The following is a 48515-nucleotide window of genomic DNA, read 5'->3' as shown; positions in this document are numbered from 1 at the left end:
CCCCCCCCCCTTCCCTCCCCCCCCCCCCCCCCCCCCCCCCCCCCCCCTCCCCCCCCCCCCCCCCCCCCCCCGGCGCACTCGTGGGGCGCGGGTGAGGGGGAGTCAGCGGCGCCTGCGGGCGAGCAGTACGGTTCCGCACCCGGCGGCGACCAGCAGGGCGGCGGCCGCCGCGGCCATGCCCGTGCGGCCAGGTCCGGTGCCGGCCAGTTCCTCGGCGTACGCGTACGGGGTGTCGGCGGCCCGCCCGTCCCGGGCCTCGTCGGCGCGGCCCTCCGGGGGGTCGGCGCGACGGCCCTCCGGGGGGCCGGCGCTCGGGGCCGCGTCCCTACCGTCCGTGTCCCGGCCGTCCGGGGTGGCGGCGCCGGAGGGGGACGCGGGGTCGGCGCTCCGGCCGGCGGTCGGCTCGTCGGCGGGCGCGCCCGACCTGATGCGGAAGCGGTAGTCGTTCGACTGGCCGATCCAGTCACCGTCGTCGCCTCGCCGCTGGACCACGGCCGCGGTGGCGGTCACGTCGTTGGCCACGGCGTCCGAGGTGAGCGCCAGCCGCACCTTGACGGTGAGGGTCTTGCCGGGGTCGACGGTGAAGCCGGGGAAACGGGGAAGGGTGGCGCTGCCGCTCACGGACTCGCCTTCGGACCCGGCCTCGGGCCCGGGCTCGGCCTCACCCCCGCTCGCGTCTTCGTCCTCGGCCGCTTCCTCGCCGAACACGCCGATCAGCTCGTCCCGTTCGGTCGGCTCGAACGTCACGGCACGCGGCTGCGCGCCGTCGTAGAACTCCAGGCGGGGCTGGGACGGCTTCAGGGCCCGTTCCTCGTCGACGAGGACGACGACCGGGTGGATGCCCTCGCAGGTCCGGGAGGTGGTGTTGGTGAGGTCCAGGTACCAGGTGCCGTAGCCGCCCCCGGCCTCGAAGGCGGCGGGGCCGCCGTGGATGCGGGTGGTGAGGGGGAAGGTGTGGTCGTCCGGGGCCGTGCACGCGGGCAACGGCGGCTGCGGGTCCGCGTGCGCGGGGGCGGCCGACGCGGCGGCGGCGAACAGGGCGGCTGCCGCCACCAGGCAGGGGGACGTGGTCGTGAACAGTCGCATAAACACATGAGCGTGCCGGTGATGTCCGGCTTCGGGCACCGCCATTCGGGCCACGCCCCCCGGACGGAGCAACTACACCCCCCGATCGGCGGCCGGCGTTTGCGGCCGACGGTCCCCGGTCGGCGGTCGGCGGTCGGCGGTCGGCGGTCGGCGCTTACAGCCGACGGTCCCCGGTCGACGGTCGGCGCTTACGGCCGACGGTCCCCGGTCGACGGCCGGCGGTAGTCGACCCGCGGAAGCCGACCGGCGCCCCTCGGCCCGCTTTCCGCCAGACGGCGGCAAAGTGGCGCGATCGCGCGTTGCCGCTCCGCCCCGGCGGGCCGCAGCCTGAGGGGCGGGAGCGCTCCCACACCACCGGTGCCCCCAGACCCTCACGCCACCCCCACCCCGCCTCCCCGCTCAGGAAGCGGCACGGGAAGAGGCACAGAAAGAGCACCCGCCCCCTCCCCCACAGGAAGAGAAGGACCAGAGGCCCATGGACCTGGCTTGTCATATACATGCTCTATTTCGCGCCACGGGACGGCGCCTGGGACTCGCCCTCGGCACCCTCGCCCTGGTGATCCCGGCCCTCCTGCTGACCGCCCTCGCCCCGACACCCGCCGCCGCGGCGGAGGCCGCGGCGCCCGTCCCCCTGCCGTCGCTCAGCGCGACGACGACCCAGGTCGCCTCCGGGCTGCGGCGGCCCACCGCCCTCGTCGCCCCCGACGACGGCACGGACCGGCTGTTCATCACCGAGAAGTCCGGCACGGTCCGCGTCTACCACCCGGACACCGGCCTGGCCGCCGCCCCGCTGCTCGACATCACCGCGGCCGTGGACGAGTCGGGCAACGAACGCGGGCTGCTCGGCATCGCGCTCCCGCCGGACTTCGCCGACAGCCAGGACCTCTATCTGGCGTACACGGCGCTGCCCGACGGGGCGGTCACGCTGGCCCGCTACCGGCTCGACGCGTCCCGCCTGGAGGTCCTGCTCTCCCAGGAGCACGCCGAGTACAACAACCACAACGGCGGCCAGCTCGCCTTCGGCCCCGACGGCAAGCTGTACTGGAGCATCGGCGACGGCGGCGGCTCCGGGGACCCGTTCCGGTCCGGACAGCGGCTGGACACCCTGCTGGGCAAGATCATGCGCATCGACGTCAGCCGCGCCTGCGCGCCGCTCGCCTACTGCGTCCCCGCCGACAACCCCTTCGTCCGCACTCCCGGTGCCCGGGCGGAGATCTGGCTGTACGGGCTGCGCAACCCCTGGCGCTTCTCCTTCGACAGCGGTGACGGCTCGCTGTGGATCGGCGACGTGGGCCAGGGCCACTGGGAGGAGGTCGACCACATCCCCGCCGGGAAGGGCGGGCTGAACCTCGGCTGGTCCTGCTACGAGGGCCTGGAGGAGTTCGAGGGCGGCGACTGCGCGTCCGGCCAGGAGTACACCGAGCCGGTCTTCACCTACTCGCCGTACACCGGCGGCTGCTCGGTCATCGGCGGCCACGTCTACCGGGGCCGGCAGTACGCCGACCTGGTGGGCGGTACGTACATCGCCACCGACTACTGCTCGTCCACCGTCTGGGCGCTGCGTCCCGACGGGCGGGGCGGCTACGAGGAGGCCGAGATCGGGCAGATGCCCACCCAGGTCACGTCGATCGGCGTGACCGTCGACGGCGAGTTCTACGTGGTCAACGACCTGCCCGGCGGTCTGCACCGGGTGTCGTTCAGCCGGGAGGAGCCCACCTGCCGGGTGGACCGCAAGGTGACCCGCTGGGGCACCGGCACCACGGTGGACCTCACCGTCACCAACACCGGCGACGCCCCGGTGAACGGCTGGACCCTCGCGTTCCCGCTGTCCTTCGGGCAGACCGTCGTGTCCGACTGGAACACGGACCTGGTCCAGCTCAGCAACACGATCGACGCGACCAACGCCCCGCACAACGCCACGATCGCGCCGGGCGCGAGCGTCACCCTCGGTTACCTCGCCTCGCACACCGGCGACGCCTCGCCGCCGCCCCGGTTCATGCTCAACGGGGACGCGTGCACCGTCGGCTCCTGAGCGCCGCCGGTACGCCGTGAACGACGGCCGGTCCGGGCCGGGTCCCCACGGCCCGGACCGGCCCGGACCGGCTCCGTCCTCGGCGCCGGGACGTCCGGTCCGGACCGGCTCCGTCCCGCGTGCCGGGACGTCAGGCGTCCCCCCGCCCGAACAGCGGCGCGAGCAGCAGCTGCGCCGCGCCCTCCGCGACCCCGCGCACCCCGCCGGGCGCCATCCGCACCGGTACGGCGCCGCCGTGACCGCCCTCCCGCCGGGCGCGGGCGTCGAGCACGGCACCGACCCCGCCGACGAAGACCTCCGGCGCGGCGGCGACGGTACGGCCGCCGAGCAGGACCAGGTCGATGTCCAGCAGCCCGGCGAGGTTCGCGGCGCCCGCGCCCAGCACCCGGGCCGCCTCCGTGACGTCACCGCGGGCGACGGCCCCGAGGCACAGCGCCTCTATGCAGCCGCGGGCGCCGCAGGTGCAGGGCGGCCCGTCCAGCTGGACGACCTGGTGCCCGAACTCCCCGGCGCCCGTCCTAGCGCCGCGGTGCACCCCGCCGCCGATCACGAGGCCGGCGCCCAGTCCCGTACCAAGGTGCAGATAGGCGAAGGAGCCGCCTCCGCCGGGCGCCTCTCCACCGACCGCGAGGCCGAGGGCCGCCGCGTTGGTGTCCTTGTCGACGACGACCGGCACCCCGAGCCGCCGCACCAGCGCGTCCCGCAACGGGAAGCCGTCCCACTCGGGGAAGCCGGTGACCCGGTGCAGCACGCCCCGGACGTGGTCGAGCGGCCCGGGGAGGGCGACACCGAGGCCGAGGAGGGTGGGCGCGTGGGCGGGCGTCCCTCCGGGCGGCCGCAGGGTGTCCGCGACCAGTGTGCGGACCGCCCCCGCCACGCCCTCCAGCACCGCTTCCGCCCCCGCGCCCAGGTCCAGCGGGGAACGCCGCTCGCCCAGCACGGTGCCGTCCAGATCGACCAGTACCGCCCGCAGCTCGTCCCGGTCCAGGTGGACGCCGAGCGCGTGACCGGCCTCCGGCACCAGGCGCAGTACCGTCCGCGGCTTGCCGCCCGTGGAGGCACGGCGTCCGGCCTCGGCGGCCAGGCCGTCCTCCCGGAGGCGCGCGGTGATCTTGCTGACCGCCTGCGGGGTGAGGCCGGTCCGCTCGGCGAGTTCCAGCCGGCTGATGCCCTCGGCACCGGCGGTGCGCAGCAGGTCGAGCACCAGGGCGGCGTTGGGACTGCGCGGGGCGCGCGGCCGGGCCCCGCCCACCGCACCCCGCACGCGGCCTCCACCCGTGCCGCCCACGTCCACGCCGCCCGCGCCCTCGCCACCCGTGCCACCACCCCCGGTGACACTCGCGCCGGCCCTCGTACCTCCGCCGTTCGTCCTGTTCACGCCCCCATTGTCACCGGCGCTTGCACTTTGGCAACACCGTTGCGAAAGTAGGAGGCATGACTGGTACTCCTTCCGGCAGGTCCCCGCTGCGCGTCGGCCTGGTCGGCTACGGCCTCGCGGGCTCCGTCTTCCACGCCCCGCTGATCGCCGCCACCGAGGGCCTGGCCCTGGACACGGTGGTCACCTCGAACCCGGAACGGCAGCAGCAGGCCCGCGCCGAGTTCCCGGACGTACGGACCGTCGCCACGCCCGACGAGCTGTTCGACCGGGCCGGCGAGCTGGACCTGATCGTCGTAGCGTCCCCGAACAAGACGCACGTACCGCTCGCGACGAGGGCCCTGGAGGCCGGTCTGCCGGTCGTGGTGGACAAGCCGGTGGCGGGCACGGCGGCCGAGGCGCGCAAGCTGGCGGCGCTGGCGGAGGAGCGCGGCCTGCTGCTCTCCGTCTTCCAGAACCGCCGCTGGGACAACGACTTCCTCACTCTGCGGCGGCTCGTCGCCGAGGACGCGCTGGGCGACGTGTGGCGCTTCGAGTCCCGCTTCGAGCGCTGGCGGCCGAAGCCGAAGGGCGGCTGGCGCGAGTCCGGCGACCCGGCAGAGATCGGAGGTCTCCTCTACGATCTCGGCAGCCACGTCGTCGACCAGGCCCTCGTCCTCTTCGGCCCGGCCACGCAGGTCTACGCCGAGTCGGTCGTCCGGCGCGCGGGCGCGGAGGCGGACGACGACACGTTCATCGCCCTCACGCACGCGAACGGCGTCCGCTCCCACCTGTACGTCTCCTCCACCGCCGCCCAACTCGGCCCCCGCTTCAGCGTCCTGGGCTCCAAGGCCGGTTACGTCAAGCACGGCCTCGACCCGCAGGAGGCGGCGCTGCGCGAGGGCAAGCGGCCCGGTCCCGGCTGGGGCGAGGAGGACGAGTCGCTGTGGGGCCGCCTGGGCGCCGGGGAGTCCCCGACGACCGGCGGTGGGAACGTGACGGCGACCGTGCCGGGCGACTACCCCGCCTACTACGCGGCGGTGGCGAAGGCCCTGCTGGAGGGCGGCCCGAACCCGGTCGGCGCCCGTGAGGCGGCGGCCGCCCTGGACGTCCTGGAGGCGGCCCGCCGGTCCGCCCGCGAGGGAATGGTGGTGGCGCTGTGAGTGCCGAGAAGTCCGAGCAGACGGTCCCGACGGTGGAGGAGCTGGAGGAGCAGGAACGCCGCCTGGTCTTCCGCCGGTTCACGCACGACGACGCCTGGACGCTCGGCTCGCTCCTCGTCGAGCTGGCCCGCGAACGCGGGGCGCCGGTCGCCGTCGACATCCACCGCGCCGGCCAGCAGCTCTTCCACGCGGCCCTGCCCGGCTCGACCCCCGACAACGACGCCTGGATCGCCCGCAAGCGCCGGGTGGTGGAGCGGTACGGCTCCGCGTCCTACCTGGTCGGCTCCCGCTTCCGGGCCAAGGGCACCACGTTCGAGGAGTCCTCGCGGCTCGACGCCGACACGTACGCGGCGCACGGCGGCTCCTTCCCGATCACCGTGGCCGGCGCCGGTGTGATCGGCTCCGTCACGGTGTCCGGGTTGCCGCAGGTGGAGGACCACCGGATGGTGGTGGAGGCGCTGGAGCGGTTCCTGGGCGAGTAGCCCGCTCGGCCGCGGTCGGCCCCCGGACGGCGCACTCCGGGAATCACCGGTGGGTGCCTGTGGTTGGCAGGCAGGTACCCACGATGATCGCAGTGCTCACCGAAGGGATCGCGAACCGATGAACGAGGCGACGGCTTCTCTGAAGGAATCGCTCGGACGGTACGGCGTGTGGAGCGTGCAACTGCGCTCCGGGTCCGCGGCGAGCGACACCGAACACACGGAGGCCACCGCCGAGTTGGAGCGGCTCGGGTTCGGTGCCGTGTGGCTGGGCGGCAACACCTCCGCCGCGGACGCCGCCCCGCTGATCGAGGCGACCTCGCGGATCGTCCTGGGGACCAGCATCCAGAGCATCTGGGAGCACGAGCCCGCCGCGACGGCGGCGAGCTTCGCCGAGCTGGAGGTGGCCCACCCCGGCCGCTTCCTGCTCGGCCTCGGCGTGAGCCACGGTCCCCGGGTCGAGGGCTACAACCGCCCGTACTCCAAGATGGTCGACTACCTCGACGCCCTGGACCGGGCGGGCCTGCGGTCCGGCCACCGGGTGCTGGCGGCGCTCGGCCCGAAGATGCTGGAGCTGTCCCGGGACCGGGCGGCGGGCGCGATCCCGTACCTGGTCACCCCCGAGCACACCGCGCAGGCCCGCGAACGGCTCGGCGAGGGGCCGCTGCTGGCGCCGGAGTTCAAGGTGGTGCTCTCCTCCGACCCGACCACCGCCCGCGCGACGGCCCGCGCCTACCTCGCCCGGTACCTGTCGCTGCCGAACTACACGAAGAACTTCCTCAACCTCGGCTTCACGGAGGCCGACGTGGCGGACGGCGGCAGCGACCGCCTCATCGACGCCGTGTTCGCCTGGGGCGACGAGGACACGATCCGGACCCGCATCGACGCCTTCCTCGACGCGGGCGCCGACCACGTGGCCCTCCAGGTGGTGGAGGACGACATGACCCTGATCCCCCACGAGGGCTGGCGCCACCTCGCCTCCGTACTGGCATAAGGCGGAGCGCCCCTCAGGCGAGCCTTCCCCACCGGCGCGAGCCAGAGCGCCCCAAAGGGGCGCGGGGAACGGCGCCCCCAGCCCACCCCAACCCGCACACCCCCCCAAGGGGCGCGGGGAACTGCGCAACCGGCCACCGCAACCCGCGGCCGACAACGCACCGGTTCCCCCCGCCCCCAGCGGAGCGCCTACGCGTTCTTGAGCGACTGCCGCTGCCGCCCCAGCCCCTCGATCTCCAGCTCCACCACGTCCCCCGCCCGCAGGTACGGCTTGGGCTCGGGCTGCCCCATCGCCACCCCCGCCGGCGTCCCGGTGTTGATGACGTCACCGGGCCTGAGCACCATGAACTGGCTGACGTACCGCACGACCTCCCCCACCGGGAAGATCTGGTCCGCGGTCGTCCCGTCCTGCTTCAGCTCCCCGTTCACCCACAGCCGCAGCGACAGCCGCTGCGGGTCGGGCACCTCGTCGGCGGTCACCAGCCAGGGGCCCAGCGGGTTGAAGGTCTCGCAGTTCTTGCCCTTGTCCCAGGTCCCGCCCCGCTCGATCTGGAACTCCCGCTCGGACACGTCGTGCGCCACCGCGTACCCCGCGACACACGCGAGGCCCGCCTCGGCCGACTCCAGGTAGCGGGCCGTACGCCCGATCACGACCGCCAGCTCCACCTCCCAGTCGGTCTTCACGGAGCCGCGCGGCACGAGCACGGTGTCGTCCGGCCCGACCACCGTGTCCGGCGCCTTGAAGAAGACGACGGGTTCGGCGGGCGGCTGGGCCCCGGTCTCCCGGGCGTGGTCGTGGTAGTTGAGCCCGATGCACACGATCTTGCCGATGCGCCCCACGGGCGGTCCGACGCGCAGCCCGGTTCCGTCCAGGACGGGCAGGTCTCCGGCGTCGGCGGCGGCCCGTACCCGGCCGAGCGCGGCGTCGTCGCCGAGCAGCGCCCCGTCGATGTCCGTCACCAGGCCCGACAGGTCTCGCAGGGTCCCGTCGGCGTCGAGCAGCGCGGGTCGCTCCGACCCCGCCGTACCGACTCGCAACAGCTTCATGATCCCCAACTCCTCGGTCTCGGGCAGCCCGCCGACGAGGTGCGACCTGGGTGCGGCAGGGACGCGACAACCATCGGAGGACTTGGTCGATCGTCCAAGGTCGGGGTCCACTCCGCAATACCCCGTTCACGTACTGGACCGTAGCCAGGCCGTGCGCCCTCCGCCGCACCGGTACCGCCGGTACGCCTCACCGGTACAGGAAGGCCCGCTCGACGGCGCTCCACGTCGTGCTCGTGACGACGTACAGCGCGGCGGCCAGCGGCACCACGGCCACGGTGACGAGCGTGAAGAAGGACATGAACGGCATGACCCTGGTGATCGCACCGACCCCTGGCACCGCCTCCGCGTCACCGGCGGGCAGCAGCGGCCGGTCGGCCATCGTCCGCTTCGTCAGCCGGTAGCTGAAGGTGGCGACGGCGGCGACGACCGCGAACAGCGCGACGTACACGAGCCCGGCGCCGCCGGTCACCCCGCCGTCTCCGAGCGCGTCGGCCCACCGCCCGCCCAGCGGGGCGGCGAGGAGCTGGTGCGAGAGCAGTTCGTTGGCCTGTCCGCCGATCGAGGAGCTGGAGAACAGGTGGTAGAGCAGGAAGAAGGCGGGCACCTGGCACAGGCTCGGCAGGCAGCCCGACAGCGGTGACACCTTCTCCTCGGCGTGCAGTTCGAGTACGGCCCGCTGAAGCTTCTCGGGGTTCTTCGCGTGCTTGCGGCGCAGTTCGGCGACCTTCGGTTGCAGTGCGGTACGCGCCTTCTGTCCGCGCGCGGCGGCCCGGGACAGCGGATGGACGAGGAGCCGTACGAGCGCGGTGAACAGGACGATGGCGGCGGCCGCGGCGGAGGCGCCGAACAGCGGCTGGAGCAGGTCGGCGAGGTGGTCGACCAGGCTGGCGAAGACGGACATGGGTGAGCCCTCCGGGGGTCTCGTCGTGCCGGGGTGGGAAGACGGCATGACGACACGACCCGCGCGGGGTTGCCTCGTGTGGAAGGGGTGCCCTACGCGGCGGTCGCCGGGAGGGCGTGCCCGGGCGCTCGGGGCCGGCGGCGGCCGGGGGCGTCGGGATCGCGTTGGGGCAGGAAGGCCGTACGCAGGTCCCGGTCCCTGAGGGCCGTGCGGACCCGGGTGCGCGGCACGGCGGGCGCGCAGCGGGCGGCGATGACGGCGCAGACGGCGAGCGCGGACCCGACCGCGGCGGTCGCGGCGAGCGCGACGGTGACGGAGAGGCTGCCGACGTCGACGAGGGCGACGGGGAGGAGCACGAGCAGCAGCACGAGCAGAGGGCGCAGGACGACGGCCCGGTCCCGGATCATCGGCCACCCCCTCGTCCCCGCATGCGGCCCGGTCGTCCCCAGTTATACAGGACCTACCGCGGCGCCCGCCCCTGCGCCGGAGCGGTCTGCGAGGGCTGCTCGACCTCGATCGGCCGGAGCAGCCGCCGCCGCCCCAGCAGCGCCCGGCTGACCGGGTCCGCCGGGTCCGGGTCGAGTCCGGGGCCGGGCTCCATGTCGATGTCGCGGACGGCGACGGTGGTCCCGCAGGCCGGGCAGACACCGTGCGGGTCGAGTTCGGTGCCGCAGTCGGCGTGCCAGAACGTGCGCATGGGCTCGCCGCCGAGCTGCTCGCGCCCCCAGATGCCGAGCGCGCGCAGGGCGGGCCACAGGGCGATGCCGCGCTCGGTGACGACGTACTCGTCCCGCGGCGGCGACTCCTGGTAGCGGCGCTTCTCCAGGATGCCCTCGGCGGTGAGCGCCTGGAGGCGGTTGGCCAGGACGGCGCGCGGGATGCCGAGGTGGACCAGGAAGTCGTTGTAGCGCCGGACGCCGTAGAGCGCGTCGCGGATCACGAGCAGGGTCCACCGCTCGCCGACCACCTCCAGTGCCCGGGCGATCGAGCACTCCTGCGCCGCATAGTCCTTGCCCAGTGCCATGAGGTCCACTGTAACCACTTTCCGCTTCCTTGGTTCATTCACCGAACCCATGGTGCTACGTTGACCACCGCGTCAGTTCAGTGAACGAACCACAAGCCCACCGCGGCCGCCCGGCTCGCAGCGGGCATCCCGGACCGAGAAGGCGGACGGACATGACCGACACCGGCACGGATTCCACCGCGGCCACCGGGGCGACCGCTCCCCCCGGCGTACGCGCGGCCGGCGGCCCCGACCGGGACTCGCCCCCGCCCCCGCACCCGGGCCGCACCCTGGCCCTGACCAGCGCCGCGACCGCCGTGGCCCTGATGACGTACACCGCGCCGATGGTCACGCTCCCGCAGACGGCGGCCGACCTGAACACCCCGCTCTCCGCCCAGGCCTGGCTGCTGAACGGCACCCCGCTGGGCCTGGCCGCCCTGCTCCTGGTGGCGGGCAGCCTGGCCGACGACTACGGACGCCGCCGGATCTTCGTCTCCGGCACGCTCGCCCTCGGTCTCACCACCGTGCTGGGCGCGTTCTCGTCCACCACGTGGCTGTTCACGCTGGCCCGCGTCGCGCAGGGTGCGGCGAGCGCGGCACTGCTGGCCAGCAGCCTCGGCCTGCTGGTCCACGCCTTCCCGACCCCCGCCGGACGGCTGCGCGCGACCGGCGTGTGGGGCGCCTTCGTGAGCGGCGGCATCGCGGCGGGCCCCCTCCTCGTCGGGGCGGTCCCCGAGTGGCGGGTGTCGTACGGCGTGCTCGGCGCCGCCGCGCTCGTGGTGGCCGGTCTGGGCGCGCGGGCGCTGTCGGAGTCGCGGTCGCCGCGTCCGGGCCGGCCCGACCTCGCCGGGGCGTTCACGTTCGGGGCGTCGCTCGTCGCGCTGGTGGCGGCGTTGACGCTGGGGAGGGACGGATGGCTGCGGGCGCCGGTGGTGGCGCTGCTGGCGACGGCCGTGCTCCTGGGCGGCCTGTTCGCGTGGCTGGAGCGCCGCGCTGCCTCTCCGATGATCGACCTGTCGTTGCTGCGCGCCCCGCGCTTCCTCGCGTCCTCCGCGGGCGGCCTGTTCATGGGCCTGTCCGTGATAGGCCTCTTCAGCTATCTGCCGGCGCTGCTCCAGCGGGCGCTCGGGCTCTCCCCGATGGACACCGCCTGGCTGTTCCTGCTCTGGTCCGGCCTCTCCTTCACGGTGGCGCTCCAGGCCCGCCGGCTCGCCCACCGCCTCCCCCCGCGGCGGCAACTGGCCGTCGGCTTCGCCCTGCACGCGGCGGGCGCCCTGGCGATGCTCGGCGCGGTCGACGCGGGCTCCTGGGCCCGCATGCTGCCCGGCCTGGTCCTGGCCGGCGTCGGGAGCGGCCTGCTGAACGCGGCGCTCCCGCTGCTCGCCGTGGAGTCGGTACCGGCGGCGCGGGCCGCGATGGGCTCGGGAGCCCAGCAGACGTTCCGTTACATCGGCTCGTGCGCCGGGGTCGCGCTGACCATCGCCCTGGTGACGTCGACGGGGAGCCCCGGCCGCGGCACCGACGTGGCGCTGTGGGTGTCGGCGGGGCTGGCGGTGGCGGCGGGCGTACTCGTGGGGGTGCTACGGGAACGGGGCTGAGCGGGCGGCACCTTGCGGCCCCGGCCGTGAACGGACCAGGGCGTGCCCCTGCCCCCCGGGTGGGTCACCGCTCCCCCACCCGGGTCACCAACCCCCCCGGGTGGGGCGTCCGCCCGGCCGCGACGCCTGCCCGCGATCCCTGCCCGCGATGTCTGCCCCGCGATCCCCGCCCGCGATGCCTGCCCCCGCCTCTGGCCTGCGGATACCTCACCTTCGTCACCTCTCGGCAGTACGGTGTCACCCATGCGCCCCGACACGCCCGCCGAAAACGTCGACCACACCGCCGAGGCGGCCCGCCTGGAACGGACCGCCGGCCTCTACCCCGAGGACGCCGAGGCCCTGCTCCTGCGCGCCGCGGCCCACCTGGAACTGTCCGGCGACCGCCCCGCCGCGACCAAGCTCTACGACCGCCTGCTGGCCTCCGCCTCCGGGACCTCCGCGCTGGAGAACCCGTCCCTGGTCCGCGCCCTCAAGGCCTCGAACCTGTGGGAGTACGACCACGAGGCGGAAGCGAGGGCGATCATCGACGGCGTCCGCACGGCGGCGCCGCGCGACCCCGCCCCCTGGGTGATCGTGGCCGAGGCCCTGGAGGCCCACGACGAGCTGGAGGCGGCCCACGAGACGTTCACGGAGGGCGCCCGCCTGCTCCTGACGGACGTGGCGGAGCCCCCGTACTCGACGCATCCCCTCCTGTACGGCCGCCACCGCGTCCGCCGCATGCTGGGCCTGGCCCACGACGAGTGGGACGCCCTGGCCGACACCCTGCACACCATGCCGGTCTCCCTGGACGAGCTGCACGACCCGAAGCGCGTCTGGTCGCTGGGCTCGGACAACCCGGCGGACCTCCAGGCGGAGATCTCCCGCCTGCGCGCCGAACTCGGCGCCTACCGCGAGGCGCTCTCCCGCCCCTTCCCGGTCGCGATGCTCCACTGGCCGGCCGACGAACTGGCGGAACTCGTCGAGGCGTACCCGCGCCTGGCCGCCGAGTACCCGTCCCACGAGGAGCACCTGTCGACGATAGAGGCGGCCCTGCGCGAACTGGCCTCGTCCGGCACCCCCAACCTGGGCGTGGTCCGCGGCACCGTCCCCTCCTACGAGGCCTTCGCGGCGTCGGAGGGCGCGGCCCCGTCCGACCCGTCCCTCCTCCCCCAGTACGCGACGATCCTGGCGGCCCGCGGCCGCGCGGTGGCATGGCCGCCGCAGCGCGGGGCGGCCTGCTGGTGCGGCTCCCAGCAGCCGTACGCCCAGTGCCACGGAGGGTCCACCGCCACGGACCGATGAGAATCCACGCCGGCGGACGTCTACCGGTGCAACAGCCCTACGGACCACGCGGGGCGTCGACCCGAGGAGACCGGACGACATGAGCACCGAGCAGACCTCCACCCCGGCGAGCGGCTTCACCTACACCCTGACCCGCACCCTGGACGCCCCCGCGGCGCGGGTCTGGCAGGCCTGGACCACCCCCGACCAGTACGCCCAGTGGGCCCACGCCGCCCCCGGCTCCGTCACCATGGACGTCCGGCCGGGCGGCGCCTGGAAGTCCACGATGCTCACCCCCGACGGCGCCGAGTTCCCCCTCACCGGCACCTACACCGAGGTCACCGAGAACCGCCACCTCGTCACCGGCATGGACGTCCCCGGCCGCCCCGACCCGGCCCTGATGACCATGACCCTCACGGAAGAGGGCCCCCGCAACACGGTCATCACCCTCACCCAGACCTGCGAGACGGCAGAGGAACGGGACATGGCGGAACAGGGCAGCGGGATGCTGCTGGACGGGTTGGAGGGGTTCCTGGGGGACGGGGGGCGGGGCTGAGCAGCGCTGACCCGTACGACCCGGCTCGACCGCCGAAGCGCCGACCGGAAAGAGCGTGAACACTCGCCGGACGAGTGTTCACGCTCCGCTCATCTGCCGGGCCCCACACCGCGGGCACCCCGGCCCGTCACCGAAGGGCGTAGCTGGTTGTCAGTGCCTGCTGTTAAAACTGAACCACGTCGGCATGATGATCGAGGGGGGCGTGGTGGGAGAAGCGGGGGTACCGGGGCAACCGGTCGCGGGGGTCTACGAGCAGCTCATCACGGACCGTGTGCACGGTGAGCTGGAGCGGCTGGAAGCCGCTGGCTGGAAGGCCGTCGACGCAGAGGTCAGCGCGGAGTCCTCGCCCCATGTACTGGCTCGGCACATCGGTGACATGGTGACCCGCCGCCTCAGCCAACTCCCGGCCACCCAGCGGGTCCCCTTCGCGAACCGCATACTCGAGTCCCTGGCCGTAGGTACGGGTGAGCAGGGTGCCCCCGAGCCCGTCAGCTCCATCGTCGAGGGACCACGTCAGTTGCTGGCCTTGGCGGAGCAGGAGGCTCCCGGGGCCTACGCGATCCGTCCGCTCACGCCGCTCTCTGAAACGTCCTTGCTCACCAACTCGCCGGAGGACCTCAGCCTCGGCTCGGAGCTGAGGGCCGAGTTGGCCACCGCGGACCGTATCGACCTGCTCTGCGCGTTCGTGAAGTGGTACGGCATCCGGGTTCTGGAGGACTCCCTGCGCGCCGCAAAGGAGCGCGGGGTGCCGATCCGGGTCATCACCACCACCTACATGGGTGCCACAGACCGCCGCGCGCTCGACCGGCTCGTTCGCGAATTCGGCGCCACCGTGAAGGTCAACTACGAGATCCGCTCGACCCGGCTGCACGCCAAGGCATGGCTCTTCCGTCGCCGGACGGGGTTCGACACCGCGTACATCGGCAGTTCCAACCTCTCCCGTGCGGCGCTGCTCGACGGCCTGGAGTGGAACGTCCGCCTGTCGTCGGTGGCCACACCTGCGGTACTGGACAAGTTCGAGGCGACCTTCGACGCGTACTGGAACGACGCGGCCTTCGAGACGTACGACCCGGATGCCGACGGTCAGCGCCTCGACGGCGCCCTGGCCCAGGCGAGCGGGACCACAGCGCCCAGTGACCTGAAGATCAACCTCTCCGGCCTTGAGGTGCGTCCGTTCCCTCACCAGCGGGACATGCTGGAGCGGCTCCACATCGAGCGCACCCTCCGCGGACGACACCGTAACCTGCTGGTAGCGGCTACCGGTACCGGCAAGACGGTGATGGCCGCGCTCGACTACCGCCGCCTGGACCAGGAGTCGACCGGCGCTCGGCCGAGGTTGCTGTTCGTGGCCCACCGCAAGGAGATCCTCAGGCAGTCCCTGCGTACCTACCGCGAGGTGCTGGACGACGCCTCGTTCGGTGAGCTTCTGCACGGTGGCGCGGACCCGCGGGAGTGGAACCACGTCTTCGCCAGTGTCCAGTCGCTCAACGTGCAGAGACTGGAGCAGTTGGCTCCCGACCACTTCGACATCATCGTCATCGACGAGTTCCACCATGCGACGGCCTCCACCTATCGGCGGGTGATAGACCACTTCACGCCGAAGGAACTGTTGGGCCTTACCGCCACTCCGGAGCGGATGGACGGCCGCAACGTCCAGGACGAGTTCTTCGAGGGGCGTATCGCCGCCGAAATGAGGCTCTGGGAGGCACTGGAGAACGACTTGCTGTGCCCCTTCCACTACTTCGGAATCCCTGACGGCACGGACCTGACCGGCCTCCACTGGCAAAAGGGCTCCTATGCGGATCAGGAGCTCGGCAACCTCTTCACGGGCAACGACGCCCGGGCCCGTATCGTCGTCAAGCAGATCCGAGACAAGGTCTCCGACCCCGGCGCCATGCGGGCGCTCGGATTCTGCGTCACCAAGGCGCACGCCCACTTCATGGCGGACTTCTTCCGCAAGGCCAACTTCCAGGCCGTCGCGCTCGACAGCGACTCGCCAGCCGACGTACGCGCCCGGGCGCTGTCCGACCTGCGCAGTGGCAAGCTGCAAGTGATCTTTTCAGTGGACCTGTTCAACGAGGGGCTCGACATTCCGGACGTCGACACCCTGCTTCTGCTGCGGCCTACGAACAGCGCGACGGTCTTCCTCCAGCAGCTTGGGCGAGGGCTGCGGCGAACCCAGACGAAGCCAGTGCTCACCGTCCTCGACTTCATCGGACAGCACCGAGCCGAGTTCCGCTTCGAGGAGCAGTTCCGGGCTCTGACCAACCTGTCGCGGAACCGGCTGGTCGACCATATCGAACGCGACTTCCCGCAGTTGCCGTCCGGCTGTCAGATCCTCCTGGAGGGCAAGGCGAAGGACCTGGTCCTCGACAACATCAGGACCCAGCTGGGGGCCACGGTGAAGACGCTGGCGAAGGAGGTCAAGGAGTACAGCACCCCACTTCTCGCCGACTACCTGCGGGAAAGCCGCCGAGAGATCAAGGAGCTGTACAAGAGCGACAACTCCTGGACGAGCGTCCTACGCCGAGCGGGACTGCCTACCGGACCCCCTTCGCCGGGTGAGACGGCACTACTGAAGCGGGTCCACGCCTTTCTGCACGTCGACGACCTCGAGCGTGCACAGAGCTACTCGCGGCTCCTGGAAGACGATGCCCCTCCGTACGAGGCACTCGGAGCGACCGACCAGGCCTACGCCCGCATGCTGTTCTTCAATCTGTGGGACAACGCCGGCGGTTTCACGAGTTTCCAGGAGGGCCTCGCCGCCCTACGCCCGCAGCGAGCATTGCGGGACGAACTCCGGCAGGTGCTGTCGTACGTGATCGAGCAGGCGGACCACTTCCCGATCCCGCTGGCCGGCCATTTCGGCCGGGTTCCGCTGAAGGTCCACAGTGCGTACAACCGGTCGGAGATCCTGGCCGCGCTCGGCGTCGCACGCTTCGGTGGACAGATGCCGAGGTCCTTCGCGCAGGGCGTGCAGTGGGTAGAGGAGCTCCAGACGGACGCACTCCTCGTCACCCTCGAGAAGAACGAGAAGGACTTCTCCCCCACCATCCGCTACAAGGACTACGCGGTGAGTCCGACGCTTTTCCACTGGGAGTCCCAGAATGCGACCTCAGCCGACTCGCGCACGGGTTTGCGCTACCAGCAGCACGCGCGTCGCGGCAGCCATGTCCTGCTGTTCATGCGCCGCTACAAGAACACGGACATAGGAAAATCCCAGCCCTGGACGCTCCTCGGCCCGGCCACCTACGTCCAGCACACCGGCAGCAAGCCGATGGCCATCACCTGGCACCTCGAACACCCCCTACCTGCCGACGTGTGGATGTACTCGGCTATCGCAGCCAGCTAATCAGCCACCGAAAGTGTCCTATCCAGGAGGTCTCGCAGTTCGCCGAGAGAGTCTCTGACCGCATCCCACCTGGCCCAAGCGTCCCCCACGGACATCTGCTGGTAGATCGGGCTGGGAAGACTCTGGAACGGGTACTTCCCGGCAGTCGTCGACCTGTGGGCGGCCTCTCCCCGTCCGGCAGCCAGACTTCGGAGCGCGGAAACGAGATTCGCACATTCCTCGCGCACCAACGCCTTACTGAATCCCAAGGGTTCAAGAAGACGACAAAGATCCATGTCAGAGATTCCGTGACTGGCACCCACCACATCATCTCTGTACCAGTTGCTAACCCGCCCGATCAGAGTCTTTCGGTTCAATATCGGAACGTCGTACAGGTCCGCCTGCTTAGCCTTGGCACCCACTGGCTTCATCTTCCTCACCTGGGCAGGTGAGGCATAGAAGTCAACGAAGTAACCTTGCCCTTCCAACAGGTTACCGATATTCCGACGGAAATGGATTGTGAGCGCATGCAGGCAGTGATGCTGCATCATACTGTTGTCGTCGCGGGCCCAGCGAGCCAGATACTCCAAGCACTGAGACTCGACAAACTCCTCCAGCTCTGAACTACATAGGATCAGGAACGCCCGCACGCGCACTCGGACGTCGTCGAAGTACTCGTCCGTCATCTCGACCGGATCGTCCGCAATAGCGCCTTCGTCTGTCAGCATGCGAAGCTCGCGGGCGACAGCGAGAACATTGGCCTCAAGGGGGGCGACAGCTTCCCACTCAGCCATGTTCAGGACACCTCAGGCAGCACGATCACGCTACGCGGAAGATCCGCCTCAAGACCTGACAGGGCGTTTAGTCGCTGTCCCCACGCACCGAATCGCGTCCTGACCGCGTGCGGTGTCTTGGTCGTACTGCTGACCGCGTCGACGAAAGCTCGGTCCTCTTCACACAGAAGCTGGAAAGCTGCCTTAACATCATCCCCGTGCTCCAACTGCCACTGCCGCAACCCCGCATCGACCATGAAGTGCATCTGGACGTCGAAGATGGCCCTGTTGAATGACCGCTCGAATCGACCACGCGAGTACTTACGGCAGGCGTCATCACCAAAAACTTCACGCGTTGCTTCGATTGCAACATCCAGCGCATCGGCGGCACGTCGGACGCCTTCGCCCGAATCCGCACTCCAGGATTTGGTCAGAATTCTCGCCGTACCATCGAGGAAGTTCTTCAAGTTGCCTTCGTAAGGCTGAACTCCACAGTGGAAGGCAAGAAATCGGAGCAGCAATTCCGCATCGACCATACGACGATCAGGCTTGCTCTTGTTCAGGAGCGCGCGGAGTGCAACGCTAGACCCAGACCGCTCATCAACGAAGTCCATGAAATCACCTGGGAAAAGCGCCTGCCGCAGTTCCTGCGGAGACAATTTCAGACTTCCCGAGTTAAGGCGGTAGAACACCGTATAGAGAAAGTCCTGACTGTGCCATTTACGCAGCAGAACGGCTCTGATAGTGGCGTTCTCGAATCGAACTGATTCGACCGGAAAATCTTCCTGCATCACGTCATAGGTTATGCCATTGAGTTGTTTCGTTTCCGTCAGTCCAGTGAGCTTCAGACGTTCGGCCAGCCAATCGACGTCTCTCGGATCGGCCGGGTCCGCGCAAAACTGACGGATCGCAAGAAGGCGTTGCTTACCATCAATTACCATATATCGACCCGGCGTCGTTTGATCCTCCGCAAGGACGATCTGCGGAACCGGGTAACGCTGAACCAACGACTCTATGTACCTGGACTTGGCGACCTTCGTCCATGCGTCACGGCGTTGGAAGCTCGGGTTGAGGTCGATGCGACCCTTGCGCATCTGGCTCACGACTGTTTCGACTGTCCAGTCGACCGTCGTCGTCGCGGCCTCATCATCGTCCCAAGCCGAGAGGTCCTGCTCGTCCTCGCCAGACTCGTCAACATATTCGTCCAGGTCAGTCATGCCTCGGAGTGTATCGATCAAAGGCCCGTTGCAGTGCACAAGCGCCAAATGATCTGCCTACTAGTCGCACCTACGACTGCTCGACTCAACAAGCCCATGTAGGTGCCGGCCAACTGAAAGGATCCCCTGGGTGTCCCACAGCACGTCTGTACCCTGCCCCCATGATTCGCGCGGTGGTCTTCGACGTCGGTGAGTGTCTCGTGGACGAGACCCGGGAGTACGGGACGTGGGCGGACTGGCTTGAGGTGCCGCGGCACACCTTCCACGCCATGTTCGGCGCCGTGATCGCTCAGGGCCGCGACTACCGCGACGTCTTCCAGGAGTTTCGACCCGGGTTCGACCTCTACGAAGAGCGCGAGAAGAGGGCCGCCGTCGGGCAGGCGGAGACCTTCGGTGAGGACGACCTGTACGACGACGTCCGAGCGTGCCTTCGGCGACTCCGCGCTGATGGTCTGTGGCTCGGTATCGCGGGGAACCAGACCGTCCGCGCAGGGCGGATCCTGCGCGACCTCTTCTGCGCAGACGTCGACCTGATCGGGACGTCCGACGACTGGGGCGCCAGTAAGCCCGACCCCGAGTTCTTCAAGCGGGTCGCCGACGCGGCGCCTTTCGACGTCGACGAGATCCTCTACGTCGGCGATCGCTGCGACAACGACGTCCGGCCGGCCCGTGAAGCGGGGCTGCACACCGCACTCGTGCGCCGTGGTCCTTGGGCCACCATCCAGTGGCACAGCGCCGAGGCCCGGGAGTTGCCGACCTTCCGCATCGAGAGTCTCGCAGCACTCAGCGACGCGATCACCCTCTTCAACGGCTCAGAGCGCTGACGGTCGTCGACCAGTCGTACAGTCGGTCGTCCAGGTCGCGGACGCAGCGCTCATGTTGGTGAGGCGTGAGCGCGCGACGGACTTCGCGTACGCGGTCCATGCCCGTCGCGTACCACGTGATGGCGAGTTGATCGAGAGCCTTTCCGGCGTATGCGCAGGCGTCCTCGGGGTTTCCGGCCGCGACCTCGACCGCGGCCAAGTCGCCGTACACGACAGTGCGTTGCTTGGCCTCACCTGGGGTCAAGGCCTCCAGAGCCCCCAGCAGCGCCTCGCGGGCCTGCGGGAGGTGGCCCGCGAGCAGATGGGTGTTGCCCTTGAAGGCCGCGAGCCTTGCTGGAGAGAACCAGTCCATCCACTCGGGTGACGGGTGCTCGTTACCGTCCTTCAGGACGTCCTCCGCACGGCCGATCAGATGCAAGGCGGTACGAGTGTCACCGCACCTGGTCTCACACTCGGCCTCGACGGCGCCCAGCCAGGCCAGGAACTCGGCCGACGCCGCGGCCCGCCGCGCATAGGTGCGCGCCGCGATCATGCGGTCCAGGGCCGCGTCTCGGTCTCCGGCCCACCCGGGGATGAAGGCCATGTGCGCGATGATCGCCGAGCCGAGCATCGGGTCGTCGGCTTCGCCCGCCGCCTGGAGGGCGAGGAGAAGAGTCTCGTGCGCCATGCTCGGCTCGCGCATGTCGAAGAACTCGATCCGGCCCGCCAGGAGGTACGTCTCCGCCAGCGCTGCCGCGATCACAGCGCGTGTGGGACTCGCCGTCTCCGGGAGTAGCACGCAGCCCAGCGTCGCGTGCGCCAGGACGGCAGGGTGCAATGCGGCTGGCGCGACCGACCAGTAGAGCCGACGGTGAGACCTGGTCACCGCCTGGAAGTCGGCTCCTACGGTGACCGGTTGAGAAGCCGCACCCCCTCGACTGGGCGTCACCACCCGCCCCAGGGACGTGGCTCCCCCGGCGACCAGCGTGCGACGCACAGGGTCGGGCTTCGGCCCATTTGATCCCCACGGCGGAGCGAATCCGAGTGCCTCCAAGCTCTGACCCAACAGATGCACCAGGACGCGTTGGCAGTCCGGCTGCGGCCACGGAGGGTTGTCCGACTCCCAGCGACGGACCTGTCGTACACCGATGGACAAGCCGCGGATGCCCATGCTCTGAGCGTGATCCGTAAGGGCGTCGGCCAGGTCCTGCTGTGAGTTGAACCCGGCGGCTACGCGTGCGGCCTTGAGCCGGATGTTTCCTGTCGGCCTGGACACGGGACCTCCTGCTGACGACTACTCCGAGCCTCCCACATAAGTCCGGTAGGAGACGGCCTGTCACTCGCAGGCTGTCATCAACGTCCCATCAGCGCCCCCTCAGAGACCTCTCTAAGCCCTATTTCCGGAGCCTTCCGGTGGGGAGTCTTAGGCGCTGTACCTCACCATGACGGAGTCCAGGAGGCCCCGGTGTACACACAGGACGCTCTCGATCGAGTCATCTCCGAGTGGCTCGCGCGCAGTGACCCTGATCCGGAACGGGCTCGCCGGGAGTGGGCGACCCAGAGCGTCGCGCTGCTTCCCCTCGGCGAGCGGTTCGCGGCTGTGCGGCTGCCCGCCCGCGTAGTTCACGCCGCTGTCCGGTCTGAGGACAGGGACCGCGTCGCGGTGAGTCTGGGGGAGTTGCTCGGCGGATCGATCATTCACGACAGCCGAGTGGGAGGCGGAACCTACTACGCCCTGATCCAGGCGCACGCCGCTCTCGTATGGGCGTACGAGGACGTCGCGGTCTGCCTCGGTCACGGCACCTACCTGGGGGTTCCGCGCATCGACCGCCAGCAGCCACCTGGCACGTACTGGGTCGTTCCGCCACGGTACGAAGGCGACTTGTGCGCCCCGCGAGCAGTCATCGCCCTGATGCGCGACGGGCGGGCACGGCTGGACGCACCGGCGGTCACCGATGCGTTCGCCGACCTTCTGAGCACGGACGGATGTGGCACAGCATGACGACGCCCACCGACCTCGCCAACGACGCCGCCGCGCTGCGGCACGCGATGGTGAGGGCCTTCGCTGAGACCGGGGCTCCGCTCGCACCTGCCTGGCAGGCGGTCGCGGAGAGGGTGCCCCGCCACGCCTTCGTACCCGGCTTCTACCTGCCCGCTGGCGCATGTGACGATCGGGGACTGACGGTGTGGGAACCGGTCACCCCCGACCTCGACTACGGGCGCTGGCTGGCGGCCTTGTACTCGGACACCACGTTGGTCACCCAGCTCGACGGCGAGGAGACCGATTGGAAGAACCCCACCGTCCGGCGTGGAGGGGCGCCCACCTCCTCGTCCACGCTGCCTTCCCTTGCACTGCGTATGTGGTCGGACGCAGACGTCGCTGAGGGGCACACGGCCCTTGAGGTCGGGACGGGGGCCGGGTACTCGACGGCACTCGCCTGTGAACGGCTCGGGTCGTCCCACGTGACCAGCGTCGACGTCGATCCCGACAGGCTGGAGACGGCGGCCGAGGCACTGTACGGCTGTGGATACACGCCGACTCTGGCACGGGCGGACGGGCTGTACGGGTACTGGCCCGAAGCCTGGTTCGACCGGATCGTGGCCACCTGCTCCGTCCGCGCCGTACCTCCCGCCCTCCTGAGGCAGACACGGCCCGGCGGAAAGGTGCTGCTCCCCTTGTCAGGCTGGCTGTACGGCAGTGCTCGCGTCCTTCTCACCGTCGCCGCGGACGGCACCGCCGAGGGTCCTCTGCTGCCCGGCGCAATCTCTTTCATGGCCGCGCGGACACACGCGGTACCGGCGTACGGAAATCCGGCTGACTGGGCCGCGGGTCTACCCCAGGGTCCCCGGTCGGCGCGGCACGCCCCGGAGCGGCTTACGGCTGCGACCGAAGAGGCCTTTCATCTGCGGTTTCTCGCCCAGATTGCGGTACCGGACGCCCAGTTGACCACCATCGACGGGGTCCTGCATCTGGTCGACGTCGTCTCCGGCTCCTCCGCCGCGCTCACGATGGACGGTGACACATGGAAGGTGCGGGAGGGCGGGCCCCTGCGGTTGTGGGAGCGGATCGAGCAGGTCGTCGACGCTTTCGACACCGCGGGTCGTCCTGGGCCGGACGCCTTCACCCTACGAGTGGACGGCGAGGGACAGCAGTTGTTGCACCCGGGCATGCCTCCACTGCCGTTGATCGTGTCGTGAGAACCGTCGAGGGGAGAGAGAACCGCGTAGCACAGGGCCTGACGCGACGGTGCCCCGCCACACGGAGGGGGCGGACCGGCCCGCCTCCCTTTTCCACGCGTGCCGTGGTGTCCGCGCGGAGTTTCTCCGCCGTACCCCTCCTGTTGGCCACGCCCGGCTAACTTCGCCTCGCCCGGTCAGGCCATGGAGAGGTACGTGCATGAGTACTCCGGTCCACCGCACCTCCGCACAGCCGTCGCCAGCCGTCCTGGTCTCGGCACGGCAGCGGCGGGAACGGAGCCGGGCCGGGGGTACGTCCGCGACCTCGGCCGAGCAGGCGCTCCTGGAGTTGCAGGCCGGCGTCGGCAACCGGGCCGCGACCGTGGCGGTGCAGCGGGCCAAGGGCGCGGCGGCAGGCGGGAAGGCGTCGGAGGGGGGCGACGCGGCCGCGCGGGCGAAGAGGAACTACCGGGACGTCATCGCCGGCTACCTCGACCGGTTCAAGAAGAATCTCGAACCCATCGACACCTTCATCAAGGGCGTCCAGGTGCCCACCAACGCGGGCTTCACCCAGCAGGCCGCCGCCACCGTCAACGAAGGGCTCAAGCACTCCACGGCCGCCTCGGGTACCTCCGCCGCGTCCGGCAACTTCCTCACCGAGGCCGCCGGGACCGTGGTCAGCGGTATGGACGCGGTCAAGTCGAGGAGGGAGGCCCAAAGGCACGAGACGGGGGCCGACCACCACAGGACCGACCGGCGGTCCAGGATGAAGGGCGCCGACGCGGTCGTCGGCGCCGCCAGTTCGGGAAGCTACGTCGCCGCGGGCGCCAAGGAGGCGACCAAGCTGCACAAGGCCGCGGGGGCCGCGCTGGCGTCCGAGGCGAGTGGAGTCGCCAGCGGGGTCGTCGGCCTGGTGAAGGGCGCCCGTGCGGCGGTCCGGGTCGGGAGGACGTCCGGCAAGTACAAGGACCTGAAGAACCTCGGGGACCCGAATCTGGTCCACGAGGCGTCGCTGGCCCGGCTGGACGAGGAGCGGCAGGCGGCCAACTGGGCCGCGGCCAGGGCGTACGTCGCGCTGGACGCGTACTGGGACCAGGGCCGCGAGGACGGGCTCGACGGCGTCTCCGAGGCGCTCGACGTGGCCTCGGAGGCGATGGACGGCGCCCTGGACGCCGCCCGGAAGCTTCAGCACGCCGAGGAGGACGTGGAGACCCTGAACACGGTGCACGGGTACGCCACCAAGAAGCAGCGCTACAAGATGGGCAAGGACGCGGTGACCGCGGTGGCCGAGCCCACCAAGGCGGCGGCCGGCATCGTGACGGCGGTCGCCGCCACGGCGGGAGGGGCCGGACTGGCGAGCAACCCGGTCGGCTGGGGCCTCGCCGCCGCCGGGGCCGGCCTCCTGCTCGGCGTCACCGCCTACAAGGCCGGCCGCGCGGGCACGAAGCGCTACGAAGAGGTCCGCCACCCCGACCGCTGGGCGCCGCGGGGCGAGGACCCCGCGGAGGCCGCGTCCCGCACCGACTCGCTGAAACACGCCCTGAAGTTCTGGAAGAAGGTGTCCAAGGGCGAGCGGCAGGCCATGGCACGCAAGATCTACGCCCTGGCGGCGGGCCCCGCCGTCCCCGGGAGCCACACCACCACGCCCGAGATGCGGGAGTCCGCCAGGGCCCTCCTCGTCGCGCTGAAGGCGGGCCCCGCCCACCACAAGCTGGAGCCGGAGGCGTGGGCGGAGAGCCTCGACGACCCGGCGAGGACGGCCTCCTGGATCGCGGAGATCGCGGAGCAGCTGGCCTCCGGGTGACGGGCGGGCGCGGCGCGCCGCGTCAGGGCTTGCGCGCCACCCCGCAGTACGCGTCGACGGCGACCGCTTCCGGGGTGTCCGGGTCCGGGCGCCACTCCGTGACCCGTACGACGCCCGGGGCGAGCAGGTCGAGGCCCTCGAAGAAGGCGGCGATGTCCTCGACGTCCCGGACGTAGTAGGGCGTCGCGCCGCTGGCGTTGTACGCGTCGGAGGCGGCGATCATGCCCTCGCTCGTCGCGGTGCTGTCGCTGATCACCAGGTGGCTGCCCGGCGGCAGGCCTGCCACCAGGTGGCGGACCAGGCCGCGTGCCTGGTCGAGGTCGGCGACGTGGCCGAGGGTGTTGAGGATGATCAGGGCGATCGGGCGGGAGAAGTCGAGGGTGCCGGCGGCGGCCTTCAGGACGGTGTCGGGCTCGTAGAGGTCGGCGTCCAGGTAGGCGGTCCTGCCCTCGGGGGTGCTGGTGAGCAGCGCGCCCGCGTGGGCCAGCACGATCGGGTCGTTGTCGACGTAGACGATCCGGGCGTCGGGGGCCACGCGCTGGGCCACCTCGTGGGTGTTGTCGGCGGTGGGCAGGCCGGTGCCGATGTCCAGGAACTGGCGGATGCCGTGCTCCGCGACCAGGTGCCGGACGGCGCGGCCCAGGAAGAGCCGGCTGGCGAGGGCCACGTCGACGAGGCCGGGGAAGATCTCCTTGATCTGGTCCCCGATCTCGCGGTCGACCTCGTAGTGGTCCTTGCCGCCGACGAAGTAGTTCCAGAAGCGGGCCGAGTGCGGTGTGGCGGTGTCGATCCTGGCCCGTATCTCCTCGGTGGCCGCGAGGTCGGAGTGGGTGTCCGGCACGGCAGGGTCTCCTCGGGGTCGACGTCTGTGATCCGGACACCAACCTAGCGCCGCCGGCGTCGGGATGGTGTGAGAAGGGTGACGCCGACGCCCGGGTGTGCGGGGGGAGTTGGGGGCGGCTGACGACTCGTTCGCGCGCGGGGGCGTCGCCCGCCGGTTCGCGGGGCGTCGGCCGCCTACTCGCGGGGCGTCGGCCGACTCGGGGGCCCGGCCGGGTGTCAGCCGAACATGCCCGGCTGGTAGTCGCCCGCGGGCTGCCGGGTGATGGCGTTCACGCGGTTGTACACGTTGATGAGGGCGATCAGCCCGACCAGCGCGGCCAGCTGGTCCTCGTCGTGGTGCGCGGCCGCGTTCGCCCAGGCCTCGTCGGTGACGCCGCCCGCGGCGTCGGCGAGGCGGGTGCCCTGCTCGGTCAGTTCCAGGGCGGCGCGCTCGGCGTCGGTGAACACCTTCGCCTCCCGCCAGGCCGCGATCAGGTGGAGGCGCGTCGCGGTCTCACCCGCCTCCGCGGCGTCCTTGGTGTGCATGTCGAGGCAGAGGCCGCAGCCGTTGATCTGGCTGGCGCGGATCTTCACCAGCTCCTGGGTCGCGGCCGGCAGCGTCGAGTCCGTCAGGATCTTGCCGGCCGAGTTGATGTGGCGCAGGAACTTGCCCGCGATCGGGTTGGCGAAGACGTCGAGACGAGCGTTCATGGTGCGTCCGTTCCTTCGGCGTGTGGGGGGGGTGTGTTGTCGGCGTGGGCTGGTGTGCGTGCGTCGGGTGGTCGGGCGGGCGTGCGGTGGGTGCCCGGGGTGGGCGGGCCTTCGCCGCGCCCGCCCCGGGGGCGTACACCGCTACAACGAGGTACGCGCGCGGACGTGACAGGGCGAACGGGGGCCGCGGCCGTGTCCCGGCCGTTCGGCGTGGTGCGGCCGGCCAGCCGGGTGGGTGCCGTCGTCACCCGGACGCACCCCGGCGTGTGCGCCGTGCCCGCTGCCCCCGGCGCGTGCTCCGCCCACGTCGAGGACTAGCCTCGGCCCCGGTACTCGGCGCGGCAGCAAGCCCCGGTACTCGGCGCGGCAGCGACAGGAGCAGGAGGCAGACATGGCGAAGGTACCCAGCGCGGTGGTCGCCGCGAGCGGACTCGTCGGCGGGTACGGCGTGGCCCGCTGGACGAAGAAGCGGCAGCTCGGCGGGGTCGTGCTCGCCACCGCCGGAGCGGCCGCGGCACAGCAGTGGCGGGAGCGGGCCGGCGGGCGGGCGGCCGGGGCGCTGACGGCCGCGTACGTGGCCGGTTTCGCCGGGTCCCACCCGCTGGCCAGGAAGGTGGGCGCGTGGCCCGCCGTCCTCGGTGTGGCCGGTGCCGTGGCGCTGGCCTCCTGGGCGGTCGCCGACCGGCGGGCCTGAGACCGGGAAGCCCTCTCGGCTACGGCAGGTGCGTGAGGACGTTCACCACCCGCCCGTCGGGGGCCCGCACGAAGAAGCGCCGTACGCCCCACTCCTCGTCCCGCAGGTCCCGTACGATCTCGGCGCCCGAGGCGAGCACCTGGGCGTGGACCGCGTCGACGTCCTCGACCTCCACGCTCAGGTCGGGGACGACGGGCGCGGTCCGCTCCTCGGTGAAGAAGCTGATCTGGGCGGTGGGGTTGGCCGGGGAGGCCAGGGTCGTCACCCAGCCCATGGCCATGACCTCCTCGAAGCCCAGCAGGCCGTAGAAGTCGCGGCTCGCCGTGAGTTGTTCCTCGGACTCGACCCGGTGGTTGGGGACGACGCGGCGGACGGTCATCGGGCGGCTCCTGACGCTCGGGGGGAGGGCGGCTCCTGACGGTCGGACAGACCGCTCCTGACGGTAGATGGGCCGACGCTGCGCCACGGCCGGTGGGCCGGCGCTACGCCTTCGCCGTCCCGGAGCCGGACGGTCCGCCCGGCCCCGCCCCCACCGAGGACAGCGGCTCCGCGATGTCCTCCAGCGAGCGCCGTTCCGCCTTCACGGCGAGGAACGCCGCCACCAGGCCGGCCGCGCACATCAGCCCGGCGCCGATCTGGAAGGCGAGGACCGTGTCGGCGACCACCCCGGACTCGGTGAGGTCGGCGAAGAGCAGCGGGCCGCTGATGCCGCCGGCGGCGGTGCCGAGGGCGTAGAAGAAGGCGATGGCCATCGCGCGGGTCTCCATCGGGAAGATCTCGGAGACGGTCAGGTAGGCGCTGGAGGCGCCCGCCGACGCGAAGAACAGCACCACGCACCAGCAGGCCGTCATCGTCGTCGCCGTGAGCGAGCCGCGGTCGAAGAGGTAGGCCGTGCCGAAGAGCAGGATGCCGGAGAGCAGGTAGGTGCTGGAGATCATGATGCGGCGGCCGACCGTGTCGAAGAGGTGGCCGAGGAGCAGCGGGCCCATGAAGTTGCCGGCCGCGATGACGGCGAAGTAGTAGCCGGTGCTGCCGGTCGGCACGTCGAAGAAGGTGATGAGGATGGCGCCGAAGCCGAAGGTGATGGCGTTGTAGAGGAAGGCCTGGCCGATGAAGAGGGAGAGGCCGAGGACCGCGCGGCGCGGGTAGCGGCCGAAGACGGTCTTGGCGATGAGGCCGAAGCCGATGCTCTTGCGCTGGTGGATGGTGATCTCACCGGCCGGCGGGGGGAGTTTCTCGCCCTTCTCCTCCTCGATCTCCCGTTCGACCGAGGAGACGAGGGTGTCGGCCTTCTCGCCCTGGCCGTGGATGAACTGCCAGCGCGGGCTCTCCGGTACGTGCCGGCGGACCAGGAGGATGACCAGGCCGAGCACGACGCCGAGGCCGAAGCTGAGCCGCCAGCCGAGGTCCTTGGGGAAGATGTCGGTGTCCAGCATGACGATGGACAGCAGGGAGCCGCCGATCGCGCCGAGCCAGTAGCTGCCGTTGATGATGAGGTCGACGCGGCCGCGGTACTTGGACGGGATCAGCTCGTCGATCGCGGAGTTGATCGCCGCGTACTCGCCGCCGATGCCGAAGCCGGTGAGGAAGCGGAAGAGGAAGAACCACCAGGACTCGAAGGACAGGGCCGTCAGCGCGGTCGCCGCCAGGTACACGACCAGGGTCGTGATGAACAGCTTCTTGCGGCCGTAGCGGTCGGTGAGCCAGCCGAAGAACAGGGCCCCGCAGCAGGCGCCCGCCACGTACAGGGCGGCGGCGAGGCCGGTGATCTGGGCGGAGCTGATGTCCAGTCCGCTGCCGTCCTCGGCGATGCGTCCGGCGACGTTGCCGACGATCGTGACCTCCAGGCCGTCCAGGATCCAGACGGTGCCCAGGCCGATCACGATCATCCAGTGCCACCGGGACCAGGGCAGCCGGTCCAGGCGGGCGGGGACGGCCGTGGTGACCGTACCGGTCGGGTTGGGCACCGAGGCCGACGACGATTCTGCTGTCATGGCTCCCTCTCCGTCGAGCGAACGCCTCCCTTGTGCCCTGCACCGGGAGGAACACGCCCGCCGCGCCGGGAGGCCCGAGGGCCGCCCGCGGCGGCCCTACGCCCCCAGGATGCGGGAGACCGTGTAGATCAGCAGCCCGGCGAGCGAGCCGACCACCGTGCCGTTGATCCGGATGAACTGGAGGTCGCGGCCGATGTTCGCCTCGATCTTCTTCGTGGTGTGCTCGGCGTCCCAGCTCGCCACGGTGTCCGTGATCAGGGAGGTGATCTCGCGCCGGTAGGTGGTGACCACGTACACCGCGGCCCCCTCGACCCAGCCGTCGACCTTGCCCTGCACCTTGGGGTCGGAGGCCATCCGGGCACCCAGCGACAGCAGCGAGGCCCGCACCCGCAGGCGCAGTTCGCTGCGCTCGTCCTCCGCCGCGGAGACGATCATGGATCGTACGGCCGTCCAGGCGGACGCGATCAGGTCCTGGACCTCGCCGCGCCCCAGCACCTCGGTCTTCAGCCGCTCCACGCGCGCGCGGGTGTCCGTGTCGGCCTGGAGGTCGGAGGCGAAGTCGGCGAGGAAGCGGTCGAGGGCGCCGCGCGCCGGGTGGGCGGGCATGTCCCGCATCTCGGTGACGAAGCGCAGCAGTTCCTTGTAGACGCGCTCGCCGACCCGCTTGTCCACGAACCGGGGCGTCCATCCGGGTGCCCCGCCCTGCACGGCGTCCATCACGGAGTCGCCGTGCAGGACCAGCCAGTCGTGCGCGCGGGAGACGACGAGGTCGACGGCCCGCTTGTGGCCGCCGTCGGTGACGACGCGCTCCAGCAGCTTGCCGATGCCGGGGGCGATCTCCTGGGCGTCGGCCCGCCGGGTGATCGCCTCCCCCACCACCGCCTGCACGTCGGAGTCGCGGAGCACGGTGAGGGCGCCGCGCAGGGCGGCGGACAGCTCCGCCGTCACCCGGTCGGCGTGCTCGGGCACGGCGAGCCAGGCGCCGAGCCGGCTGCCGATGCCGACGGCGCGCAGCCGCTGCCGTACGACAGCCTCGGAGAGGAAGTTCTCGCCGACGAACTCGCCGAGCGAGACGCCGAGCTGGTCCTTCTTCTTCGGGATGATCGCCGTGTGCGGGATGGGCAGGCCCAGCGGGTGGCGGAAGAGGGCGGTGACCGCGAACCAGTCGGCGAGCGCGCCGACCATGCCGGCCTCGGCGGCGGCGGCGACGTAGCCGGCCCAGGCGCCGGCGCCCCGGTGGGCGGCCCACTCGGCCAGCACGTAGACCACGGCGACGAAGAGCAGCAGGCCGGTGGCGGTGAGCTTCATGCGGCGCACGCCGCGGCGCTTCTCCTCGTCGGCCGGGCTGAAGGACGTCATCGCCCGGTCGCGGAAGGCACCGGGGGCGCCGGGAGAGCCGGGCGCTCCGGAGGCTCCGGAGGCGGTGCTTCCGGCCTTCACGGGAGGCCGCACGCGCGTCCCGCCGCCCGTACCGGCGCCCGTCCCGCCGCCGGTTCCGGCGCCCGTCCCGGTGTCACCGGTACCGCCGGTGTCGCCGGAACCTTCCGGAAGTCCCGCTCCACTGCTGTCCATCCGCTCCACCGTTCACTGTTGCGTCCCGCACACATTGTCCCTTCCTGACCGACTCCCGGAACGGAACACAAGTTCCCGGCGTCTGTCCGGGAGGGGGAACGCCCGGGGGTCGTACGGCCTTTCCCCGACCCATGACGCATCATGGGGTCATCGGACCGGAGCCTCGGGCTCCCCTCGCCCGAGGAGAACAGCACAGCATGACCCGGGGTCGTGACGGAGGTACGGGGGCACCTCCCACCCAGCACCGTGCCCTGCTCGCGGCGATCGTCACCCTGATAGTGGCGATCTCCGCGGCCATATACGTCGGCGCGTCCGCCGACGACGGCACCGGGGACCGCACCCCACCGGTCGCCGGCGGGCGTTTCCCGGGGGGCGAGGCCGCCCCCGCATCCACCGGCACCTGGGTCGGAGCCTGGTCCACCGCACCGGCGGCGGCCGAGCCGGGCACCGAGACCACCGGCATGGCGGGCCTGTCGGTGCGCAACGTGGTGCACCCGAGCGTCGGCGGCACCAGCGCCCGGATCACCCTGTCCAACCTGTACGGGCAGTCCCCGCTGACCATCACGCACGCCTCGGTCGCCCTGGCCGCGGGCCCCGACACCGCCGCCGCGCTCGCCGACACCATGCGCCGGCTCACCTTCGCCGGCAGCCCCCGCGTCGTCATCCCGCCGGGCGGACAGGTGATGAGCGACATCGCCCGCATCGCCGTCCCCTACGGCGCGGACGTCCTGGTCACCACGTACTCCCCGGTCCCCTCCGGACCGGTCACCTACCACCCGCGCGCGCAGCAGATCAGCTACCTCGCCGAGGGCGACCGCGCCCTGGACGTCACGGCCGTCGCCTACACCACCGAGACCCGGTACTGGCGCTACCTGACCGCGCTGGACGTGCTGAGCCACGAGGCCGAGGGCACCGTCGTCGCCTTCGGCGACTCGATCACCGACGGCCTCGGCTCCGGGACCAACGCCAACCACCGCTGGACCGACGTCCTCGCCGAGCGCCTGCACGACGCGGCCCGCAGCGGGCGGGACACCCCCCGCTACAGCGTCGTCAACCAGGGGATCAGCGGCAACCGCATCCTCACCAGCAGGTCCGGCCGGCCCGCCGACAACCCCAGCGCGCTGAGCCGGTTCGAACGGGACGTACTGGGCCGCACCAACCCCAAGGTCGTCGTCATCCTCATCGGCGTCAACGACATCCTGCACAGCCCGGAACTCGCCGACCGCGACCGCGTCCTCGAAGGCCTGCGCACCCTGACCGGCCAGGCCCACGCCCGGGGACTGAAGGTCGTCGGCGGAACGATCACGCCGTTCGGCGGCCACGCCGGCCACACGCCGGCCCGCGAGACGATGCGGCAGGAGATCAACGAGGAGATCCGCTCGGGCCGCGTCTTCGACACGGTCGTCGACTTCGACAAGGCCCTGCGCGACCCCTACGACCCGCGCCGGCTGCGCGCCCAGTACGACAGCGGCGACCACCTGCACCCCAGCGACCAGGGCTACGCGCGCATGGGCCGGACCCTGGACCTGGACGACCTGAAGGGCGCCGCGCCGGTCCAGCTGTGACCGGCCCGCGCGCCGGCCGCCGGGCGCGGGGCGCGGCTCAGTCCTCGTCCCGCCTGCGGCGGTCCCGCTCCTCGCGGCGCAGCTCACGCTCCTCGCGGCGCTCGTCGCGCAGCCCGCGCATCATCTCCCGGTGCCCCTCGATCATGCTGTGGTGCGCGTCCGCCAGCTCCTCCCGGGTGGAGGAGTGCGCCTCCCCGCGCCCGGCCGTGCGCTCCAGCTTCTCCTGCCGGCGCTCCTCCCGGACCCGCAGCTTCTCCGCCCGCGTCAGCTTGCGGCGGACACCGACGCCGCCCCAGAAGGCGAAGCCGGTCACGATCACGCGCGGCGCCCCCGTCTCGCCCGGCACACCGGACTCCCGGTGGTCGAAGTCGCCCATGACACCGACCCCGCGGACCAGCACCTCGACCCCCGGCGGCACGATCACGTCCACCCCGCCCATGATCGCCACGCAGTTGATCACGACCTCGCGGTCGGCGAAGTACGCGTCCCGCAGATCGATCTCCCCACCGCCCCAGAAGGCGAAGGAGTTGAACCGCTTGGGCACCGTCCAGCGCCCCTTGCGCTGGAACCCGGACATCACGGCCACCGCCCACGACGACGACCCCTCGCCACCGGTGACCCGGCCCGCCCAGTCCCCGTCCGCCACCGGCTCCTTGGTCATCGACACCCTGGGCGTCACGACTCCCCCGCCGACCGGCAGGTCCCTGGTGATCGGCGCCAGCTCCCCGTACGTACGGGCGCTGTACGTGGCGTCCAGCCGCTCCTCGAACTCGGTCATGTCCAGGCGCCCCTCGGCGAGGGCGTCCCTGAGGACCTCGGCGACTCGTTCACGGTCGGCGTCGGATGCGCGGAGTTCCGGGGCGTCGTCGGTCATGTACAGCAGCCTACGAGGTCACCGCGCCGGAAACTACGCGCTCGAGCGTTCCGCGTACATCTTGGCGATCACCGACTCGATGTCCGGCTCCCGCACCGACAGGTCCACCAGGGGGTACTCCGCCGCGATCCGCGCCACCAGCCCCGCCGCCGACGCCGACGCCGGGAACGCCAGCCACTGCCGCGGCCCCTCCACCCGCACCACCCGCGCGGGCGCCGCCACCTCGACCGGCGGCAACTCCCGCTCCAGGTCCACCACCAGGGTGCGCTCGCTCTCCCCCGCCTCGTGCAGCCCCGCGAGCGGACCGTCGTACATCAGCCGCCCGTGGTCGATCACCATCACCCGGGAGCACAGCTGCTCGATGTCCTGCAGATCGTGCGTCGTCAGCAGCACCGTGGTGCCGCGCTCCGCGTTCAGGTCCCGCAGGAAACCCCGCACCTTCGCCTTCGACACCACGTCCAGGCCGATCGTCGGCTCGTCCAGGTACAGCACCTCCGGATCGTGCAGCAGCGCCGCCGCGATGTCGCCGCGCATCCGCTGCCCCAGCGACAGCTGCCGCACCGGCACGTCCAGCAGCTCCTCCAGCTGGAGGAGCTCCACGCACCGGTCCAGGTTCTCGCGGTAGCGGGCGTCCGGGATGCGGTACATGCGGTGCACCAGCCGGTAGGAGTCGATCAGCGGCAGGTCCCACCACAGCGTCGTCCGCTGCCCGAACACCACCCCGATACGGCGCGCCAACCGCGTCCGCTCCCGGGACGGATCGATGCCGGCCACCCGCAGCCGGCCGCCGCTCGGCGTCAGGATGCCCGTCAGCATCTTGATCGTCGTCGACTTCCCGGCACCGTTCGGACCGATGAAGCCGACCATCTCGCCGCGCGCCACGGAGAACGACAGCCCGTCCACGGCCCGCACCCGCCGCCGCTCCCGCTTCAGGAAACCGGTCCTCCTGCGCACGTCGAAGACCTTCTCCACCCCGACCAGCTCGATGTAACCCGCCCCGGACCCCACGCCGTCCACCGCCTGTGCCAACGCCCTCAACTCCCCGTACTCCGATACGAACGAAGCCCCGCCCGCCAGGCCAGCCCCGCCAGCGCGCAGCACGCCACGGCCACCGGCGGCGACCCGAACGCCACCCACCGGGGCAGGTCCAGCGGATACGGCCGCCCCAGCACGTAACACGCCGGCAGCCAGTTCACGAAGGCCAACGGCACCACGAACGTCACCCCCCGCACCAGGTCCAGCGCGAACACCGTCGGCGGATACTGCACCATCGTCGTCCCGCCGTAGGTGAAGGCGTTCGACACCTCCGAGGCGTCCTGCGCCACGAACTGGAACGCCGCCGCCGCCACGAACACCGCGCAGAAGATGCCCGCCCCGCTCAGCAGCATCACCGGCACCAGCAGCAGCTTCGCCACCGACCAGTCGACGTCCACGACCACCAGCGCGTACCCCAGCACCAGCAGCCCCTGCACCACCCGGCCCACCCGCCGCAACCCGAAGCGGTCCGCCGCCACCTGCGCCAGCACCGGCACCGGACGCACCAGCAACGTGTCCAGGGTGCCGTCCCGCACCCGGCGGCCCAGCCGCTCCATCGACCCGATCGCCAGGTCGGCCAGCCCGAAGGACACACCGGACAGCCCGTACAGCAGCGCCACCTCCGGCAGCGACCACCCGCCCAACGCGTCGACCTGGGAGAACATCAGCAGGATCGCCACGAAGTCCAGCGCCGTCACCGCGAGGTTCCCGAACGCCGTCAGCGCGAACGACGTCCGGTACGCCATCGTCGACCGCACCCACATCATCACGATCAGGCCGTACACCCGCAGCCCCTCCGCGACCCGGCCCCGGCCGTCCGCGTGCGCCGCCTCAGCCACCCTGGACCACCACCCGCCGCGTCGCCGCCGACTGCACCAGCCGCCCCACCGCCAGCAGCACCACCGCCCACCCCGCCTGGAAGACGAACGTCCCCACCGCCCCGGCCTCCCCCAGCAGCACGTCCGCCGGCGCCTGGAGCAGCGACGACCACGGCAGCATGCGCACGACCTCGCCCAGCTCCCCCGGGAACACGTTCAGCGGCAACAGCATCCCCGAGCAGAACAGCCCCACGATCCACCCCATCTGCTTCACGCCCGTCCCGTCCAGCAGCCAGAACGCCGAGAGCGCCACCAGATAGCGCAACGCGAAACCCACCACCATCGCCAGCACCACCGTCACCAGGAACGCCGCCCACACGGACACCTCACGCGGCAGCTCCACCGGGAAGAACAGCGAACCGAACACCAACGGCACCACCCCCCGCGCCACCAACTGGAACAGCGCCCGCCCCACGTCCGCCGCCAGCCACCACAGCTGAAGATCCACCGGCCGGTACAGATCCACCGCGACATCACCCGTACGGATGCGCTCCATCAGCTCGTCCTCGAAACCGCCGCCCCCGATCGCCAGCGCCGCCAGCAGGGCCTGCCCCAGCCACACGAACGTCACCGCCTGCGCCTGGTCGTAGCCACCGAGCTGCGGTTTCTCGTCCCACAGGGCCAGATACGTGTACACCAGCACCAGCCCGAAGACCGTGTTGGTGAACACCCCGGCGGCGGTGGCCACCCGATACGTCGCGTACCGTCGGAATCCCCCCGCCGCGACGGCCACGTACAACCGCCCCGAGCCCACGCCCACCGCACTCCCCCCGACCGGCACCGAAGCGCAGGAGCCTAGTGCTCCGCCGACCGCCCCTGCCACGGATTTTCACGGGTGTGCCGTCGAGTGGGAACGGAACACCCGGTGCGAGAGTCTTCTTCAGAGGGCGTCCGAGGCATCAGGGGCGCCACAGGCGCAGAAGCGTTGACAAGGCCGTGCGGGAGAAGACCGTACGACGCGAAACAGGAGTCCGTGCACGAGATGAGCGACGAGCCGCAGCCGCAGCAGCCGAACCAGGGCTGGGCCCCCAGAGAGCCACAGGCGGCCGGCTCCCCGGGAACCGACGGCCCGGGGAAGCAGAAGAAGCCGAAGCGCCCCCGGCGCACCGGCTGGCGCCGGCTGATCCCGACCTGGCGCATCGCGCTCGGCACCTGCGTCGTCGGCCTCCTCCTGCTCGTCGGCGGCTTCTTCCTCGGCTACTCCCTGGTACACATCCCGGCCGCCAACGCGCTCGCCCTCAAGCAGTCCAACGTCTACCTGTACGCCGACGGCAGCGTCCTCGCCCGCGACGGCGAGGTCAACCGCGAGAACGTCGGGCTCGCCCGCATCTCCAAGGACGCCCAGCACGCCGTCCTGGCCGCCGAGGACCGCGACTTCTACACCGAGTCCGCCATCGACCCCGGAGCGATGGTGCGGGCCGGCTGGAACACCGCCACCGGCAAGGGCAAGCAGTCCGGCTCCACCATCACCCAGCAGTACGTCAAGAACTACTACCTGGCCCAGGAGCAGACCGTCACCCGCAAGGTGAAGGAGTTCTTCATCTCGATCAAGCTCGACCGGGAGAAGAGCAAGAGCGACATCCTCGAGGGCTACCTCAACACCAGCTTCTTCGGCCGCGGCGCCTACGGCATCCAGGCCGCCGCCCAGGCCTACTACGGCATCGACGCCAAGGACCTCACCGCGGCCCAGGGCGCCTACCTCGCCTCCCTGCTCAACGCGCCCAGCCAGTACGACGTCGTCGCCCACCCCGAGAACCGGCCCGCCGCCGAGGCCCGCTGGAACTACGTCCTGGACGGCATGGTCACCAAGGGCTGGCTCAGCCCCGCCGAACGCGCCGCCGCGAAGTTCCCCGCCCCCAAGAAGTCCACCATCTCCACCGGCATGTCCGGCCAGCGCGGCTACGTCGTCAACATCGTCCGCGACCAGCTGATCCAGAACGGCATCGTCGACGAGGAGGAACTCGGCCGCGGCGGCTACCGCATCACCACCACCCTCCAGAAGGACAAGCAGGACGCCTTCGTCAAGGCCGTCGACGACAAGCTGATGTCCAAGCTGGACAAGGACCGCAAGGTCGACAGCTACGTCCGGGCCGGCGGCGCCTCCGTCGACCCGCGGACCGGCAAGGTCGTCGCGATGTACAACGGCATCGACTACGTCAAGCAGTACACACCCAACGCCGTCCGCCGCGACTTCCAGGTCGGCTCCACCTTCAAGCCCTTCGTCTTCACCTCGGCCGTCGAGAACCACTCCGAGACGCAGGACGGCCGCATGATCAACCCCAACACGCGCTACGACGGCACCAGCGAACGCCCCGTCCAGGGCTGGAGCGGCGGCCGCTACGCCCCGGAGAACGAGGACCACCACGACTACGGCGACGTGACCGTCCGCGAGGCCACCGACAAGTCCGTCAACGCCGTCTACGCGCAGATGGCCGTCGACGTCGGCTCCGACAAGGTCCAGCAGACCGCGATCGACCTCGGCCTCTCCAAGAACACCCCCGAACTGACCCCCTCCCCCTCCATCGCCCTCGGCGTCGCCACCGCAAGCCCCCTCGACATGGCGGAGGCCTACGCGACCCTCGCCAACCACGGCAGGCACGGCACCTACACGCTGGTCGAGAAGGTCATGAAGGACGGCAAGCAGGAGGTCGAACTGCCCGAGCGGCGCGAGCGCCAGGCCGTCAGCCGCGAAGCCGCCGACACCACCACCTCCGTCCTGCGCAGCGTCGTCCAGAACGGCACCGCCACCGCCGCCCAGGCCGCGGGACGCCCCGCGGCCGGCAAGACCGGCACCGCCGAGGAGGACACCGCCGCCTGGTTCGCCGGCTACACCCCCGAGCTGGCCACCGTCATCTCGGTGATGGGCCAGGACCCGAAGACCGCCGCCCACAAGTCCCTGTACGGCGCCATGGGCCTCGCCCGTGTCAACGGCGGCGGCGCACCCGCGGAGATCTGGGGCCAGTACACCCGCGACGCCCTGAAGGGCGAGCCGGTCACCGACTTCGACCTCCAGCTCATGACCGGCGCCGACGTCACCGAGGCCCCCTCCGGCGAGGCCTCCGACGAACCGGGCTCCGGCGACGAGAGCGGCAGCGGCGACCCGGACGAGGGCTCGACCGGCGACGAGGACACCGGCGAGGAGACCCCGGGCACGACCGGCGGCAGCAGCACCCCGCCGGGCGACACCGGGAACACCGGCACCGGCGACCCGTCGACCGGCGGCCCCACCACGGGCGGCGCCAGCACCGAACCCGGCCCCACGGGCGGCGGCGACGGCGGCGGCGACGACTCCTCGAACGGCGGCACCACCGAGGGCGGCGGGGACACCAGCGGCGCGGGCGGCGGGGACCCGGACACCGGGACGGTCGCCGGCATCCCCATCACCCCCCGGCGCCAGTGAGCGCCGATCAGTCGGCGTCGCGGCGCGTCAGTGACCCGAGGTCGCCTTCAGGCCCACGACGGCGACCAGCAGCAGACAGATGAAGAAGATCCGGGCGGCGGTGACCGGCTCACCCAGCACCACCATGCCGAGCACCGCCGCACCGGCCGCGCCGATGCCCACCCACACGCCGTAGGCCGTACCGATGGGCAGCGTCCGGGCCGCGTACGACAGCAGGACCATGCTGGCGACGATCCCGGCACCGGTGAGCAGACTGGGGACGAGACGGGTGAAACCGTCCGTGTACTTCATCCCGATCGACCAGCCGACCTCGAGCAGACCGGCGACAAGCAGCAGAACCCAGGCCATGACAGGCACCTCCGTGAACGAACTGAACGGGGTGCGTCGTCTTTTCCTTCAGCCCGGTACGGCGCGTCTCGTCGGGGTCCCTCCAACCTAGCAAAAACGGGCCGGAGGGGCCGGTGACCTCGATCACCGGCCCCTCCGGCCCGTTCAACACCTCCGGTTCAGAGGTACAACCCGGTCGAATCCTCCGACCCCTCGAACCGGTCCGCGGCCACCGCGTGCAGGTCGCGCTCCCGCATCAGCACATAGCCGACGCCCCGCACCTCGACCTCCGCGCGGTCCTCCGGGTCGTACAGCACCCGGTCGCCCGGCTCCACGGTCCGTACGTTCTGCCCCACCGCGACGACCGCGGCCCAGGCCAGCCGCCGGCCGACCGCCGCCGTGGCGGGGATCAGGATGCCGCCCCCCGAACGCCGCTCGCCCTCGCCGGCGTCCTGCCGCACGAGTACGCGGTCGTGCAGCATCCGGATGGGCAGCTTGTCGTCCGGGGAACCGTGCTCGTTCTTCCTGTCGCTCACGCCCTGAACCTACCTGCCCCGGCTCAGCGCCCGCGCCGCCGGGTACCGCCCAGGGCCAGCAGCCCCACGACGCCGACGACCACCAGCGCGACGGGCAGGACGCGCTCCATCCGCGGTGCGCCCTTCTCGTCCACGAACTGCGACTTCACATCGCTGACCACACGATTGACCCCGACATAGGCCCGCCCGAGGGTGTGGTCGACGCTGGAGGCGACCTTGGCCTTCGCATCGCCCACGATCGTCTTCGGGTGCACCCGCATGCCGAGCTCGTCGAGGGTCTCGGCCAGCACCTCGCGGCGACGCCTGATGTCCGCCTCGATCTGCGCCGGGGTCCTGCTGTCCGACGTGTCCGCCACCGTACGCCTCCGCTGTCTTGTGACACTGTCCCGGACAGTCTGTCAGCTACTCGGTCGTCCGCACTGTCAGGACCCCCCGTTACGCTGGATCGATGAGCGAGCGACTCCAGCCCGGGGACCCGGCCCCCGCCTTCACCCTCCCGGACGCCGACGGCAACGAGGTGTCCCTGTCGGACCACGAGGGCCGCAAGGTCATCGTCTACTTCTACCCTGCTGCCCTTACCCCCGGCTGCACCAAGCAGGCCTGCGACTTCACGGACAACCTGGAGCTGCTGGCCGGCGCCGGGTACGACGTGATCGGCATCTCCCCCGACAAGCCGGAGAAGCTGGCCAGGTTCCGCGACACGGAGTCCCTGAAGGTCACCCTCCTCGCCGACCCGGACAAGAAGGTCCTGGACGCGTACGGCGCCTTCGGCGAGAAGAAGAACTACGGCAAGACGTACATGGGCGTCATCCGCTCCACGATCGTCGTCGACGAACAGGGCAAGGTGGAACGCGCCCTGTACAACGTCCGCGCCACGGGCCACGTAGCCAAGATCATCAAGGACCTGGGCGTCTGACCCCGCTCCGCCGAAGGGCCCGCACCGGAAGCGTCCGGTACGGGCCCTTCCGCTTTCCGTGCGTGACGGTCCGATAAACGGTTCGTTACTCCGCACGAGACCGCGAACGGGTGGTCGGGACGCGGAGGGGACGGGCCATGGGGAACAGCGCGTACACGCGGGAGCGGCTCGCGGAAGCCGTCGCCGAGGCCGGCAACTGGGCCGACCTGGCGCGGCGACTGGGGCTTCGCGTGAGCGGTGGGCAGCGCCGGGTACTCCAGGAGAAGGTCACGGCGTACGACCTCAGCACCAGCCACTTCGTCAAGCGCAGCCCGTGGCGCAAGTATCCGGACGCCGCCATCGCGGAGGCCGCCGCATCCTCGTCCTCGCTCCGCGAAGTCGCCCTCGAGCTGGGTGCCACTCCGGCCACCGGAACGCTCTCCCACCTTCGCCGCCGGATCAGCGCAGCGGGAATCGACGTGAGCCATTTTCCCGGGCTCAAGGCACCGGAACCGGACCTGCCCTGCACACCGGAGGAGCTGAGCGCCGCCGCAGCGACGGCCACGAGTATCCGCGGTGTGGCCCGGGCACTGGGGGTACCCGACGACAGCCGTTCCCACGCGGCGTTGAGGCGCATGCTGTGCGCCGAGGGCATCGACACGGCGCACTTCTCCCACCGGCGAGTGCGTGTTCCCGAGCAGGATTTGCGCTACGCGGTCGGATGTTCGTCCAGTTACGCGGACGTCATGCGGCATCTCGGTCTGGAGGTCAACGCCACCAACCACAGGCGTGTCCGAAGAGCATCCGCCCGGCTAGGTCTCGATACGAGTCACTTCACCCGCAGGTCGTGGGCCCGACCGGAACGCCCCGCGCCCGAACCCGTCGCCCACCGGGTGCTCGTCATCCTGCCGTCCGGCGCCGGACGGACCAACAGAACGCAGCTCCACCGGGCACTGACCGAACTCGGTGTGCCGTACGCATGCAAGACGTGCGGCAACACCGGGGAGTGGCTGGGGCGGCCCATCACCTTGCAGATCGACCACGTCAACGGCGACTGGCGTGACAACCGTGCCGAGAATCTGCGCTATCTCTGCCCCAACTGTCACGCCCTCACTGAGACCTGGTGTCGGCAGAAGAGCAAGGTGCCTCTCGCCCGGGGGACCGTGCCGCCCGTAGACTGACCACCGTCGGTCGAGCGCGATGACCGTTTTTGAGCGGCCGTGATGGAATTTGGCAGTCATGCTGGGTTTAGGTCCCAGTGGGTTCACACCCGTGTGGGTTCGAGTCCCACCGGCCGCACACACAGGAGGGGCCTCCCCCATGGGCGGCCCCTCCCCCGTTCTCAGCCCAGCAGCTCGCGTACCGCCGGCACCAGCGCCCTGAACGCCTTGCCTCGGTGGCTGATGGCGTTCTTCTCGTCGGCGGTCAGTTCCGCGCAGGTGCGGGTCTCGCCGTCGGGCTGGAGGATCGGGTCGTAGCCGAAGCCGCCCGTGCCGGCCGGGGTGTGGCGGAGGGTGCCGCGGAGCCGGCCCTCGACGACGCGTTCCGTGCCGTCGGGCAGGGCCAGGGCGGCCGCGCAGGCGAAGTGGGCGCCGCGATGCTCGTCGGCGATGTCGCCGATCTGGGCGAGGAGGAGGTCGAGGTTGGCCCGGTCGTCGCCGTGGCGGCCGGCCCAGCGGGCGGAGAAGATGCCGGGCGCGCCGTTCATGACGTCGACGCAGAGGCCGGAGTCGTCGGCGACGGCGGGGTGGCCGGTGGCGCGGGCGAGGGCGTGGGCCTTGAGGAGGGCGTTCTCGGCGAAGGTGACGCCGGTCTCCTTGACGTCGGGGATCTCCGGGTAGGCGTCCGCGCCGACGAGGTCGTGGGGCAGGCCCGCGTCGGCGAGGATGGCGTGGAGTTCGGTGATCTTTCCGGCGTTGCGGGTGGCGAGGATCAGGCGGGTCATGGGTTCAGTATCCCGGGCGTCCGCCGGTCCGCCCGCACCCGCTCCCGCTACGGCGTGCAGACCTTGGTCAGTTCGCCCGCCGCGTCGGTGACGGGGCTGAGGTCGGGGGTCTCGTCGCCGTTCTCGACCGAGGTGCGGACGTTGTCGACGGCCTTGCCGAGGTCGTCGACGGCCTTGGCGACGTCGGTGTTGTCGGTCTTGTCGCCGATCTTGTCGAGGTTCCGGTCTATGGAGGTGAGGGATTCCTCGAGCTGCGTCGGGTCGTTGGACGCGCTCTCGACGGCCTGCTGGAGGGCGGTGACGCTGTCGGCGATGGCGTCGGCGGTCTGGACGCAGTCGAGGGCCTTGTCGACGGCGTCGCAGCCGGTGGTGAGTCCGGCCGTCAGGGCGAAGGTCGCCACGGCTGCGGCGGCGACGGTGGTGCGGCGAAGGCGGCGGTGGCGGCTCGCGGCCATGGGTCTCGGTCCTCCCCTTGGGACAGGGCCGGGCGGCCCGTGTGCGTGCGGTGCGGCGCCGGGCGTACGGCGGGTGCGGCCGTACGCCCGTGGAACTCCTGTGTCGCTGTGTCGCTGTACTGCTAGTGACGCGGTGGTGGGCGGTGGAGTTGCTCGTCCGGGCCGCCGTTCTTGATGCGCCCTTGGGGTGTTCTTTACTTTTCGAGGGTCGCGTCGAGCGCCTTGCGCTGGAGGTCGGCCAGTTCGGCGCAGCCGCCGGCGGCGAGGTCGAGGAGGGCGTCGAGTTCGGCGCGGTCGAAGGGCTCGGCCTCGGCGGTGCCCTGGACCTCGACGAAGCGGCCGTCGCCGGTGCAGACGACGTTCATGTCGGTGTCGGCGCGGACGTCCTCCTCGTAGCGGAGGTCGAGGAGCGGGGTGCCGTCGACGATGCCGACGGAGACGGCGGAGACGGTGCCGGTGAGGGGCTTGCGGCTGGGCCTGATGAGCTTCTTGGTGGTCTGGGCCCAGGTGATGGCGTCGGCGAGGGCGACGTAGGCGCCGGTGATGGCGGCGGTGCGGGTGCCGCCGTCGGCCTGGAGGACGTCGCAGTCGAGGACGATGGTGTTCTCGCCGAGCGCCTTGTAGTCGATGACGGCGCGCAGGGAGCGGCCGATGAGGCGGCTGATCTCGTGGGTGCGGCCGCCGATGCGGCCCTTGACGGACTCGCGGTCGCCGCGGGTGTTGGTGGCTCGGGGGAGCATGGCGTACTCGGCGGTGACCCAGCCTTCGCCGCTGCCCTTGCGCCAGCGGGGGACGCCTTCGGTGACGGAGGCGTTGCAGAGGACCTTGGTGTCGCCGAAGGAGACGAGGACGGAGCCTTCGGCGTGCTTGCTCCAGCCGCGTTCGATGGTGACGGGGCGGAGCTGCTGGGGGGTGCGGCCGTCGATGCGTGACATGCGGGTGAGCCTAGCGGGACACGGGGAGGGGCCCTTCCGGTGGTGCTCGGCGGGAAGGGCCCCTGGGTGCGCCGGCGGGGCGCTTACATCATGTCTTCGATCTCGGCCGCGAGCGGGTCGGCGTCGGTGCCGATGACGACCTGGATGGCGGTGCCCATCTTGACGACGCCGTGGGCGCCGGCGGCCTTGAGGGCGGCTTCGTCGACCAGCGCGGGGTCGTTGACCTCGGTGCGGAGGCGGGTGATGCAGCCTTCGATCTCGTCGATGTTGTCGATGCCGCCGAGGCCGGCGACGATCTTCTCAGCCTTGCTGGCCATGTTCCTTCTCCCTGGTCCGGACCGCTTTGTCGCAGTAACCCACAGTTGGCCCATCTTCGCGAGCCATCGGGGGTGGTGTACCGAATGATGGCGTCACGGCGGCGGAACCGACCGTCAACTGGTCTACACCAGTGTACCGGCGACCGGATGGAGACCGGATGAGTGCCGACAGCGCGGTCAGTCCCGCTCGCGCCCGCTGGAACACGTTGTTCCAGGGTTTGCAGAAGATGGGGCGCAGTCTTCAGTTGCCCATCGCGGTTCTGCCCGCCGCGGGCATCCTCAACCGGCTGGGGCAGCCGGACGTCTTCGGGGACGACGGGCTGGGCTGGACGAACGTCTCGAAGGTGATGACCGGTGCGGGCGGGGCGCTGCTGGACGGTTCACTGGGGCTGCCGCTGCTGTTCTGCGTGGGTGTGGCCATCGGGATGGCGAAGAAGGCGGACGGGTCGACGGCGCTGGCGGCGGTGGCGGGTTTCCTCGTCTACTGGAACGTGCTGCGGCAGTTCCCGGAGGACTGCCCGGAGGGGGCGGAGGCGGTCCCCCAGATCGGCTGCCGGCTCACCGACGGGTCGGAGACGGTCACGGCGTTCACGTACCAGAATCCGGGCGTCTTCGGCGGCATCGTGATCGGGTTGCTGGCGGCGTACTTCTGGCAGCGCTTCCACCGTACGAGGCTGGTCGACTGGCTGGGCTTCTTCAACGGGCGCCGGCTGGTGCCGATCATCATGGCGTTCGCGGCGATCGTGTTCGCGGCGCTGTGCCTGTGGGTGTGGCCGCCGATCGGCAGTGCGCTGGAGAGCTTCAGCGACTGGCTGAACGGTCTGGGCGCGTGGGGTTCGGGCATCTTCGGCCTGGCGAACCGGGCGTTGCTGGTGATCGGCCTGCACCAGTTCCTGAACGTGCCGATGTGGTTCCAGTTCGGTTCGTACACGAAGCCGGACGGCACGGTGGTGCACGGTGACATCAACATGTTCCTGGCGGGCGATCCGACGGCGGGGCAGTTCACGACGGGTTTCTTCCCGATCATGATGTTCGCGCTGCCGGCGGCGGCGCTGGCGATCACGCACTGCGCGAAGCCGCACCGCCGCAAGGAGGTCGGCGGTCTGATGCTGTCGGTGGCGCTGACGTCGTTCGTGACGGGGATCACGGAGCCGCTGGAGTACTCGTTCCTGTTCATCGCGCCGCTGCTGTACGCGGTGCACGCGGTGCTGACGGGTGTGTCGATGGCGGTGACGTGGGCGCTGGGGGTGAAGGACGGGTTCAGTTTCTCGGCGGGGCTGATCGACTACGTCATCAACTGGAACCTGGCGACGAAGCCGTGGCTGATCATCCCGATCGGTCTGTGCTTCGCGGTGGTGTACTACGCGGTCTTCCGGTTCGCGATCACGAAGTTCGATCTGAAGACGCCGGGGCGGGAGCCGGAGGACGAGGTGGAGGACGTGGCGAAGGGCTAGCGTCGCGTAGGCTTTCGAGCGTGGTCTTCCAAGGCCCCCGGACCTGGTCCGGGGGCCTTCGGCATGCCTTCGCGGGGGGTGGGGGCGGGGGCCGGATCCGGCCACTGCGTGTAGTGCCGCGGTCGCGGAACAGCGGGTTCCTTACACGGCCTTCATCGTGCTACAACAGGTCTACACCACTGAGTGGTTTAGACCTGCGACGACGCCGTCCTCTTCCTTCCCGTGCGACCGGGCGGCGCGCCCTGTCCCCCTGGAGGATGTTGTGACCACGCCCAGCGCCGCGCCCGCGGCAGAGAAGAAGAAGGGCGCCGGTGTGATGGCTGTGATGCAGCGCATCGGCCGCAGCCTGATGCTGCCGGTCGCGGTGCTGCCCGCCGCCGCCCTGCTGGTGCGCCTCGGCAACACCGACATGCTGGGCCGCCCGGAGTTCCCCACGTTCCTGACGAAGATCGCCGGGTTCATGGCGGCGGGCGGCAACGCCATCCTCGACAACATGGCACTGCTGTTCGCGGTGGGCATCGCCATCGGCTTCGCCAAGAAGTCGGACGGCTCCACGGCGCTCGCGGCCGTCGTCGGCTACCTGGTCTTCAAGAACGTGCTGGCCACGTTCACCGACAGCAACCTCCCGCAGGTGGCGCAGGTCGTCGACGGCAAGGTCGTCATGACCGACGCGCCGGTGGACGCCAAGGTCCTCGGCGGTGTGGTCATGGGCATCGTGGTGGCGCTGCTCTACCAGCGCTTCTACCGGACCAAGCTGCCGGACTGGGCGGGCTTCTTCGGCGGCCGCCGGCTGGTCCCGATCCTGTCGGCCTTCGCGGGCCTGGTGCTCGGCATCGTCTTCGGTTACATCTGGCCGGTGCTCGGCACCGCCCTGCACAACTTCGGTGAGTGGCTGGTCGGCTCCGGTGCCGTCGGCGCGGGCATCTTCGGTGTCGCCAACCGGGCGCTGATCCCGATCGGCATGCACCACCTGCTGAACTCCTTCCCCTGGTTCCAGGCGGGCTCGTACGAGGGCAAGAGCGGCGACATCGCCCGCTTCCTGGCCGGTGACCCGACCGCGGGCCAGTTCATGACGGGCTTCTTCCCGATCATGATGTTCGCCCTGCCGGCCGCCTGCCTGGCGATCGTGCACTGTGCGCGCCCCGAGCGCCGCAAGGTCGTGGGCGGCATGATGTTCTCGCTCGCGCTGACGTCCTTCGTCACCGGTGTGACCGAGCCGATCGAGTTCACCTTCATGTTCATCGCGCCGGTGCTGTACGCGATCCACGCGGTGCTCACGGGTGTCTCGATGGCGCTGACCTGGGCGCTGGGCATGAAGGACGGCTTCGGCTTCTCGGCCGGCGCGGTCGACTTCTTCCTGAACCTGGGCATCGCGAGCAACCCGTGGGGCCTGGCCCTGGTCGGCCTGTGCTTCGCGGCGGTCTACTACGTGGTCTTCCGGTTCGCGATCACGAAGTTCAACCTGCCGACGCCCGGCCGCGAGTCGGACGAGGAGATAGCCGAGTTGCAGAAGGCGGAGGGCAAGTAGCCCCGCACGCGTCCCGCACGGAGGCGGGCCCGGTCCAGGTGACCGGCCCCGCCTCCGTCGTCGTGCGTCAGACCTCGTACACCGCGCCCGCGGCGGCGACCTCGACCCGTCCGTCGTAGACCTCGCGCGCGTCGGCGAGGTTGACCCGGGGGTCGGTCCACGGCGGGATGTGGGTGAGGACCAGGCTGCGGGCACCGGCGCGGGCGGCGGTCTCGCCCGCCTCGCGGCCGTTGAGGTGCAGGTCCGGGATGTTCTCCTTGCCGTGCGTGAACGCGGCCTCGCACAGGAACAGGTCGGTGTCGCGGGCGAGTTCGTCCAGCACGGGGGTGACACCCGTGTCGCCGGAGTAGGTCAGCGACCTGCCGTCGTGCTCGACGCGGATGGCGTAGGCCTCCACGGGGTGCGCGACGCGCTCGGTGTGCACGGTGAAGGGGCCGACCTCGAAGGTGGACGGCTTGACCGTGTGGAAGTCGAAGACCTCGCTCATGGACGAGGCGGTGGGGGTGTCGGCGTAGGCGGTGGTGAGCCGGTGCTCGGTGCCCTCGGGTCCGTAGACCGGGAGGGGGTCGCAGCGGCCGCCTTCGTGCCGGTAGTAGCGCGCCACGAAGTAGGCGCACATGTCGATGCAGTGGTCGGCGTGCAGGTGGCTGAGGAAGATCGCGTCGAGGTCGTAGAGACCGCAGTGGCGCTGCAACTCGCCGAGGGCACCGTTGCCCATGTCGAGGAGCAGCCGGAAGCCGTCGGCCTCGACGAGGTAGCTCGAGCAGGCCGATTCCGCGGACGGGAACGACCCCGAGCAGCCGACGACGGTGAGCTTCATGAAGCAGAAACCTCCGCTGGCGCGTGTGGAGAGACGGGGGTCGTGCGGTTTGTCGAGCGTAAGGCGCAAAACCTGTGGTCGCTCCTCCGCCAGGGGCCGTTGTGGGCGAACTCACCTGCGGTGTCACCGGTTCGGCTGGACGTGGGGCGCATGGGGCCATCGAGGGGGCGCGCGGTCGTGGTGCGCGCCGGTACGGTCGTCGTATGGACACGTCCTGGTGGCTCGCCCTCGCGGCGGTGGTACTGCTCGCACTCGTCGCCACGGTCGTCGACGGCTGGGGCCGCGGGCGGCGGCCCCCTCGGCCGGGCGGCAGCCGGCGTCCGCCGGGACGTCCGACGGGACCCCGGGCACGGGCGGCCCGGCCCCGGCCCGCGGAGATCTGGTGGGCGAACGTGCCGTACGAGGACACCGGCGGCGCGAAGGACCGGCCGTGTCTGGTGATCTCGGTGCACGGACGGCGCGCGCTCGTCGCGAAGATCACCACGCGGCACCGGGAAGGGCGGGCCGGGGTGATCACCCTGCCGCCGGGCTCGGTCGGGGACGCGCGGGGGCGGACGAGCTTCCTGGAGACCGACGAGCTGCGCCGGGTGCCGATGAAGGACTTCCGGCGCCGGGTGGGCGAGGTGGACCCGGCCCTGTGGGACCAGGTCCGTCACCTGGCCCGGTGAGGGCCGGCGCGCGCCGCCTGGCCCGGTGAGCGACCGGGGGCCGCCTCGTCGGGGAGGGACCGGGCGCGCCGCCTCGTCCGGTGAGTGCCTGCCGCGGCACCTCGACGGGGCGGGGACCACCGCTTCACCCCACCCCGGGCGGGGTCCCGCCACAGCATCTCGCCCGGCGGAGACCGGGACCGCCACCTCGCCCCGTCCGGACCGGGTCCGCCTCCTGACCGTGCGGCTTCTGCCGTGGCGCTTCGGCCCCGTGCGGACCGGGCCCGCCGTCTGCACCCCGCGGGCCCCGCGCCACGTCGCCGGCGAAGGATCAGGACCGCCACCTCGCTCCGGGCCGGCCGTGCCGCTGCACCGCGTCCCGTGCGGACCGGGCCCGCCACCTCGCCCCCGCGGGCCCCGCGCCACGTCGCCGGCGAGGGATCAGGACCGCCACCTCGCTCCGGGCCGGCCGTGCCGCTGCACCGCGTCCCGTGCGGACCGGGCCCGCCACCTCGCCCCCGCGGGCCCCGCGCC

46 protein-coding genes, 1 tRNA gene and 1 riboswitch are annotated in these 48515 nt (G+C 71.2%); of the genes, 21 read left to right on the top strand and 26 right to left on the bottom strand.

Going from position 1 to position 48515, the window contains the following annotated elements:
* Window positions 1-102 precede the first annotated feature (102 nt).
* Window positions 103-1086 (bottom strand): hypothetical protein, encoded by a 984-nt coding sequence (locus tag AC07FV_RS00765; protein ID WP_479083680.1) that lies wholly within the window; start codon window positions 1084-1086, stop codon window positions 103-105.
* A 475-nt stretch (window positions 1087-1561) separates the two neighbouring features.
* Here AC07FV_RS00765 and AC07FV_RS00760 point away from each other — a divergent pair, with 475 nt between their 5' ends.
* A complete protein-coding gene (locus tag AC07FV_RS00760) occupies window positions 1562-3118 on the top strand; it encodes a PQQ-dependent sugar dehydrogenase (protein ID WP_479083679.1) in 1557 nt (518 codons plus the stop codon).
* A 130-nt stretch (window positions 3119-3248) separates the two neighbouring features.
* On the opposite strand, the gene AC07FV_RS00755 is transcribed toward AC07FV_RS00760, so the two are convergent.
* Window positions 3249-4406, bottom strand: a complete 1158-nt coding sequence (locus AC07FV_RS00755; protein ID WP_479084858.1) for an ROK family transcriptional regulator — start codon at window positions 4404-4406, stop codon at window positions 3249-3251.
* 146 nt (window positions 4407-4552) lie between these two features.
* Between AC07FV_RS00755 and AC07FV_RS00750 the strand changes: the two genes are divergently transcribed.
* The 3 genes from AC07FV_RS00750 to AC07FV_RS00740 all read left to right on the top strand — a co-directional run bounded on the left by AC07FV_RS00750 (window position 4553) and on the right by AC07FV_RS00740 (window position 7108).
* Window positions 4553-5635: a Gfo/Idh/MocA family oxidoreductase gene (locus tag AC07FV_RS00750; protein WP_479083678.1), complete on the top strand. Its 1083-nt coding sequence runs from the start codon at window positions 4553-4555 to the stop codon at window positions 5633-5635.
* Window positions 5632-6117 carry a heme-degrading domain-containing protein gene (locus AC07FV_RS00745; protein WP_479083677.1) on the top strand — a complete coding sequence of 162 codons (486 nt, stop codon included), beginning with the start codon at window positions 5632-5634 and terminating at the stop codon, window positions 6115-6117. The genes AC07FV_RS00750 and AC07FV_RS00745 overlap by 4 nt, the downstream gene beginning before the upstream one ends.
* Window positions 6118-6235: 118 nt before the next feature.
* Complete coding sequence (locus tag AC07FV_RS00740; RefSeq protein WP_479083676.1) at window positions 6236-7108, top strand: LLM class F420-dependent oxidoreductase; 873 nt, start codon at window positions 6236-6238, stop codon at window positions 7106-7108.
* Between the two features lie 188 nt (window positions 7109-7296).
* On the opposite strand, the gene AC07FV_RS00735 is transcribed toward AC07FV_RS00740, so the two are convergent.
* From AC07FV_RS00735 to AC07FV_RS00720, 4 genes are all read right to left on the bottom strand, one after another.
* A complete protein-coding gene (locus AC07FV_RS00735) occupies window positions 7297-8154 on the bottom strand; it encodes a fumarylacetoacetate hydrolase family protein (RefSeq protein ID WP_479083674.1) in 858 nt (285 codons plus the stop codon).
* A 187-nt stretch (window positions 8155-8341) separates the two neighbouring features.
* Window positions 8342-9055, bottom strand: a complete 714-nt coding sequence (locus AC07FV_RS00730; RefSeq protein ID WP_479083673.1) for a YidC/Oxa1 family membrane protein insertase — start codon at window positions 9053-9055, stop codon at window positions 8342-8344.
* Window positions 9056-9147: 92 nt separating this feature from the next.
* Window positions 9148-9462, bottom strand: coding sequence for a DUF6412 domain-containing protein (locus AC07FV_RS00725; protein ID WP_479083671.1), 315 nt, complete (start codon window positions 9460-9462; stop codon window positions 9148-9150).
* A gap of 53 nt (window positions 9463-9515) precedes the next feature.
* Window positions 9516-10079, bottom strand: a complete 564-nt coding sequence (locus tag AC07FV_RS00720) for a winged helix-turn-helix transcriptional regulator (protein ID WP_479083670.1) — start codon at window positions 10077-10079, stop codon at window positions 9516-9518.
* 152 nt (window positions 10080-10231) lie between these two features.
* On the opposite strand from AC07FV_RS00720, the gene AC07FV_RS00715 reads away from it, so the two are divergent.
* From AC07FV_RS00715 to AC07FV_RS00700, 4 genes are all read left to right on the top strand, one after another.
* Window positions 10232-11656 (top strand): MFS transporter, encoded by a 1425-nt coding sequence (locus tag AC07FV_RS00715; RefSeq protein ID WP_479083669.1) that lies wholly within the window; start codon window positions 10232-10234, stop codon window positions 11654-11656.
* Between the two features lie 243 nt (window positions 11657-11899).
* Complete coding sequence (locus AC07FV_RS00710; RefSeq protein WP_479083668.1) at window positions 11900-12937, top strand: SEC-C domain-containing protein; 1038 nt, start codon at window positions 11900-11902, stop codon at window positions 12935-12937.
* Between the two features lie 79 nt (window positions 12938-13016).
* On the top strand, window positions 13017-13472 hold the full coding sequence (locus AC07FV_RS00705) for an SRPBCC family protein (RefSeq protein WP_479083666.1): 456 nt from the start codon (window positions 13017-13019) through the stop codon (window positions 13470-13472).
* Window positions 13473-13659: 187 nt separating this feature from the next.
* Window positions 13660-16824 carry a DEAD/DEAH box helicase gene (locus AC07FV_RS00700; protein ID WP_479084857.1) on the top strand — a complete coding sequence of 1055 codons (3165 nt, stop codon included), beginning with the start codon at window positions 13660-13662 and terminating at the stop codon, window positions 16822-16824.
* Here the strand turns inward: AC07FV_RS00700 and AC07FV_RS00695 are convergent.
* Together AC07FV_RS00695 and AC07FV_RS00690 are read right to left on the bottom strand one after the other, a co-directional pair.
* On the bottom strand, window positions 16821-17597 hold the full coding sequence (locus AC07FV_RS00695; RefSeq protein WP_479083664.1) for a hypothetical protein: 777 nt from the start codon (window positions 17595-17597) through the stop codon (window positions 16821-16823). The two genes, AC07FV_RS00700 and AC07FV_RS00695, sit on opposite strands and share 4 nt — an antisense overlap.
* Before the next feature lie 2 nt (window positions 17598-17599).
* A complete protein-coding gene (locus AC07FV_RS00690; RefSeq protein WP_479083663.1) occupies window positions 17600-18793 on the bottom strand; it encodes a DUF262 domain-containing protein in 1194 nt (397 codons plus the stop codon).
* A gap of 161 nt (window positions 18794-18954) precedes the next feature.
* Here AC07FV_RS00690 and AC07FV_RS00685 point away from each other — a divergent pair, with 161 nt between their 5' ends.
* Window positions 18955-19617: an HAD family hydrolase gene (locus AC07FV_RS00685; RefSeq protein ID WP_479083661.1), complete on the top strand. Its 663-nt coding sequence runs from the start codon at window positions 18955-18957 to the stop codon at window positions 19615-19617.
* Here AC07FV_RS00685 and AC07FV_RS00680 read toward each other — a convergent pair.
* Window positions 19598-20872, bottom strand: coding sequence for a transcriptional regulator (locus AC07FV_RS00680; RefSeq protein WP_479083660.1), 1275 nt, complete (start codon window positions 20870-20872; stop codon window positions 19598-19600). The genes AC07FV_RS00685 and AC07FV_RS00680 overlap by 20 nt on opposite strands.
* 189 nt (window positions 20873-21061) lie before the next feature.
* Here AC07FV_RS00680 and AC07FV_RS00675 point away from each other — a divergent pair, with 189 nt between their 5' ends.
* From AC07FV_RS00675 to AC07FV_RS00665, 3 genes are all read left to right on the top strand, one after another.
* Window positions 21062-21598, top strand: a complete 537-nt coding sequence (locus tag AC07FV_RS00675; RefSeq protein WP_479083659.1) for a hypothetical protein — start codon at window positions 21062-21064, stop codon at window positions 21596-21598.
* A complete protein-coding gene (tgmC, locus tag AC07FV_RS00670) occupies window positions 21595-22794 on the top strand; it encodes an ATP-grasp peptide maturase system methyltransferase (protein WP_479083657.1) in 1200 nt (399 codons plus the stop codon). The genes AC07FV_RS00675 and tgmC overlap by 4 nt, the downstream gene beginning before the upstream one ends.
* A gap of 199 nt (window positions 22795-22993) precedes the next feature.
* The gene (locus AC07FV_RS00665) at window positions 22994-24577 is read left to right on the top strand and encodes a hypothetical protein (protein WP_479083656.1); all 1584 of its coding nucleotides are present in this window, start codon (window positions 22994-22996) and stop codon (window positions 24575-24577) included.
* A gap of 22 nt (window positions 24578-24599) precedes the next feature.
* Here the strand turns inward: AC07FV_RS00665 and AC07FV_RS00660 are convergent, their stop codons facing one another.
* Window positions 24600-25418, bottom strand: a complete 819-nt coding sequence (locus AC07FV_RS00660) for an SAM-dependent methyltransferase (RefSeq protein WP_479083654.1) — start codon at window positions 25416-25418, stop codon at window positions 24600-24602.
* A gap of 218 nt (window positions 25419-25636) precedes the next feature.
* Window positions 25637-26110 (bottom strand): carboxymuconolactone decarboxylase family protein, encoded by a 474-nt coding sequence (locus AC07FV_RS00655; protein ID WP_479083653.1) that lies wholly within the window; start codon window positions 26108-26110, stop codon window positions 25637-25639.
* A gap of 391 nt (window positions 26111-26501) precedes the next feature.
* Here AC07FV_RS00655 and AC07FV_RS00650 point away from each other — a divergent pair, with 391 nt between their 5' ends.
* Window positions 26502-26804, top strand: coding sequence for a hypothetical protein (locus tag AC07FV_RS00650; RefSeq protein WP_479083652.1), 303 nt, complete (start codon window positions 26502-26504; stop codon window positions 26802-26804).
* 19 nt (window positions 26805-26823) lie between these two features.
* Here the strand turns inward: AC07FV_RS00650 and AC07FV_RS00645 are convergent, their stop codons facing one another.
* The 3 genes from AC07FV_RS00645 to AC07FV_RS00635 form a co-directional block, all read right to left on the bottom strand.
* Complete coding sequence (locus AC07FV_RS00645; protein ID WP_479083651.1) at window positions 26824-27183, bottom strand: VOC family protein; 360 nt, start codon at window positions 27181-27183, stop codon at window positions 26824-26826.
* Between the two features lie 103 nt (window positions 27184-27286).
* A complete protein-coding gene (locus AC07FV_RS00640; protein WP_479083650.1) occupies window positions 27287-28798 on the bottom strand; it encodes an MFS transporter in 1512 nt (503 codons plus the stop codon).
* Between the two features lie 96 nt (window positions 28799-28894).
* Window positions 28895-30370, bottom strand: coding sequence for a DUF445 domain-containing protein (locus AC07FV_RS00635; RefSeq protein WP_479083649.1), 1476 nt, complete (start codon window positions 30368-30370; stop codon window positions 28895-28897).
* A 197-nt stretch (window positions 30371-30567) separates the two neighbouring features.
* Between AC07FV_RS00635 and AC07FV_RS00630 the strand changes: the two genes are divergently transcribed.
* Window positions 30568-31935, top strand: a complete 1368-nt coding sequence (locus AC07FV_RS00630) for an SGNH/GDSL hydrolase family protein (RefSeq protein WP_479083647.1) — start codon at window positions 30568-30570, stop codon at window positions 31933-31935.
* 37 nt (window positions 31936-31972) lie between these two features.
* Here the strand turns inward: AC07FV_RS00630 and AC07FV_RS00625 are convergent, their stop codons facing one another.
* From AC07FV_RS00625 to AC07FV_RS00610, 4 genes are read right to left on the bottom strand one after another with little or no spacing between them, the layout of a single operon-like run.
* Window positions 31973-32809 (bottom strand): DUF1707 SHOCT-like domain-containing protein, encoded by an 837-nt coding sequence (locus AC07FV_RS00625; protein ID WP_479083645.1) that lies wholly within the window; start codon window positions 32807-32809, stop codon window positions 31973-31975.
* A gap of 33 nt (window positions 32810-32842) precedes the next feature.
* Window positions 32843-33847, bottom strand: coding sequence for an ABC transporter ATP-binding protein (locus AC07FV_RS00620; protein WP_479083643.1), 1005 nt, complete (start codon window positions 33845-33847; stop codon window positions 32843-32845).
* Complete coding sequence (locus AC07FV_RS00615) at window positions 33844-34683, bottom strand: ABC transporter permease (protein ID WP_479083642.1); 840 nt, start codon at window positions 34681-34683, stop codon at window positions 33844-33846. The genes AC07FV_RS00620 and AC07FV_RS00615 overlap by 4 nt, the downstream gene beginning before the upstream one ends.
* Window positions 34676-35482, bottom strand: coding sequence for an ABC transporter permease (locus tag AC07FV_RS00610; protein WP_479083641.1), 807 nt, complete (start codon window positions 35480-35482; stop codon window positions 34676-34678). Before AC07FV_RS00610 ends, AC07FV_RS00615 begins: the two co-directional genes overlap by 8 nt.
* A 222-nt stretch (window positions 35483-35704) precedes the next feature.
* Between AC07FV_RS00610 and AC07FV_RS00605 the strand changes: the two genes are divergently transcribed.
* Complete coding sequence (locus AC07FV_RS00605) at window positions 35705-38122, top strand: transglycosylase domain-containing protein (protein WP_479083639.1); 2418 nt, start codon at window positions 35705-35707, stop codon at window positions 38120-38122.
* A 27-nt stretch (window positions 38123-38149) separates the two neighbouring features.
* Here AC07FV_RS00605 and AC07FV_RS00600 read toward each other — a convergent pair whose 3' ends face one another.
* The 3 genes from AC07FV_RS00600 to AC07FV_RS00590 form a co-directional block, all read right to left on the bottom strand.
* The gene (locus tag AC07FV_RS00600; RefSeq protein WP_053131664.1) at window positions 38150-38470 is read right to left on the bottom strand and encodes a DMT family transporter; all 321 of its coding nucleotides are present in this window, start codon (window positions 38468-38470) and stop codon (window positions 38150-38152) included.
* A gap of 30 nt (window positions 38471-38500) precedes the next feature.
* Window positions 38501-38568: riboswitch (guanidine-III (ykkC-III) riboswitch) on the bottom strand.
* 60 nt (window positions 38569-38628) lie between these two features.
* The gene (locus AC07FV_RS00595; RefSeq protein ID WP_383641017.1) at window positions 38629-38931 is read right to left on the bottom strand and encodes a GroES family chaperonin; all 303 of its coding nucleotides are present in this window, start codon (window positions 38929-38931) and stop codon (window positions 38629-38631) included.
* Window positions 38932-39008: 77 nt separating this feature from the next.
* Window positions 39009-39341, bottom strand: a complete 333-nt coding sequence (locus AC07FV_RS00590; protein ID WP_356603857.1) for a DUF3618 domain-containing protein — start codon at window positions 39339-39341, stop codon at window positions 39009-39011.
* Window positions 39342-39433: 92 nt separating this feature from the next.
* Between AC07FV_RS00590 and bcp the strand changes: the two genes are divergently transcribed.
* The 3 genes from bcp (at window position 39434) to AC07FV_RS00575 (ending at window position 41179) form a co-directional block, all read left to right on the top strand.
* A complete protein-coding gene (gene bcp, locus AC07FV_RS00585) occupies window positions 39434-39901 on the top strand; it encodes a thioredoxin-dependent thiol peroxidase (protein WP_458417978.1) in 468 nt (155 codons plus the stop codon).
* A 137-nt stretch (window positions 39902-40038) separates the two neighbouring features.
* On the top strand, window positions 40039-41061 hold the full coding sequence (locus AC07FV_RS00580) for an HNH endonuclease signature motif containing protein (RefSeq protein WP_479083637.1): 1023 nt from the start codon (window positions 40039-40041) through the stop codon (window positions 41059-41061).
* A 33-nt stretch (window positions 41062-41094) separates the two neighbouring features.
* A tRNA-Leu gene (locus AC07FV_RS00575) sits at window positions 41095-41179 on the top strand.
* Window positions 41180-41222: 43 nt separating this feature from the next.
* Here the strand turns inward: AC07FV_RS00575 and rdgB are convergent.
* From rdgB to AC07FV_RS00555, 4 genes are all read right to left on the bottom strand, one after another.
* Complete coding sequence (gene rdgB, locus AC07FV_RS00570; protein WP_479083636.1) at window positions 41223-41825, bottom strand: RdgB/HAM1 family non-canonical purine NTP pyrophosphatase; 603 nt, start codon at window positions 41823-41825, stop codon at window positions 41223-41225.
* Window positions 41826-41872: 47 nt separating this feature from the next.
* A complete protein-coding gene (locus AC07FV_RS00565; RefSeq protein WP_479083635.1) occupies window positions 41873-42280 on the bottom strand; it encodes a hypothetical protein in 408 nt (135 codons plus the stop codon).
* A 194-nt stretch (window positions 42281-42474) separates the two neighbouring features.
* The gene (gene rph / locus AC07FV_RS00560) at window positions 42475-43215 is read right to left on the bottom strand and encodes a ribonuclease PH (protein WP_383640206.1); all 741 of its coding nucleotides are present in this window, start codon (window positions 43213-43215) and stop codon (window positions 42475-42477) included.
* Between the two features lie 83 nt (window positions 43216-43298).
* A complete protein-coding gene (locus AC07FV_RS00555; RefSeq protein WP_053131695.1) occupies window positions 43299-43532 on the bottom strand; it encodes a PTS sugar transporter subunit IIB in 234 nt (77 codons plus the stop codon).
* A gap of 158 nt (window positions 43533-43690) precedes the next feature.
* Here AC07FV_RS00555 and AC07FV_RS00550 point away from each other — a divergent pair, with 158 nt between their 5' ends.
* Both AC07FV_RS00550 and AC07FV_RS00545 read left to right on the top strand, forming a co-directional pair.
* Entirely contained in the window at window positions 43691-44986 is a 1296-nt protein-coding gene (locus AC07FV_RS00550; protein ID WP_479083633.1) for a PTS transporter subunit EIIC, read from the top strand.
* Between the two features lie 262 nt (window positions 44987-45248).
* Window positions 45249-46514 carry a PTS transporter subunit EIIC gene (locus tag AC07FV_RS00545; protein WP_383640199.1) on the top strand — a complete coding sequence of 422 codons (1266 nt, stop codon included), beginning with the start codon at window positions 45249-45251 and terminating at the stop codon, window positions 46512-46514.
* 67 nt (window positions 46515-46581) lie between these two features.
* Here AC07FV_RS00545 and AC07FV_RS00540 read toward each other — a convergent pair whose 3' ends face one another.
* A complete protein-coding gene (locus tag AC07FV_RS00540) occupies window positions 46582-47334 on the bottom strand; it encodes an MBL fold metallo-hydrolase (RefSeq protein ID WP_356603872.1) in 753 nt (250 codons plus the stop codon).
* A gap of 203 nt (window positions 47335-47537) precedes the next feature.
* On the opposite strand from AC07FV_RS00540, the gene AC07FV_RS00535 reads away from it, so the two are divergent.
* Window positions 47538-48002, top strand: a complete 465-nt coding sequence (locus tag AC07FV_RS00535; protein WP_479083632.1) for a type II toxin-antitoxin system PemK/MazF family toxin — start codon at window positions 47538-47540, stop codon at window positions 48000-48002.
* The last annotated feature ends 513 nt before the right edge of the window (window positions 48003-48515 follow it).

The sequence above is a fragment of the Streptomyces sp. NPDC045956 genome, from assembly GCF_056430705.1.
The sequence above is the reverse complement of the archived record's forward strand: the minus strand, read 5'-3'. Positions and strand labels throughout refer to the sequence as shown.

Coding starts and splice junctions, on each gene's coding strand:
- AC07FV_RS00580 (WP_479083637.1), top strand. CDS start 40,039: ATGGGGAACAGCGCGTACACGCGGGAGCGGCTCGCGGAAGCCGTCGCC.
- AC07FV_RS00710 (WP_479083668.1), top strand. CDS start 11,900: ATGCGCCCCGACACGCCCGCCGAAAACGTCGACCACACCGCCGAGGCG.
- AC07FV_RS00565 (WP_479083635.1), bottom strand. CDS start 42,280: ATGGCCGCGAGCCGCCACCGCCGCCTTCGCCGCACCACCGTCGCCGCC.
- AC07FV_RS00705 (WP_479083666.1), top strand. CDS start 13,017: ATGAGCACCGAGCAGACCTCCACCCCGGCGAGCGGCTTCACCTACACC.
- AC07FV_RS00725 (WP_479083671.1), bottom strand. CDS start 9,462: ATGATCCGGGACCGGGCCGTCGTCCTGCGCCCTCTGCTCGTGCTGCTG.
- AC07FV_RS00640 (WP_479083650.1), bottom strand. CDS start 28,798: ATGACAGCAGAATCGTCGTCGGCCTCGGTGCCCAACCCGACCGGTACG.
- AC07FV_RS00635 (WP_479083649.1), bottom strand. CDS start 30,370: ATGGACAGCAGTGGAGCGGGACTTCCGGAAGGTTCCGGCGACACCGGC.
- AC07FV_RS00715 (WP_479083669.1), top strand. CDS start 10,232: ATGACCGACACCGGCACGGATTCCACCGCGGCCACCGGGGCGACCGCT.
- AC07FV_RS00720 (WP_479083670.1), bottom strand. CDS start 10,079: ATGGCACTGGGCAAGGACTATGCGGCGCAGGAGTGCTCGATCGCCCGG.
- AC07FV_RS00740 (WP_479083676.1), top strand. CDS start 6,236: ATGAACGAGGCGACGGCTTCTCTGAAGGAATCGCTCGGACGGTACGGC.
- rph (WP_383640206.1), bottom strand. CDS start 43,215: ATGTCACGCATCGACGGCCGCACCCCCCAGCAGCTCCGCCCCGTCACC.
- rdgB (WP_479083636.1), bottom strand. CDS start 41,825: ATGACCCGCCTGATCCTCGCCACCCGCAACGCCGGAAAGATCACCGAA.
- AC07FV_RS00535 (WP_479083632.1), top strand. CDS start 47,538: ATGGACACGTCCTGGTGGCTCGCCCTCGCGGCGGTGGTACTGCTCGCA.
- AC07FV_RS00625 (WP_479083645.1), bottom strand. CDS start 32,809: ATGACCGACGACGCCCCGGAACTCCGCGCATCCGACGCCGACCGTGAA.
- AC07FV_RS00730 (WP_479083673.1), bottom strand. CDS start 9,055: ATGTCCGTCTTCGCCAGCCTGGTCGACCACCTCGCCGACCTGCTCCAG.
- AC07FV_RS00695 (WP_479083664.1), bottom strand. CDS start 17,597: ATGGCTGAGTGGGAAGCTGTCGCCCCCCTTGAGGCCAATGTTCTCGCT.
- AC07FV_RS00645 (WP_479083651.1), bottom strand. CDS start 27,183: ATGACCGTCCGCCGCGTCGTCCCCAACCACCGGGTCGAGTCCGAGGAA.
- AC07FV_RS00630 (WP_479083647.1), top strand. CDS start 30,568: ATGACCCGGGGTCGTGACGGAGGTACGGGGGCACCTCCCACCCAGCAC.
- AC07FV_RS00700 (WP_479084857.1), top strand. CDS start 13,660: ATGATCGAGGGGGGCGTGGTGGGAGAAGCGGGGGTACCGGGGCAACCG.
- AC07FV_RS00735 (WP_479083674.1), bottom strand. CDS start 8,154: ATGAAGCTGTTGCGAGTCGGTACGGCGGGGTCGGAGCGACCCGCGCTG.
- AC07FV_RS00555 (WP_053131695.1), bottom strand. CDS start 43,532: ATGGCCAGCAAGGCTGAGAAGATCGTCGCCGGCCTCGGCGGCATCGAC.
- AC07FV_RS00595 (WP_383641017.1), bottom strand. CDS start 38,931: ATGCTGCACGACCGCGTACTCGTGCGGCAGGACGCCGGCGAGGGCGAG.
- bcp (WP_458417978.1), top strand. CDS start 39,434: ATGAGCGAGCGACTCCAGCCCGGGGACCCGGCCCCCGCCTTCACCCTC.
- AC07FV_RS00650 (WP_479083652.1), top strand. CDS start 26,502: ATGGCGAAGGTACCCAGCGCGGTGGTCGCCGCGAGCGGACTCGTCGGC.
- AC07FV_RS00690 (WP_479083663.1), bottom strand. CDS start 18,793: ATGACTGACCTGGACGAATATGTTGACGAGTCTGGCGAGGACGAGCAG.
- tgmC (WP_479083657.1), top strand. CDS start 21,595: ATGACGACGCCCACCGACCTCGCCAACGACGCCGCCGCGCTGCGGCAC.
- AC07FV_RS00600 (WP_053131664.1), bottom strand. CDS start 38,470: ATGGCCTGGGTTCTGCTGCTTGTCGCCGGTCTGCTCGAGGTCGGCTGG.
- AC07FV_RS00760 (WP_479083679.1), top strand. CDS start 1,562: ATGGACCTGGCTTGTCATATACATGCTCTATTTCGCGCCACGGGACGG.
- AC07FV_RS00655 (WP_479083653.1), bottom strand. CDS start 26,110: ATGAACGCTCGTCTCGACGTCTTCGCCAACCCGATCGCGGGCAAGTTC.
- AC07FV_RS00685 (WP_479083661.1), top strand. CDS start 18,955: ATGATTCGCGCGGTGGTCTTCGACGTCGGTGAGTGTCTCGTGGACGAG.
- AC07FV_RS00550 (WP_479083633.1), top strand. CDS start 43,691: ATGAGTGCCGACAGCGCGGTCAGTCCCGCTCGCGCCCGCTGGAACACG.
- AC07FV_RS00665 (WP_479083656.1), top strand. CDS start 22,994: ATGAGTACTCCGGTCCACCGCACCTCCGCACAGCCGTCGCCAGCCGTC.
- AC07FV_RS00765 (WP_479083680.1), bottom strand. CDS start 1,086: ATGCGACTGTTCACGACCACGTCCCCCTGCCTGGTGGCGGCAGCCGCC.
- AC07FV_RS00750 (WP_479083678.1), top strand. CDS start 4,553: ATGACTGGTACTCCTTCCGGCAGGTCCCCGCTGCGCGTCGGCCTGGTC.
- AC07FV_RS00540 (WP_356603872.1), bottom strand. CDS start 47,334: ATGAAGCTCACCGTCGTCGGCTGCTCGGGGTCGTTCCCGTCCGCGGAA.
- AC07FV_RS00605 (WP_479083639.1), top strand. CDS start 35,705: ATGAGCGACGAGCCGCAGCCGCAGCAGCCGAACCAGGGCTGGGCCCCC.